The sequence below is a fragment of the Mesorhizobium album genome (assembly GCF_033977205.1).
Classification (GTDB): Bacteria; Pseudomonadota; Alphaproteobacteria; order Rhizobiales; family Rhizobiaceae; genus Mesorhizobium; species Mesorhizobium album.
The window spans coordinates 1-55147 of the sequence record NZ_JAVIIW010000008.1 but is presented as its reverse complement, the minus strand read 5'-3'; the positions used below and the strand labels follow the sequence as shown (position 1 = coordinate 55147).

The following is a 55147-nucleotide window of genomic DNA, read 5'->3' as shown; positions in this document are numbered from 1 at the left end:
AACGCCGGCGACGAAGCTGAAGGAGACCGCAAATGACCGTTCGCGGCAATATCCTCGTCGCCGACGACGATGCGGCCATCCGCACCGTGCTCAACCAGGCGCTGTCGCGCGTCGGCCATGACGTGCGCGTGACCTCGAATGCCTCGACGCTGTGGCGCTGGGTGGCGGCCGGCGAGGGCGACCTCGTCATCACCGATGTGGTGATGCCGGACGAGAACGCCTTCGACATGCTGCCGCGCATCAAGAAGGCGCGGCCGGAGCTGCCGGTCATCGTCATGAGCGCGCAGAACACCTTCATGACCGCCATCCGAGCTTCGGAGACCGGCGCCTACGAATACCTGCCGAAGCCCTTCGACCTCACCGAGCTGCTCAACATCGTCAACCGCGCGCTGGCCGAGCCGAAGCGGCCGAAGCTCGATTCGCGTGCCGACGAGCAACCGGAGACGATGCCGCTGGTCGGCCGCTCGGCCGCCATGCAGGACATCTACCGCATGCTGGCGCGCATGATGCAGACCGACCTGACGGTGATGATCAGCGGCGAATCCGGAACCGGCAAGGAGCTGGTGGCGCGCGCGCTGCACGAGTACGGCCGCCGCCGCGGCGGACCCTTCGTGGCCATCAACATGGCGGCGATCCCGCGCGACCTGATCGAATCGGAACTGTTCGGCCATGAGAAGGGCGCCTTCACCGGGGCGCAGAACCGCTCCACCGGCCGCTTCGAGCAGGCCGAGGGCGGCACGCTGTTCCTCGACGAGATCGGCGACATGCCGATGGAAGCGCAGACGCGCCTGTTGCGCGTGCTGCAGCAGGGCGAATACACGACCGTCGGCGGCCGCACGCCGATCAAGACCGATGTGCGCATCGTCGCTGCCACCAACAAGGATTTGCGGACGCTGATCAACCAGGGCCTGTTCCGCGAGGACCTGTTCTACCGCCTGAATGTCGTGCCGCTGAGACTCCCGGCGTTGCGCGAACGCTCGGAGGATGTTCCTGACCTTGTCCGGCATTTCTTCAAGCAGGGCGCCAGCGAAGGCCTGCAGACCAAGCGCATTTCGGCGGGCGGCATCGAGCTGATGAAGCGCTACCCCTGGCCCGGCAATGTGCGCGAGCTGGAGAACCTGGTGCGCAGGCTCGCCGCGCTCTATTCGCAGGACGAGATTTCCGCCGAGATCATCGAGGCCGAGCTCAAGACCGGCGAAAGGCCCGTGGTGCCGGGTGTCGGACCGCTCATCCCCGACGATTTGTCGATCGGCCAGGCGGTCGAACATTTCCTGCAGCGCTATTTCGCGTCTTTTGCCGGCGAACTGCCGCCGGCCGGGCTTTATCAGCGCATCCTCGCCGAGGTCGAATACCCGCTGGTGCTGGCCTCGATGACGGCGACGCGCGGCAACCAGATCAAGGCGGCCGAGCTTCTGGGCCTCAACCGCAACACGCTGCGCAAGAAGATCCGCGAGCTCGGCGTCAACGTCTACAAATCCTCAAGGCAGATCTAGGCGTTCGATGCCGGCCATATGCTTGCCGGCGTTTTCCCAGTTCCCGCCCGCCGGTCGACGGGCGGAACGCTGCGTTCCCGATCCACATGATTGGTTCAGAGATAATCCCTGACGGTGTCCGCGATCATCGCGTCAAGGCTGCTGGCCCTCACACCGAGGAGATGCTCGGTATCGGAAGAGTCGACCAGCAGCGGGCGATCGAAGAGATACTGCATTTCCACGAGCTCATGCATGCCCAGGGCTTCCATCTCAGCGGTGGAATAGTAGCGCATTTGCGAAATCTCCCTACCGAGCAACGCTGCGGTTCTGCGCATAAGATCGCGTGGCGAAGCATTTTGCGACGGGACATGAAAGGCGCGTCCCCATTCGCCCGTGTAGAAGGCTGACGCGACGAGCGTCCGGGCGGCGTCCTTGATGAAAGCCCAGGCATGATCGGCATCGAGGTTTCCCAAGAAGGCGACAGGCTTTCCTTCAACGATTGAAGGCAGCGCGAGAAGCGAGAAGTAGGTGACCGCGCCATACCCCAGATAGTCACTGGAACGCACCTCGATGGCCGGCACATTGGCGCGAGATACACGCTGCCACATTATCGTCCGGACAGTGCCCTTCCTCGATGTCGGGTCGAGAGGCAGGTCTGAACGCAAGGGACCGTCGGCATTCTCGCCATAGCCGTAGAGGTTTCCAAGCAGGATGATCTTCGCATCGACGGCTTCCGCCGCGCGCACCGTGCCGTCGATGATTGGAAAGAAGTCAGTCGGCCACCGGTGGTAAGGCGCCATGGCACACATGAAGATGGCATCCGCGCCCCGGCTGATGCGTGACAGTTCGGCGGCATCGGCGGCATCCGCCTTTATCGCACGGACACCGGGCAAATCGATATCGCTTACGCTCCTGCTTGTGAGGACGATGTCATGTCCTTGCTCTCCGAGCAGGCGGGCCGTCTCCCGGCCGACGGGGCCTGCTCCGACGACAACATAGTAACTCATATGAACCTCTTTGCGTTGGTAAACGAGGCGCAGGTCTAGAGGGCTTCGGCATTGAAAATCGCGCAGGAACCGCCAAATGTTGGGCAGGTTCTGCCATGATTTCGAGGCCTGTTTCACATGTATCCGCAGTACACTTCGGCCCAGGTGCCGGCTGGCCTGTCAATCGCCTGCCGGCATGTCGAAGCGGGCACCTATCGGCTGCCGCGGGCGGATGATCACCGCATAACGGTCCATGCCAGTGCGGCGACGCGCTCCTATTGCAGTGACGCCGGACGATATTTCTTACGGCGCGCCGGTGACATTGATTTCGTGCCTGCGGGACAGGAGGGCGGGTTCGAGGCCGAAACCTCATTCGACACAAAGGAGGTTCGCCTGTCGCCCGCCATGCTTGAGCGCGTGGCTTCGGAGATCGAAGGCGGCATAAAGGCACGCCGTTTCGACACGCGGCACCTGCTTCGGGACGAACGTATCGAATACCTCGTGCGGGCACTTGAGGCCGACCAAAAGACAGGCTCGCCGGGCGGAACGCTGTTCGCCGAAAGTGTCGGCGTCGCGCTTGCGGTGCGCCTGCTTGGTCTCGACGATTTGGAGACGGATCGAACGGTTCGGCTCTCGGATGCGCAGCTCAACCGCGTCCTGGAATATGTCGATGCACATCTTTCCGAACCGCTCACGATCGACACGCTGAGCCGCATCGCCAACGCCAGCAGCTCGCATCTCAGGACGTGGTTCAAGGCGGCGACCGGTACGACCCTTCACCGCTACGTGCTGCGACGCCGGGTTGAGCGCGCCCGCTCCCTGATTCTGGGAAGCGACCTCAGCGTCAGCGAGGTAGCCTACCAGGCAGGCTTCGCGCATCAGTCGCATCTGGCGCATTGGATGCGCCGCGAGATTGGGCAGACGCCGCATAGGTTGCGACGGACACGACCGGGGAAGTGACGCGCGAGCCATCGCGTTGCCGGGCTGCCTCGTTCGGCGCCATTGGGGTCCGGCTTTGTTCTTTTGCGTGAATGAGCCGGGGAAAGATTTCCGTCCCGGCCACACTTGTTGCATAATCGCCACAATGCGTTGCATACATCCGACGCAATGACCGACTCTAGACGGCGATATGGCTGCTGAGGCTCCGACACTGAACCAACCGCTATTCAACCGGGCCGGCGTCCCCGACGGCCGCCGGCTGCTGGCGCTGCCTGGCGTGGTCGCGATCGTAGGCGCCATGATCACGGCAGCGATCTCGTTTGCGATCCTGGTCGGCGCGACCCCGATCGCGCCGAATGCCAACGCCACTTGGGCGCTGATCGCGCTCAACGCCGTTTTCGTCCTGTTCCTGATCGCCCTGATCAGCCGCGAGATCCGCCGCATCGTCATGGCGCGCCGGCACGGTCGAGCGGCCTCGCGGCTGCATGTGCGCATCGTCGCCATGTTTGCGCTGGTCGCCGCCATCCCGGCAATCATGGTGGCCATCATCGCCTCGATCACGCTCGATATCGGCCTCGACCGCTGGTTCGAGATCCGCACCAAGACCATCGTCAATTCGTCGCTGTCGATCGCCGATGCCTATGTCCAGGAAAATGCTCGCAACCTGCAGGGCACGACCCTGTCGATGGCCTATGACCTCGACGCCTCGCGCACGCTCTACGGGCTTGACCGAACCGGCTTCCTCGACCTGATGAACAAGGAGGCCGTCGGCCGCGGGCTGGCGCATGCGGCGCTGATCAAGCCCGACGGCTCGTTTGTGATGAGCGCCAAAACCGACGCCGACTTCGCGATGCCGGAGCCGCCGCCGGGCGCTGTCGAGACGGCCGCCGACGGCAAGCCGGTGCTGATCGAACCGCGCACCCGCAACATCATGGGCGCCATCGTCAAGCTGCGCGAGATCGAGGGCCTTTACCTCTATACGATCCGCTTGGTCGACCCCGAGGTGATCAGGGCGCGCCAGATCGTCAAATCCAACACCGACGAATACCGCAACCTCGAGGACAATCGCCGGACCTCCCAGGTGGCCTTCGCGCTGCCCTATCTGTCGCTGACCCTCATTGTCATCCTGTCGGCGATCTGGACCGGCATTGCGGTCGCCGACCGGCTGGTGCGGCCGATCCGCCAGCTGATCGGCGCGGCCGACGAGGTGGCCACCGGCAATCTCGACGTCGCCGTTCCCGTGCGCCAGTCCGACGGCGACGTGGCCTCGCTGGGCGAAACCTTCAACAACATGATCCTGGAGCTCAAATCGCAGCGGAACGAGCTTCTGTCGGCGAAGGACCTGATCGACGAACGGCGCCGTTTCTCCGAAGCGGTGCTGGAGGGCGTCACCGCCGGCGTCATCGGCGTCGATTCCTTTGGCACCATCACCATCGTCAACCGTTCGGCCGAAACCATGCTCGCGATCTCGGCCAGTGCCGCGCTCGGACAGAACCTCTCGGCCATCCTGCCGCATGTCGGCCGCGTCTTCGAGATCGGGCGCCAGTCCGGCAAGCCGGTCTATCGCGAGCAGGTGACCTTCTTCCGCGCCGGCATGGAGCGGACCTTCAATGTCCAGATCACCGTCGAAGCGGGTGACGAAGGATCGGATGAAAAATCCTATGTCGTGACCGTCGACGACATCACCGATCTCGTCCAGGCGCAGCGCTCGTCGGCTTGGGCGGATGTGGCGCGGCGCATCGCCCACGAAATCAAGAACCCGCTGACGCCGATCCAGCTCTCGGCCGAGCGCATCAGGCGCCGTTACGGCAAGGTCATCACCGAGGACCGCGAGGTCTTCGATCAGTGCACCGACACCATCATCCGACAGGTCGAGGATATCGGCCGCATGGTCGACGAATTCTCGGCCTTCGCCCGTATGCCGAAGCCGGAAATGAAAGTCATCGATCTTCGCGAATCGCTGCGCGAGGCATCGTTCCTGGTGGAAGTGAGCCGCTCAGACATTGCCTTCGAACGCGATTTCGGCACCGAGCCGCTCAAGGGCACATTCGACAGCCGCCTGATGGCGCAGGCCTTCGGCAATGTCATCAAGAACGCTGCCGAGGCCATTGACGGACTTGATGCGGAAGACCGTTCCGACGGCACAATCCGGATTCAAGTCGGGCGCCAAGATGGCGCCATAAGAATCGACGTTATCGACAACGGCAAAGGGCTGCCGCGCGAGAATCGGCAGCGGCTGCTCGAGCCTTACATGACGACGCGCGAGAAAGGCACCGGCCTTGGCCTCGCTATCGTCAAGAAGATCGTGGAGGACCATGGCGGCCGGCTCGAATTGCACGACGCGCCGCCCGATTTCCACGGCGGCCGGGGCGCGATGATCACGATCATCCTGCCGCCGGCAGCGGTCGTCGCCGCGCCGCCACGCGGCGAGGGCCGCAACGAACACGAACGAGAAACTGAAAAGGTCGGTAATGGCGTCTGACATTCTCATCGTCGATGACGAGGAAGACATCCGCGAACTCGTCGCTGGCATCCTGAGCGACGAAGGTCACGAAACCCGTACGGCACATGATGCAGACAGTGCGCTTGCAGCGATTGCTGATCGCGCGCCGCGGCTGATTTTCCTGGATATCTGGCTGCAGGGCTCGCGCCTCGACGGTCTGGCGCTGCTGGACGAGATCAAGACCATGCATCCGAGTATGCCGGTGGTGATGATCTCCGGCCATGGCAACATCGAAACCGCGGTTTCGGCCATCCGGCGCGGCGCTTATGATTTCATCGAAAAGCCGTTCAAGGCCGACCGTCTCATCCTGATCGCCGAACGCGCGCTGGAGACATCCAAGTTGCGGCGCGAGGTTTCCGACCTCAAGCTGCGCAGCGGCGAGACTTTTGACCTGATCGGCATGTCGTCGGCGATGAGCCAGTTGCGCCAGACCATCGAGCGCGTCGCGCCGACCAACAGCCGCATCATGATCATCGGCCCGTCCGGCTCCGGCAAGGAACTGACGGCGCGCGCCATCCACGCGCTGTCGGCGCGCAAGAACGGCCCGTTCGTGACGCTGAGCGCCGCCACCATCACGCCTGAGCGCATGGAGATCGAGCTGTTCGGCACCGAATCGAACGGCACCGAGCGCAAGGTCGGGGCGCTGGAAGAGGCGCATCGCGGCATTCTCTACATCGATGAAGTGGCCGACATGCCGCGCGAGACGCAGAACAAGATCCTGCGCGTGCTGGTTGAGCAGCAGTTCGAGCGGGTAGGGGGCACCAAGCGCGTCAAAGTCGACGTCCGCATCATTTCCTCCACCTCCCAGAACCTGGAGGCGATGATCGCCGACGGCCGCTTCCGCGAGGATCTCTATCATCGTCTGGCGGTGGTTCCGGTCACGGTGCCGGGGCTGGCCGAGCGGCGCGAGGATATTCCTTACCTCGTCGACAATTTCATGAAGCAGATCGCGCGCCAGGCCGGCATCAAGCCGCGCCGTATCGGCGACGATGCGCTCGCCGTGCTGCAGGCGCATAACTGGCCGGGCAACGTTCGCCAGCTGCGCAATAATGTCGAGCGGCTGATGATCCTGGCGCGCGGCGGCGAGGCCGATGCGCCGATCACCGCCGACCTTTTGCCCTCCGAGATCGGCGATGTCATGCCGCGCACGCCCAACCAGTCGGACCAGCACATCATGGCGCTGCCGCTGCGCGAGGCTCGCGAGCAGTTCGAGAAGGACTATCTCATCGCCCAGATCAACCGCTTCGGCGGCAACATCTCGAAGACGGCCGAATTCATCGGCATGGAGCGGTCCGCTCTGCACCGCAAGCTGAAGTCGCTGGGCGTCTAAAGCAATCCCAGGAAAAGTGCGCGGCGGTTTTCGGTCCGGATCTGCGTAAAAAACAAATGTTTAGAGCGGGTCGGCGATTCTCTCAAACGCTGAACCGCTCCCGGACCGCTTGGTCCACCCGATTGTTCATTACGGCAGCGGCGGAATCGCCTAAGAAAGCCGAACAGCTCCGAGGGGTTTCCATGCCGCGCATTGCCTATGTCAACGGGCGCTACGTCGCCCATGCTCAAGCCCGCGTCCACATCGAGGATCGCGGCTACCAGTTCGCCGACGGCGTCTACGAGGTCTGCGAGGTGGCGCGCGGCTACATCGTCGACATGCCGCGCCATCTTGCCCGGCTCAAGCGCTCGCTGAAGGAACTGTCGATCGCCTGGCCCGTCTCCGAGGGCGTGCTGCCGCTGCTGCTGCGCGAGGTGGTGCGCCGCAACCATGTCGTCAACGGCCTCGTCTATCTCCAGGTGACGCGCGGCGTCGCCAGCCGCGAGTTCTTCTTTCCGGCGGCGGACACCAAGCCGGCTCTGGTCATAACCGCCCGCAAGGCCGATCCCGCTGCCGCCGCCAAGCGGGTCGAGACCGGCATCAAGGTCATCACGGTGCCGGAGAATCGCTGGGACCGCGTCGACATCAAGAGCACCGGCCTTTTGCCTAATGTGCTCGCCAAGCAGAAGGCCAAGGAAGCCGGCGCTCAAGAAGCCTGGTTCGTCGACACCGACGGCACGGTCAAGGAAGGCGGCTCGTCCAATGCCTGGATTGTCACCCGCGACGGCGTTCTGGTGACGCGGCCTGCCGAGCACGGCATCCTGCGCGGCATCACGCGCACGACGCTGTTCGATGTCGCCGCCAAGCTCGGTCTGAAGGTCGAAGAGCGTGGATTTTCGGTCGCCGAAGCCAAGGCCGCGCGCGAGGCTTTCATCAGTTCCGCGACGACGATCGCCATGCCAGTGGTCGAAATCGACGGCGCGCCGATCGCAAACGGCCATCCCGGCTCTATGACACTTTCGTTGCGGCAGGCATTTTTTGACATTGCGGAAAAAAGTCCAGCCTGATAACCGCAAAGGTGGAATGAACCTCAACTATCTCGTTCTGCTTGCCGCGCTGACGGCAAGAGGGGGTTTGCTGGCTTGACAGGCGCCGCGTAATTTGGCGCATTGGCCTGCAGACCGAAGGGGATCGGCGAAAGACAAAAACAATGGCGGAACGATCGCAAAACCTTCAGGACCTGTTCCTGAATTCAGTTCGCAAGAGCAAGAATCCACTTACCATCTTCCTCATCAACGGCGTGAAGCTGACCGGCGTCGTCACTTCGTTCGACAATTTTTGTGTGTTGTTGCGGCGCGACGGGCATTCCCAGCTCGTCTATAAGCACGCCATTTCCACGATCATGCCGAGCCAGCCGGTTCAGATGTTCGATGGCGAGGAAGGCCAGGGCGCCTGATTGGCACGTGAGAAGGACGCGGACCGCAGCGTTCGCGGAAAGCAAGGGCACCAACTCGGACCGGAAGCCAAGGATCCGACCCGGGCGGTCGTTATCGTGCCGGTGCTTGCGCGCCAGCCGCGTGGCGACGACGATTCGAGCCGCCCGCGCCTGAGCCGCTCGGCGGATGCCCGCCACGACGAGGCGGTCGGGCTCGCCAGCGCCATCGATCTCGATCCGGTCCACACTGCGGTGGTGACGGTCAACGACCCGCGCCCGGCGACGCTGCTCGGCAGCGGCAAGGTAGCGGAGTTCGCCGACATCGTGAAGGAGCGCAAGGCGGAACTGGTCATCGTCGACCACCCGCTGACGCCGGTGCAGCAGCGCAATCTCGAAAAGGAGCTGAACGCCAAGGTGCTCGACCGCACCGGGCTGATCCTGGAGATCTTCGGCGAGCGCGCCAGGACCAAGGAAGGTACCCTCCAGGTCGAGCTGGCGCATCTCAACTACCAGAAGGGCCGGCTGGTGCGGAGCTGGACCCACCTCGAACGGCAGCGCGGCGGCGCGGGTTTCCTTGGCGGTCCCGGCGAAACGCAGATCGAGTCGGACCGGCGCATCCTGCAGGACAAGATCACCAAGCTAAAGCATGAGCTGGAAACGGTTCGCCGCACGCGCGACCTGCACCGCGCCAAACGCAAGAAGGTGCCATTCCCGGTTGTAGCGATCGTCGGCTACACCAATGCCGGAAAGTCGACGCTGTTCAACCGGCTGACCGGGGCAGGGGTTCTGGCCGAGGACATGCTGTTCGCCACGCTCGATCCGACGCTGCGCCGCGTGCGCCTGCCGCACGGCACGCCGATCATCCTGTCGGACACGGTCGGCTTCATCTCGGACCTGCCCACGCATCTGGTAGCAGCCTTTCGGGCGACGCTGGAAGAGGTTGTCGAGGCCGATCTCGTGCTGCATCTGCGTGACATCTCGGACCCCGACACCGCGGCGCAGGCCGAGGATGTCGAGCGCATTCTTGGCGATCTCGGTGTCGACGCGGCCGACACAGATCGCGTCATCGAAGTGTGGAACAAGATCGACCTGCTCGACAAAGGCAATCGCGAGCGCCTGCTTGCCGAAAGCGCCGGCGGCAAGGCGCCGCCGATCGCGATATCGGCGGCGACCGGCGAGGGGATCGACGCGCTGAAGGCGCTCATCGAAACCAGAGTGTCAGGCGAGCTTGAGACAATGACGGTGACGCTGAACCCCGCCCAGCTCGGCCAGGTCGACTGGCTCTACCGCAACGGCGACGTCGTTTCGCGCACCGACAATGAGGACGGCAGCGTCACCATCTCACTGACGGCGACACACAGCGCCCGGCAGGAGATCGAGAGCCGGCTGCACCGCAAGAACAGCGCCTAACGACGGAGCAATTCCGGGAAAAGTGTGTAGCGGTTTTCCGTCCGGAATTGCGTAGAACAAACACTTATTTTTCGCTTTTGGCCAGCTGCCAAAGCGCTTCCATCTCATCAAGCGTCGCCTTCTCCAGCGAACTGCCGGAAGCCCCCAATGCCTGCTCCACATAATGGAAGCGCGAGCGGAACTTCTCATTTGTGCCGCCGAGCGAGGCTTCGGAATCAAGCTTGAGATGACGGCCGAGATTGACGATGGCAAACAGCATATCGCCGAACTCGTCCTTGATTGGGGCAGCGTCGCCCTTGGCCAGCGCCTCGCGCAATTCGCCGATCTCTTCCTCTATCTTGTCGAGGATGGGCGCTGCCTCGCTCCAGTCGAAGCCGACGCGGGCGGCCTTCTCCTGCAGCTTCAGCGCGCGGGTCAGCGCTGGGAGCGCAACCGGCACGCTGTCGAGAAAACCCTTGCCGTGATCTTCAGGATCGAGCCCCCGAGCAATGCGGGCGTTGCGCTTGTCGGCCTTCTCCGCCGCCTTGATCTTCTCCCACATGCCCTTGGCCATGCCGGCGCTGCGCGCCTTCTCGTCTCCGAAGACATGCGGGTGGCGGCGGATCATCTTGGTGGTGATGGCCTCGACGACGTCGCCGAAGGCAAATTCGCCAATCTCTTCCGCCATCTGCGCGTGGTAGACGACCTGCAGCAAAAGGTCGCCCAGTTCCTCGCGCAGATCGTCGAAATCGCCGCGCGCGATCGCGTCGGCCACCTCATAGGCTTCCTCGATCGTGTAGGGCGCGATGGTGGAGAAATTCTGCTCGATGTCCCACGGACAGCCGGTCTTCGGCGCTCTCAGCGCCGCCATGATCTCGATCAGCCGGGAGATGTCCTTCGAGGGCTTCATGCCGTAAACCCTAGCGCGCGCAGCGGCAGGCGACCAATCCCGCCGGCGGTCAAAAGCCTGTTGTCCACAGCTGCGCCGGCACTCAGTCGAGCACCGAGACGATCGCCTTGGCGAGATCGTCCATGCCGTCCTCCGGCAGGCCGGCCACATTGATGCGGCTGTCGCCCACCATGTAGACGGCATGCTCGGTACGCAGCCGCTCGACCTGCGCTTCTGTCAGCCCAAGGCGGGAGAACATGCCGCGATGGCTGGCGACGAAATCAAAGCGGTCGGAGTTGGACTGCCGCCTGAGCGCCTCGGCGAAGGCGACGCGCAGCCGAAGCATGCGCAGCCGCATCTCCTCAAGTTCCGTCTCCCAATCCTTCTTGAGGTCGGCGTCTTCGAGCACCATGCGCACGGCGGCAGCGCCATGATCCGGCGGCATCGAATAGAGCGCGCGCGCCGCCGCCAGCATCTGGCTCATCGCCACATCCGCCTGGGCGCCGTCCTTCGCCATGATCATCGCGGCGCCGACGCGGTCGCGATAGACCGCGAAATTCTTCGAGCAGCTCGAGGCGACGACCATTTCCGGCACCTTGTCGGCAAGCAGGCGCAGGCCGGCAGCGTCGGCGTCGAGGCCTTCGCCAAAGCCCTGATAGGCGATGTCGACGAAGGGCAGCAGGCCGCGCTCCAGCAGGACGTCCGCAACCTTCGCCCATTGCGCAATATCGAGATTGGCGCCGGTCGGGTTGTGGCAGCAGCCATGCAGCAGCACCACGTCGCCGCTGTTGGCCGTCTTCAGCGCCGCCAGCATGTCGTCGAAGCGGACGGCACCGGAAGCAGCATCGAAGTAGGGATAGTTGCGCACCTGCAGGCCGGCGGCGCGCATCACCGGCAGATGGTTCGGCCAGGTCGGATCGGACAGCCAGACCGTCGTGCCGGGCCGGGTGCGCTGCAGAAGCTCGGCCACGAGCCTCAGCGCGCCGGAGCCACCGGGCGCCTGTGCGGCTCGAATGCGCGACATGTCGGCCTTCTCGCCGAAGGCAAGCTTAATCATCGCGGCGTTGAAGCCGGTATCGCCGGCAAGGCCGAGATAGGTTTTGGTGTCTTGGCTGGCGAGCAGCCGCTTCTCGGCCTCGCGCACGGCGCGCATCACCGGCGTCCTGCCGTCGCGGTCCTTGTAGACGCCGACACCGAGGTCGACCTTGCCGGGGCGCGTGTCGGCGCGATAGAGGCCGATGAGGGCAAGGATCTTGTCGGCGGGCGCGGGCTGCAGGCTTTCGAACATCGATGGAGCTCCAATGGCGGCGGAGTGATACGCAAATCGGCCGCGCTTCGCCAGCGGTTTCCTACACACCGGATGCCGGCGAAGGCTGAAGTCGCCATCGGTCAAAACAGAAATCACGCGTCACCGGGATTAAAACCTTGCCCTGTTCCGTAATCAGGGCATGAAACGGTCGATGGCACGCTTCGATATTGTCGGGCAGTTGGGTTCGCTGCGGCGCTATGCGCGCTCGCTGACGCGCGACAGCGCCGATGCCGAGGATTTGGTCCATGATGCGCTCGTGCGCGCCTATGAACGCCGCGCGACCTTTCGCGTCGGCGGTAACCCGCGCGCCTGGCTGCTCGCGATCGTGCACAACATCTTCGTCGATCGCATACGTTCACGCCGGTCCGAGGCGGCACGCATCGAGCAGGCCAGCCATCTTGCCGATCAAAGCGTGCCGGCGTCCCAAGACCATTCGGTTCGCCTCTCGCAAGTGCGCGGGGCCTTCCTGGCGTTGCCGGAAGAGCAGCGAAGCGCCCTGCATCTCGTTGCCATCGAAGGGCTGAGCTACGCCGACGCCGCCGAGGTCAGCGGCGTGCCGCTTGGAACCTTGATGTCGCGCATCGGCCGCGCGCGTGCCGCGCTGCGCGAGATGGAGGAGGGCGCTCCGGTCCGCGGCAAAAACCACTTGAGGATCGTGGGAGGTGAATCATGACCGCTATCGTCGATCCTGTTACCGATAACGACCTCGACGCCTATGTCGACGATCAGCTCGATGCTGCGCGCCGCATCGAGGTCGAGGCGTTCCTGTCCGCGCGTCCGGAAGTGGCAGCGCGCGTGATGTCCGATCTGAGAACCCGCGACGAGCTGCGCGTGGCGCTTGCCGGACCAAACGGCATGGCGCGCCCGGCAACGACCGAAGCGGCGCGGCGGCTGGAGAGGGCGCTTGCCCGGGATCGTGTCCTGTCCGTGCTGCAGCGGGCCGCGGCGGCCGCCGTGCTGGTGGCGGCGGGCTGGCTTGCGAACGGTTTCTTCGGGCCGATCGCCGTCACCAAAGTGGTCGCCTCGACGCAGCCGCCCGCCTATGTCGAGGAAGCGGTGAGCGCGCACCGGACGACGCTGGTACGCGAGACGATGCCATCCCAGGCCGAAGCGCCAAATTACAATGCCGACGAGATCCGCGCCGCGACCGCGATCGTCATGCCTTCATTGCCCGACGACTGGAAGATCCGCGACGTCCAGATCTATCCGTCGCGCTTCGGGCCGAGCGTCGAGATGGCGATTGAGACGAAGGACCTCGGGCTGGTGTCGCTGTTCGCGATCAGGCCGGGCACGTTCGACGTGGTGAAGCCGACCGTCGCGCCCTCGGACGACATCTCGTCCGCCTATTTCCAGATCGGCGAGGTCGCCTACGCCGTCGTCGGACGCGGTGATGCGGGTGATCTCGACCGCGCCGCCGAGAAGCTGGCCCAAACACTCTACTGAAAAACCCGGTCGAACCGACACAAGCAAGGAGAACCCGAATGAACAGCCCCAATCTCGGATACCGAACGGGCAGCGGCGTCCAGACCGGCGCGGTCTATGACGAGGGCCTGCGCAAGCACATGCTGCGCGTCTACAACTATATGGGCCTCGGCCTCGTCGTCACCGGCCTTGTCGCTTTGGCCGTAGCCTCGACGCCGGCGCTTTATGTGCCGATCTTCTCCAGCCCGCTGAAATGGGTGGTGATGCTGGCGCCGCTTGCCTTCGTCATGATCTTCTCGTTCAAGATGCAGACGATGTCGGCCGCAGGCGCAAAGACAATGTTCTGGGCCTTCTGCGCCGTCATGGGCCTGTCGCTCGCCTCTGTGTTCCTGGTCTTTACCGGCACCAGCATCGCGCGCACCTTCTTGTGTCGCTGAGGCCGCCGGGCGTACGCGCCGCCACGCCCGGCAAGATGGAGGGATCGAGGCCGTCGCAGTCGAGGGTGACGACGACCCGCGCGCCTTCCGGAATATGGCGGAGGGCAGCTTCGACGCCTTGGGCGTGGACCTCGCGGGCGGTCACGAAGCGGCTGCCATAGCGCCGCGCCGATTCGATTTCGCCGAGGCGTGCGCTGCCGACGCCGCGGATGCCGACCTGCACGATCCCTGCGACATGCGGCATCTCGCTCGCTCGGCGCATCGGGCTCGAATAGCCGTAGCGCTCGCCATGCACCTCGTCGCGCCAGTCGATATGGGCGTCGATCTGCAGGATCCAGACCGGTCCGTGATCCGCAAAGCCGGCGAGGAAGGGAATGGGCACCGAATCGTCACCGCCGATCAGGATCGGCACGGCCGGCATTGCCAGAACCTCCCGCGTCTTAGCCTCGATCCTGGCACGGTTGCCGGCATCGTCGTGCATGACGGTCAAGATGTCGCCGGCATCAATGCAGCAGACCGGCCCGCCGTCGAACAGCGGACCGCCGAGATCGAAATCCCAGTGCTCGACCAGCGAGGCATCGTCCTGGCTCGCAGCGCGGATGGCGTTGGCGGCCAAGGCATAGCCACCGCTGTCCTTGCCTGGGTAAGTGCTGCCGTGACCGGCTCCGAAGATCACCGCACGGGGCACGCGGCCTTCGGCGAGCCGATCGGGAAAGCCGAGAAAGGAAGGCGACGCGATCATTTTCTGGATGCCTTCATTGTTGCTCCCCCGGTGCGACGGCGGCTTGGGGCAGGGTAGTTACTTCAGCCCGGAGTTTTGCGACAATTCGCGCCTGGCGCAACAAAATGGGGCTATGGCGATGAAGAGTGTTCTCATGCTGGCGGGTTGTTGTTTGCTGCTTGTCACCTTGGCGCCTGCGGCGGCCGAGGAGAAACTACATACCTCGGACAAGGCGGCGCTTGCCGAATGCCTGAAATATGTCGGCGCCTTTCCAGGCGTCGTTCCCGGGGTGAACGATACGCCGACGCCGGCCATCCAAATCGACAACGCAATCAAGCTCGCCGGACACGAGCCTGCCTCGTGCATCAATTACGTGACCGAGTTGTGCTCTTTCGAGAGCGACGACGGCCAGTCAGAACTTGGATTGATCGATTGCGCCAACCGCGAGGTCCAGGTGTGGGAGGATCGCCTCAATACGACCTATGCGGTGCTGATGACCAAGGCCGCGCCAAAGGCGCGGGAGGGTTATCGCAAGATGCAGCGCGCCTGGATCGCCTACCGCGACGCGCGCTGCGCGGCGGAAGGGTCCGCCGAAACCGTCAATACCGATCGTCAAAGCAACATCATCGTCAGCTGCGTGCTCGATGCGACGGCCCGGCAAGCGCTGATCCTCGATGATGAGCTGTCGGACCTGCAGTGATCCGGCGGCGAGAGGTGGCATAGGCACTCCGCATCGGCCATGTCGCCTTGGGGCAGTGCGCTTGCTACAGTGAGTGATCATCAGAAATCCGAGGACCGCAATGAAGCAGAGGATCATCGTCTGTCCGCTTATCGAGAACGATTGCGCCTATCTGCTTTGCAAGATGCCAAGCGACCGTGGGGTGTTTTCTGGTCAATGGGCTTTGTCCGGCGGCGGCATGGAACCCGGGGAAAAGATCGAGGAGGCCTGATCCAAGCCTGATTTTGGTCACGGTGACGGATTGCCCACCATAGCTAATTCGACTGAACCGTAAGTCGCATAAGATAGATTATGGAACTGTGGCGCTAAGCGCGCATCTGGAAATCCGCTGCGTTTTTCGGTCCACCCCCAGCACGCTGCCGCCGGAAATGCTGCGGACGAGGCGCAATTCAAACGCCGTGCAGCCCATCGGTCGGATTGGCTTCGGGCTAATCGGAGCGCAGCTAACGTGCTGCGCCGATCCAAGCAAACCGAACAGCCAAATGAACAAGCGTCTCTACAACGCTGACTCGTAAGGAATTTCGATCGCCATGCCGTCATAGGCCGGCACCACGTGGTCCGGCGTCTCGGCCATCACGGCGGCGTAGTCCAGCGGCACATGCATATGCGTTAGCACGGCGCGTTTTGGCGCGAGCTTGTCGATCCAGCCCAATGCTTGGCCGAGCGACAAATGGCTGGGATGCGTGTTGTATTGCAGGGCGTCGATCACCAGCACGTCGAGGCCGCGCAGCCGTTCGGCGGTGGCGGCCGGAAAATCGCTGATGTCGGGGCAATAGGCGATGCCGCCGGCGCGGAAGCCCAGCGAGATGATGTCGCCATGGATTTGCGGCAGCGGCTCAAGGGTGAGGGGACCCCCCTCGCCTTCGACCACCACTGGCCTGGCATGGTCGATCAGATGCGGCTTGACGATCGGCGGATAGGAACTCCCGGGCGGCGTCTCGAAGCAATAGCTGAACGCCTGCCGCAGCCGTCCCATCGTCGGCTCGTCGGCGTGGATGTCGATGCGGTGCCGCTGCTCGTGCACATAGCCGCGCAGGTCGTCGATGCCGTGGATGTGGTCGGCATGCGGATGGGTATAGACGACGGCGTCGATCCGCCTGACCGCTGCGAGCAGCATCTGTTCGCGGAAATCCGGCCCGGTGTCGATGACCACCGTCGTGCGGCCGCCATTCCCGGCAATCCGCTCGACAAGAGCCGCCGTGCGCATGCGCCTGTTCTTCGGATTCTTGGGATCGCAATTGCCCCAGTCGCCGGTGATGCGCGGCGTGCCGGGCGACGAGCCGCAACCGAGAATGGTGAAGCGCAGCCGGTCGCTCATCTCTCAGGCGCCCCGCATGTCCGGGCGCGGCATCTTGGTGAATAGCCGGAAGACATTTTCCGTGGTGATGTCTGCGATCTCGGCCTCGCTGACACCGATGGTTTCAGCGAGCACCTTTGCCGTGTTTGTGACAAAGGCGGGCTCGTTGCGTTTCCCCCGATGCGGGATCGGCGCCAGGTAAGGCGCGTCGGTCTCGACCAGCAGCCGCTCGCGCGGCACATCGGCGGCGATGGCGCGCAGTTCGGTCGAGTTCTTGAAGGTCAGGATGCCCGAGAAAGAGACATAACCGCCCAGCGCCACGCCAACCTCGGCCAGCCTGCGCCCGGATGAAAAACAATGCAGAATGAAGGGGAAGGCGCCCTTCCCCGTCTCGTCTTCCAGGATCGCCGCCATGTCGTCATCGGCATCGCGCGAATGGATCACGAGCGGCAGCCCGGTCCGGCGCGCGGCCGCAATGTGGGTGCGCAACCCTTGCGCCTGCGCATCACGCGGCGCGTGATCATAGAAGTAGTCGAGGCCGGCTTCGCCGATCGCCACCACCTTGGGGTGGCTGGAAAGCCGCACCAGCTCGTCGGCGGTCAAGTCGAGCTCTTCCGCCGCTTGGTGTGGATGAGTGCCGACCGAGCAATAGACTTCGTTAAAAGTTTCAGCGATTTCAAGTACTTGCTGAAAACGCCTCACGCGCGTCGAGATCGTCACCATGCGACCGACCCCGGCGGCCAGGGCGCGGGCGACGATGGCCGCCCGCTCCTCGGCGAAGTCTGGAAAATCGAGATGGCAATGGCTGTCGACGAGCATCAGGCTTTGGTGTCCTGCTCGACATAACGCGGAAACACGCCTTGGGGTGCCGGCAAAGCGGCGCCGGGCACGAGCGCATACTCGGCGTGGACGTGCTCGAATTTGCGCTTGTCCGCCGGCACGGCCAAAACGTCGAGCAGCTTTGCGGCCGATCCGGGAATGAAGGGCTGGCAAAGCACCGCCACCCGCCGGACGACTTCGGCCGTCGTCCACAGCACCGTTTCCATGCGCTCGGGGTCGGTCTTCCTGAGCGCCCAGGGCTCTTGCGACGCGAAGTAGCGATCGGCTTCGGCCACCACGCTGAAGATCGCGGCCAGCGCCAGATGGATGCCCTGCTCCGCCATTGCCCTGCGCGCCACGGCAAGCGCCTCAACGGCCTGGTCGAGGATCGCTGTATCGGCCTCGGTAAGGTCGCCGCGCTTCGGCACCGCGCCGCCGCAGTTCTTGGCAATCATCGACAGCGAGCGCTGCGCCAGATTCCCAAGGCCGTTGGCGAGATCGGCATTGGTGCGGTTGACGATCGCTTCGTGGCTGTAGTTGCCGTCCTGGCCGAACGGCACCTCGCGCAGGAAGAAATAGCGCACCTGGTCGACGCCGTAGTGCTCCGCCATAGTGAACGGGTCGATGACGTTGCCGACCGACTTCGACATCTTCTCGCCGCGGTTGAACAGGAAGCCGTGGCCGAAGACGCGCTTGGGCAGCGGAATTCCCGCCGACATCAGGAAGGCCGGCCAGTAGATGGCGTGGAAGCGCACGATGTCCTTGCCGATGATGTGCGCGTCCGCCGGCCAGAAACGCCATTTTTCAGCGTTTTCATCGGGATAGCCGACAGCGGTGATGTAGTTGGTCAAGGCGTCGACCCACACATACATCACATGCTTCTCGTCGCCCGGCACCGGGACGCCCCAGTCGAAGGTGGTGCGCGAGATCGACAGGTCCTTCAGCCCCGACTTGACGAACCGCATCACCTCGTTGCGGCGCTCGGCCGGGCCGATGAAGTCGGGCTGGCTTTCGTAAAGCGCGATCAGTCTGTCCTGATAGGCCGAAAGCCGGAAGAAATAGCTCTCCTCCTCGACCCATTCGACAGGCGTTCCCTGCGGTCCGTAGCGCACATTGTCGTCGCGGACCTCGGTCTCTTCCTCGCCGTAATAGGCTTCGTCGCGCACCGAATACCAGCCGGCGTAGCCGCCCTTGTAGATGTCGCCATTGGCGGCCATCGCCTTCCAGATCGCCTGCGAGGAGGCGTAGTGCCGCTCTTCCGTGGTGCGGATGAAATCGTCGTTGGAGGCATTGAGCGCGCTCGCCATGCGCTTGAACTCGGCCGCGTTGCGGTCGGCGAGCTCGCGCGGCGAAATGCCTTCCTTTCGGGCCGTTTGAAGCATCTTGATGCCGTGCTCATCGGTGCCGGTCAGGAAGTAGACTTGCCTGCCGTCGAGCCGCTGGAAGCGGGCAAGTGCGTCGGTGGCGATCAGCTCGTAGGCATGGCCGATATGCGGCTTGCCGTTCGGGTAGGAGATCGCGGTCGTGATGTAGAATGTGTCGCGTGACATGAATGAACCGTCATGAATGTCTGAATGGAAGCCGTGGCGGTGGATATCCTATCGGCATGGCGATTGCCATCCCGAGGCCGATGCATGCCGCCCAAAAGCGGCGCCCGGTTTTGGGGCAACGGCATGCATCAAGAAAACCGTCACATTCGCAGTGCAGACTTCAGGCGGTCGATCATGGTCAGGGCGTGCTGCTTCTTGTCGAGATTGTAGGTCTCGGCTTCAGATATCGTGTTCAGAGCCTCGTGCCAAGCCTCGGACAGCGTTTTGGCCTTGGCAAGATCGCCGGCTAAAGCCGCTTCGCTAGCGGCCTCCGATAGAAGATCGAGCGCGCGACGATTGAAGATATCGAACTGGATCGCCTGGTCGCGGCCGGCGACGGCCTCGGCGAGGCGGTGCGCGCCGGCAATGTCGGGCTTCTGCGCCGCCACTAGGGCGTCCAGGGCACCGGCGATTTCCAGCCCGCCATATTGGGTAAGCAGGATCGCGTTGCGGGCGCTGCCCCCTGCCCGCTCAGCCAGTGCCGTGCGCGCCGCCGGATCGTCTGGCGGCGGCGGTTCGATACCTTCGAGCACCGCCATCAGTTCGTCGGCGGCGAGCGGCGTCAGCCGCACCATTTGGCAGCGCGACCGTATCGTCGGCAGAAGGCTGCCCGGCGCATGCACGATGAGGATGAACAGGGTGCGCGCCGGCGGCTCCTCGAGATTCTTGAGCAAGGCGTTGGCGGCATTGGTGTTCATGTCGTCCGCCGGATCGACGATAACGACACGGTAGCTGCCGTCATGCGAGGTCATCGCCAGGAAGCGATTGACCTTGCGGATCTCGTCGACGGTGAGCACCGTCTTGAAGCTCTTGGTCTTGTCGTTGGCCGGACGCGTGAGATGCAGCATCGAAGGATGCGCGCCGGTGGCGATCTGGCGAAACAGCGACGATGACGGATCGGGTACGGCGAGCGTGTCGGGCGCAGCCTTGAAGTCCGGATATTTCAGAAGATGGTGCGCCAGATGGAAGGCGAGCGTCGCCTTGCCGATGCCGAGCGGCCCGGCCAGGATCAGCGCATGCGGCAGCTTGCCGGCGCGGTAGGCGGCGGCAAGCATGTTCGCTGCCTGAGAGTGGCCGATAAGCCGCGGCGTTTCCGACGGCTCGGGTACGCCGTCCAGCGTATCGTGCTGTTCCGGGGCGATGCGTTCGAAGATCATGCGGGCGCCGTCTGCTTCCTTTGCACCGGCATCCGCCTTTCCAGCACCGCGAACACCGCCGCGGTAACGACATTCTCCACCGTTTCCGGATCGGCCGACGCATCGATGACGATGCAGCGATCCGGCTCCGCCTCGGCGATCGCCAGGAAGGCCTCGCGCCGGCGCTGGTGGACGGCGAGCGTTTCCTTCTCGAAACGGTCGGCGCTGTCGCCCGCGCCGCGGCGCGCCGCCGCGCGCTTCAGGCCTTCGGCCGGATCGATGTCGAAGATCAGCGTCATGTCGGGGACCATGCCGTTGATGGCGACCGCCTCCAGCGCTTCCATGAAATCCGGGTCGAGCCCGCCGGTGATGCCCTGATAGACGCGCGAGGAATCCATGAAACGGTCGCACAGCACGATCGAGCCGCTCTCGACCGCCGGCCGGATCACCTGCTCGACGTGGTCGGATCGCGCGGCGGCGAAGAGGATCGCCTCCATCTTCGGGCCGAAGGGCTCGGCAGCGCCGGACAGAAGCACGTGTCTCACCGCTTCGGCGCCCGGCGAGCCGCCCGGCTCGCGCGTAACGAGCACTTCATACTTCTTGGCGCGCATGCGCCGGGCCAGCCGCTCGATCTGCGTCGACTTGCCGGCTCCTTCGCCGCCTTCGAAGGTGATGAAAAATCCGCTCGTCAACCGAGAATGCCTTTGCTCACGCTGGCCGCTGTCATAGCTCCCGTCCGAGAAAAGGTCCACGAGCCTGCCCGATCACAAATGTTTCTGACGCAGCCAGCCGACAGCCAGTTCCTTGGCCGCGTCGAGCGCGCGCTGCGGCAGCGTGCCGACTTTCACCGACTCGGCGGCGAAAAGCGGCGTCCGCTGGCTGAGCGTGTCGCCTATCCAAACGCGCAATTCCCCGACCGGTTGCCCCTCCTCCACCGGCGCCGCCACCGGACCGTCATAGACGATCTTGGCGGTCAGCTTGTCGCGGTTGGCTATCGGCAGAAAGATGTCCACCGGGCCCTTGGCTTTCAAGGCCACGCCGGATTGGGCGCCACCGAAGACCTGCGCTTCGCCGACAACCTCGTCCTTGGCGAAGATCTCCGTCTTCTGGAAGGATCGCGAACCCCAGTCGAGCAGCTTGCGCGCCTCTTCGGAGCGCTCTCGATCGTTCGCCAGCCCGCTCAGCGCCGCAATCACGCGGATGCCGTTGTGGCTGACCGTGCCGACAATGCCGAAACCGGCGGACTCGCTCGCCCCGGCCACGAAACCGTCGGCGTCGATGCCCATGGCCAAAAGCGGATTGCGGTTACGCTGGGAGATCTTGTTCCAGGTGAAGTCCGGCTGGCCATAATAATGGAAGAACTCCGGATAGTCGCGCCAGATATGCAGCGCCAGCATCGTCAGTTCCCGCACCGTCGTCTGCTGGCCGTCGGCCGGCAGCCCGGTCGAATTGACGAAGGTCGATTTCGAGAGGCCGAGTTCGCGGGCGCGCTCGGTCATCTGCGCGGCGAAATTCGCCTCCGAGCCCGCCATGCCTTCGGCAAGCACGATGCAGCCGTCATTGGCGGCCTGCACTGTGACGCCCTGGATCAGATCCTCGACGCGGACCGCCGATTTGAGCTTGGCGAACATGGTCGAGGTTCCCGACGGCGCGCCGCCCGTGCGCCAGGCGTTTTCGCTGACGACGAAGGTGTCGTCGAGCGTCATCCGCTTCGCCTTGAGAGCGTTGAAGACCATCTCCATCGTCATCAGCTTGGCCATGGAGGCCGGCGGGATCGGCTTGTCGGCATCTTTTGCGAAAAGCACCGTGCCGGTGTCGGCATCGATCATGAAGGCCTGGGCCGCCTTGGTCTCGAAAAGCTGCGCGCTTGCCGGAGAGAGTGTGAGCAACAGGCAGAGCGCCGTAACGAGCGGGAAAAGGCGAAATTGCATAAAGCTCAACCTGCTAGTGCGCGTTCTTCGACATATGTTTGACAGGTTTGAGGCCTGCCGGCTGCCAATATCTTAGCCTTCTCTTTGAGTGAGCTATCGGAAACGTTCGGGATTGGCCGAGGTCTCCCGAACCTCGTCATCCCAGGGCGAAGCAGGAGCGAAGCTCCGTCGCGAAGACCCTGGGATCCAGGCCGTAACCGCGGCTGAGGAATGCAACGAAGCAGAATTCTGCACCGTAGTGGTGCCTTGAGGTCACGGCATGGATCCTGGGGTCTGCGCCGCGTCGCTGCGCTCCTTGCTTCGCCCCAGGATGACGACGCGACGAGCGTTTCGGCCAATCTGCAAGGCATGCGATCTGTCAACGCAAGCACATCCGACCCGTCAAATTTTCCGCGCCAAGAGAGCTGTTGGTAAGCCCGGCCAAGCTATCAGGGTTTTTTCCGCTCGATCAACTGCGCGCGAAATTGATCAGTTTCGCACAACCAATGCGTCCGGCGCCCCATGCGACCAGGCTGCCCGCAGCAGGTCGTCGATGCTGCCGTGGCCATCCGGATAGACGTTGACCGCATACCAGTCGTTGCCGTCGAGTTCGGTGCGCTGGATCTCGGTCCGGCCGAAGGGCTCGAGGGCCGTCGCCACGCGCTTGGCCTCGGCGGCATCGTCGAAGGAGCCAGCCGCGATATAGTCCGAGGCCGGCGCTTGTTCCTGGCGGTTCGATTTCTTCCACGACCGCAGGATGTCGGCCGGCGACATGCCGCTGGTGTCGAGGGCGGCAAAGACATCGGCGCGATTGACGCGCTCATCCGCATAGGACAGCGAGGCCATGGCAAAGGGCGAGTTCGGCGGCAGCCTGAATTCCGGCCGCTCCGGCACGATCGGCCCGAAATCAGGCAAGGTGACATCGCCGTCGCCCGGCGCCTGCGCCGACATCGCTGGCTGCTCGGCCAGAGCCGGCTGCTCTGAGAGGCCCGGCTGCGCGGCGAAGGCCTGCCCCGAATTGGTGAGCTTGCCGGGGAACGGCACGGCGGCCTGAGGCGCATCCGTCTGGATGCTGGGCGACGGGCCGTTCATGGCGATCATCACGCCGGTCGGCAGACCATCGGACGGATCCGGCCGCCTGTTGCCGGGATGATAGGACGCCATCAGATACTGGTCGTCATTGCCGTCCAGCGGCGCCCGGCCGACATACTCGACCTTCACCCTTGCGGTGCCGACATTGGCATAATCGAGCATCTGGGCGGCGCGCTGCGACACATCGATGATGCGGCCTTCATGATAGGGGCCGCGATCGTTGACGCGCACGATCACCGAACTGCCCGTGTCGAGATTGGTGACGCGGGCGTAGCTCGGCAGCGGCATTGTCGGGTGCGCCGCCGTTAGCTGCGCCGTGTCATAGACCTCGCCATTGGCGGTCAGGCGGCCGTGGAAGGCGTCACCATACCAGGAGGCCAGGCCAGTCTTGGCGTAGTGCTTCTCTTCCTTCGGGTAGTACCACTTGCCGCGCACCTGATAGGGCTTGCCGAGCTGGTCGCGCCCGCCGCCGCGCCGCATGAAGGCGACGCGCGGGCTCGCCTTCACGCCATATTCGGATTCGGCGAAATATTCCTTGGAGTGCGGCCGCTTGTCGAGCATCGCCCTAGGCTGCGGCGTCGACCCGCAGCCGGCGAGCAGAGCCGCCGATACAGCGCACAGCGCGAAAGCAGGAGCGCGACGAAGACGCGGGCGCGCCGAGGTCTGCATTTTTCTATTGTCCCCTCTCGCTGCCAGTTCGCGGAGCCAAGCCGACGAACGTTAGCGACACCTTGATCCCCAATCCCTTTTGCACAGGAATTGTTTATCACGATGTTAATCGATTATGGCCGGAACCGGGCGAGATTATGGCGGGAACTGCCGCAAAGACGCACGGATGAGCGCCGGATGGAGGGGCAGCTTTTTTGGAGGGGGACTTCCTTTTCCAACCGGCGCTCATGGCGCCGAAATCTTGCGCCGAGCAGGACCCTAGCACGAGCCTCGGCAGAGGCTTCCTAGATCGAACGGATGGCCTGGCTCATCTATATTAGCTAAAGCTTGAAGAAACCATCTGTTTTGCTTAACTGGCGTACAAAATGATTCACATACAGTAGTCAGGCCGGCGCCGGGCCAAGGGCTCACCTTCAGAGGGTAAGAAAACGCCCACTACGTTCTCCGCAGTGGGCGCCAGTTCGGGAGGTAATGAAACGCGTGTGCGGTCAGGTGCGTCGCCCCTTGCCCATCAATAACGATACGCCTCGCTTAGCTGGATAATAAGCGCGCAGCAGTTGAAGCACCGCATATTCGAGTTGCGTGACATTTCTGCCACAGAGCAAACCAGCAAACTTTGCCGATGTTGAGCGAAGCGCCAGCACAATGCAGGGCCGCGCGCGGGCTTGTTGAACTCGACCAGGCGGCACTTGCTGAGGCCGCGAAGATCTCCCGGAACACCGTCGTTTCCTTCGAAAAGGGGCAACGCATTCCGGGGGCCAGCAACCTACACGCAATCCAGCGCGCCCTGGAAGCCGCCGGCGTCGAGTTCATCGCTGAGAACGGCGGCGCCGGCGTGAGGTTGAGGAAGAGCGGCTAAAAGCTTGCGCGGCTACCGCGCGGCCTTTGCAGGCGACTTTGCTGGCGGCGCGTTCGGGTTTGAGCAAGCGGGGTTTGACAATTCACACCGAGAGGGTGGCTTACCGCCCAAGCCGCCATAACGTTCCGCGAGTTTTGCGAATCCGTAGGCGAAGGCGAAGAGAAGCGCCAGGACAATCGCTATTCGGACTGCCATAACCGAATTGTAGCAGGACCTCGCTCCAGATTTGACCAGCCACAGGTAGAAGGATGAGCCGAACGAAGCCGGGCGCGCTCTGGCGCTTCTCTGTGGCCTGCTGCGCATATGCCGCCTGCCGGTGCTCCTGATACTCCCGCGCCAGCACCATGCATTTGAGCGCCATGGAACGAGACAGGCCAGGCTGTTTCTCAACCCACGGCCCAAGATGCCCGTGAGGCAGCGTCGCTTGACCCCAGGTCACCGCATCCGGATCCGCACCGGAGGGCGCGACATTCAGTCAGCGGAACCAAAGGGATAGGCCACAGTTCTCCATTAGAAGGGATCGCTAACCGTGAGGATGCGGCAGTATGGTTGAATTGGTAGTGTTGGAGCAAGCAGTCGCCAGGCAACGCGCGAAGCGCGCAGAGATCTCTCTCAATCAGGCAAGACGATGCTCGACGAGAGCTGCGGGCTCGCGGTCGGCCTCGCCCTTTGCAGCCGTATCCGGGCCGAACATCGGCGCGCGAAGGCTGCCAGAAGGCGACTGCTGAAGATCGTGCCGCCGACAAGCGTGCCGTAAGGAGACATCCCTATGGTGATGTTCGAACCGCTCAACTCGGACGGCCGAAAGCGGAGCGCCGTGTACCATGCGGCACGGCTTTCCATGCTGCACGACCGTCTGGCGAAAAAGCTCGAACAGGTCGACCATGCGGCCGACGAGGTTGAGCAGGCCGCGGCGGTTTTGGTCGAGGTGACGCGTCAGCCGGAAAGCTGGCAGACTCTTGGCATGTGATCTCTCAGGCTCGTCGGCCGAGTTCACTCGTCGCGACCCATCGGCGCCACCACTCCCGCTCCAGCACGGCAGGCACCATATTGACCGACAGCGACCGCGGTGCGTCGTGCGCGGCGGCATGCTCGGCGAGGAAGCGATCGTCGGGCATGCGCTCGACGGCTTCAGCGAGACAGCCCAAGGCTTGGTCGATCCAAGCAGCGGCGGATCGGTAAGCAGTCATGCGGCGTTGCCTCCGACATGCCGAGACTTTGCCAGCCGCGGGATCTGAAGGCCGACGGCCAGCCATTGCAGCCGCGTTCACTGACGCATGAGTGGGGCAGGGTCCTTGGTAAGACAGCCCTGCCCCGTATCCGGTTTCACGACCTCCCGCACACCCATGCTACGCAGATGTTGTCAGCCGGGGTTCACCCGAAGGTTGCCAGCGAGCGCCTTGGGCAGTCGACGATCGGCATCACGCTCGACCTTTATCGCAGCCGAGCAAGTTGACGCGGCGTTGCAGGCGGCTATAAGCAGCGAACGGAAAGCCAAATAGTTGCAATCTGCGTAGCAACCGGCCATTTCAGCCAGTTAGCAAAAACCGAAAAGCGCAATAAAAGCAATTAGTTGGAGGGATGGCCGAGCGGTTTAAGGCACCGGTCTTGAAAACCGGCGTGGGCGCAAGTTCACCGTGGGTTCGAATCCCACTCCCTCCGCCAAGTTAGCGCAGCCTTTGCCGTCCGCTTACTAGAATATACCGCTTTCGGACTCGCGATCGGCGTAGAGATCACGCTGAGGCCACCTACTATATAGGCAATATCTTGCATTCCGAGAGGAACGTACCCTTGCGCGTCTTCGGGCGCTTGTGGGGAGTTCCAATGCGCACAATTCTCGCTCTGGCCGCACTCACGGCCTGCTTCTCCATGTGGGACCATTTCGCAAACGACGGAACGTATAGCGCCGCCCTGCAGCGGAGCATTTTAGGTGCAGCACAGAGGCTTCCTGGGTGATTACTTCCGGCGGACCATGACTGCCAGAACTGAGGACGATCGCAGCTAGACGAATGCGCTTGCTTGGCGCCTGGGTCGTCGAGCCACCGTCGCGGCATCGTGGGTGCTGTATACGCGCGGCTATCCTCTCCGTAGCGGTCGCCATACCCGATTGCGCAAGCCGACGGCCTCTCCGGTCGCAAGGCTGGCACCAGTCCGCTGTGCTAAACAGGTCCCGTCATTCACCGGAGCCACAGCCATGACCTCCCCTGTTGGAAACCAGCACAGCGCTGGCGTGGTGCAGCGTAACCTCAGACCTCAGACGCCGTCCGAGGAAACCTTCCCCGGCAAGAGCGCCGAAAGTGTTGGCCATCTCGCCAAAGTCTCGGTTGCTGACACAGGCAACAGCGAGCCGGGCGCGCAAGGTCGGGCAGCGTCCCGCATTGCCCGAATGGACATCACCGTGCTTCCCCCGACCGGCTCGGGCGACATCCAGGTGCCAGACGCAGGAAGCGGAGACGACAGCGCAGCGGAAGAGGCTGCAACAGAGAACGCTATCGCCTGACGCGGCCGTAAAAAGCGGCCGGGCCGAATTTGCTCGCGGCGGGCATTTTGGGGCCGTACGGCCGCCGGCGGGGTTCGAATCACGAGCCGGTGAATCCCGGCCGGCACCAATCTCACAAGCGCGTGCGTTTGGTTGATTTCTCAGACAAAATATGCTGCTTGTCGCGCCCATGAAAAAGCTCTGCCTGATGGTCTTGGCGTCCCTGACGCTGGCCTGGCCGGCCAAGGCGATGGACAACGCGTTGCGCGCCGGCCTGCTGAAACTCGATCCGCAGACTCGTCTCGAGCAGCGTTGCGACGCCGAAGTGCTCGACCGGATCAGCCACGACGATCACAACTACAAAGCCGATCGAGTCGTGGCCTATGCCTTCGCCACACCGCAGATGAGCGCCGATGCGATAAGGAGCCCAGGCGCCGCCTTTCGCAGCAAGGGTCAATGGTTCCGGCTGAAATTCAAGTGCCAGACCGCACCCGACCACATGCAAGTGCTGCAGTTCCGTTACAAGATCGGCGACGAGATCCCGGAAACCGACTGGGCAAAATACAATCTTTACGACTAGCCATCGGCCGTCCCCTGCTGCCGGCGTTCGGCTAAAATTCTTTGCACCGGGCGCGAGGAAAGTTGTTTTCCGGCCGATCCTGAATCACTGTCTTGACGCTGATACAGCGTGCCTTTAGGCCCCCTCTGGACAATTCGCGACGCCCGCCCAGGCAAGGATTTCTAGTTTATGGAAATATTTACTGCCGCAGGCCTTTCGGCCCTTTTCCAGGTTGTCGCGATCGACCTCGCGCTTGCAGGTGACAATGCAATCGTGATCGGCCTGGCGGCAGCCGGCCTGCCGGCCGATCAGCGCAAGCGAGCCATTCTCGTCGGCATTGCCGCGGCCACCGTCCTTCGCATCTTGTTCGCCCTGATCACGCAATGGCTGCTGAGCATCGGGCCGATGCTGCTCATTGCAGGCGGCCTGCTGCTCTTGTGGGTTTGCTGGAAGATGTGGCGCGAGTTGCGCGTCAGCCCCGAAGACGAACTTGACGCGACCGAAGCGCTGGCGAATGACGACTACAACAAGGATCGGATGATCGCCGGCAAGACGCCGCGCAAGACCTTCTCGCAGGCCGCCTGGCAAATCGTCATCGCCGACGTCTCCATGTCGCTCGACAATGTGCTGGCCGTTGCCGGCGCCGCCATGAAGCACCCGACGGTGCTCGTCATCGGCCTGGCCCTATCGATCGCGCTGATGGGCTTTGCCGCTTCCTTTGTAGCGCGCCTGCTGCAAAAATATCGCTGGATTGCCTATATCGGCCTGCTGATCATTCTATACGTCGCGATCAACATGCTGCTCGAAGGCGCCGTGCAGCAGTTTCCCGACCATTTCGCTTTCCTGGCGCCCTGGTTCGGGCCGGATGGTCATTGAAAAGCTTCCTGGCAAAGGGTGGTAAGGGGCCGCTCGGGCCGGCAACGCCCGCCGCGCGGCCAATTGGCCGGTTTGCTTGATTGCGGAAGCGTGCTATTGCGCCGCGCGAATTGGCTAAGCCGCACAGCGCAGATCGATATTAAGGCCTTGGCCGGATTGCGATCTCGCTCCCTTGTCTCTTGGAAAAATCGCTAATGTCCGCGCCCCGCGTCAGTTTCGTCAGTCTTGGTTGCCCGAAGGCGCTCGTCGATTCCGAGCGCATCATCACGCGGCTGCGCGCCGAGGGTTACGAGATCGCCCGCAAGCATGACGGCGCCGACCTCGTCGTCGTCAACACTTGCGGCTTCCTCGATTCCGCGCGCGACGAGTCACTCAACGCCATCGGCTCCGCCCTTTCGGAAAACGGCCGCGTCATCGTCACCGGCTGCCTCGGTGCCGAGCCGGAGGTCATCCGCGAGAAGCACCCCAATGTGCTGGCGATCACCGGACCGCAGGCCTATGAGAGCGTGATGGCGGCGGTGCATGAGGCAGCACCTCCCAGTCACGACCCTTACGTCGATCTGCTGCCGCCCCAGGGCGTCAAGCTCACGCCGCGCCACTACGCCTATCTGAAGATCTCGGAAGGCTGCAACAACCGCTGCACCTTCTGCATCATCCCGGCGCTGCGCGGCGACCTCGTTTCGCGGCCGGCGGCGGATGTGCTGCGCGAGGCCGAAAAGCTCGCCAAGGCCGGCGTCAAGGAAATCCTGGTCATCTCGCAGGACACCAGCGCCTACGGCATCGACATCAAGTACCAGACGAGCCTGTTCGGCGATCGCGAGGTGCGGGCAAGATTCCTCGACCTCGCCGAGGAGCTCGGCAAGCTCGGCATCTGGATACGCATGCACTATGTGTATCCCTACCCCCATGTCGCCGACGTCATTCCGCTGATGGCGGAGGGAAAAATCCTTCCCTATCTCGACATCCCCTTCCAGCATGCCTCGCCGCAGGTGCTGAAGAACATGCGCCGTCCCGCCCATGGCGAAAAGACGCTGGAGCGTATCCGCGGCTGGCGCGAAACCTGCCCGGATCTTGCCATCCGCTCGACCTTCATCGTCGGTTTCCCCGGCGAGACGGAAGACGATTTCCAGATGCTGCTGGACTGGCTGGACGAAGCAAAAATCGACCGCGCCGGCTGCTTCAAATACGAACCGGTCAAAGGCGCGCGCTCCAACGACCTCGGCCTCGAGCAGGTGCCGCAGGAGGTCAAGGAGGCGCGCTGGCACCGCTTCATGCAGCGCCAGCAGAAGATCTCGGCAGCGCAGCTCGCCAGAAAGGTCGGCAAGCGGCTGCCGGTGCTGATCGACGAGGCGCACGGCACCTCGGCCAAGGGCCGCACCAAATATGACGCGCCCGAGATCGACGGATCGGTGCATATCCAGTCGCGCCGGCCGCTGCGCGCCGGTGAGATCGTCACGGTCAAGGTCGACCGCGCCGACGCATATGATCTTTACGGCTCGGCGGTCTGATACCCGCGCGAAAGTGGACGTCTCCAATGAAGTAAGGCGCCCTGCGGGCGCCCTTAGGCTCTTCACAGCCCCTCGGCTTCAGCGGCGTCTCGTCAGAGCTTCACCGCCTCGATTGCGGCCAGGGAACGGTCGATCACCTGATCGAAGGTCTCATCGAGACGTGTGCGCGTTGTGACCGCCGACAGCCTTGCGGCAAATCCCAAATGGTAGTCTACGAACCACTCAGGGCGCGGCTCCGGCTCCGGAAACGGTCCCCACCATGGGGGAAGCTTCGGTATCTTCGGCCGCGTGGGGCACCAGTCATCGAGGTCGCTCAAAAGCGCCTTCATGTCGAGGCCGCCTCGCTCAGCCACCCAAGCATGGCGGACAAATTCGTCGGCAACCGCTGCGCCCAGTTCATGCGGCGGGAGCGGCTGTGGATTGAGTGCGACCCGCGCAAGCCCACCCTGCGGTCCGCGCGGGATGACATCGAAGATGGCGGGAAAGCGCTTCCCGATGATCGCCAGAAGTTTTTTATTCAATTGCATAAGACCCCCTTCTGCGGGCGCTTGTCACGCCAGCTGATTTCGTCTGATTTGCATGGTCAGTATGGAAGTGGAAGTCACTGACGTATGTGAAAGCGGTCACGGAACCGGTCACAGATATTGCGCAGATCCCATGAGAATCTGGAATTCGGAAAAAGATAGAGCGAGATTTATCTTAAATACTTGGCACGCAAGATCGAACAACGATCTTTAGCCGACTAGCAAAAAGTCAGTTCAGCTTCCGCCCTGGGCGGGGAAATCTTGCCAATCGATCCTAAAACGAATGAGGGCGCCCCGAGGCGCCCTCTCCGGTTCGAAATTTCGTTGCTGCTTACTGCGGCAGCTTGTCGTCGATGCCTTTGACATAAAAATTCATGCCGAGCAGCGTGGCGTCGTCGGCGGCTTCGCCGTCCTTCAGCCAGGGCGAGCCGTCCTGCTTGGACACCGGACCGGTAAAGGGATTCCAGCCGCCGGCGATCTTCTTCTCGGTCGCTTCGGCCATCGCCTTCACGTCGTCAGGCATGTTGGTGAAGGGCGCGAGCTTGACAGCGCCGTCCTTGATGCCCAGCCACACATTGTCCGGCTTCCACGTGCCGTCGAGGGCCGCCTGCACGCGGCTGATGTAGTACGGGCCCCACTCGTCGGTGAGTGCGGTCAGCTGCGCGTTCGGCGCGAACTTGATCATGTCTGACGACTGGCCGAAGCCGTGCAGCTTGCGCTCCTCGGCGACCTGCAGGGCAGCGGTGGAGTCCGTGTGCTGGACGATAATGTCGGCGCCCTGGTCGAACAGGGCCTTGGCGGCGTCGGCTTCCTTGCCCGGATCGAACCAGGAGTTCACCCACACGATCTTGACCTTGAAGTCGGGATTGATCGACTGCGCGCCGAGCATGAAGGAGTTGATGCCCATCACCACTTCCGGGATCGGGAAGGAGACGATGTAGCCGGCAAGGCCTTTCTTCGATTCCTTGGCCGCTATCTGGCCGAGAACGTATCGGCCTTCAAAGAAGCGCGCATTGTAGATGCCGAGGTTCTTGCCGGTCTTGTAACCGGTGGCGTGCTCGAACATCACCTTGGGGAATTTCTTGGCGACCTTGACCTCTGCATCCATGAACCCGAAGGACGTGCCGAAGATGATCTTGCATTTCTCGCGCGCCAGGCGCTCGAAGGCGCGGTCGGCGTCGGGGCCTTCCGAGACGTTCTCGAGATAGGCGGTCTCGACCTTGTCGCCGAGCGCCTTCTCCACTTCGAGGCGGCCCTGGTCGTGCTGGTAGGAGTAGCCGAAGTCGCCGATCGGACCCGTATAGACCCAGCAGGCCTTCAGCTTTTCGGCCGCCTCGGCGGTCGCCGCCAGCGACAGAGCCGCAGTCGTGGTCATAAGCGCAATAAGCAGTTTTTTCATCGTGTTACCTCTCTGAGTTAAGCCTTGGAGCTTCCCGTCTTTTTGTTGTTGTCAACGATCCGGAACGAATGGCTGCCCCAACGAAGCCGGCGTGTTCATCATCGTCAACCGCTTGTTGCGCGAGATTAGAACGAGAACCGCGATGGTTGCCAGATAGGGCAGCGAAGAAAGAAACTGTGAAGGCACCGGAATGCCAAAAGCCTGTGCATGAAGCTGGCCGATCCACACCGCGCCGAAGATGTAGGCGCCCGCCAACACCCGCCACGGACGCCAGGAAGCGAACACCACCAGCGCCAGCGCGATCCAGCCGCGGCCGGCACTCATGTTCTCGACCCATTGCGGCGTATAGACCAGCGACAGATGCCCGCCGGCAAGACCGGCGCAAGCGCCGCCGAAGATCACGGCCAGATAGCGGTAGCGGATCACCTTGATGCCGAGCGCATGCGCCGAAGAGTGGCTGTCGCCGATCGAGCGTAATGTGAGACCGGTGCGCGTCTTGAACAGGAACCACATCACGGCGGCAGTGAGCGCGATCGAGAGGTAGAAGAGAGGATCCTGGCCGAAGATCAGCCTGCCGACGACCGGAATCGAGCTCAGGCCGGGGATATCGAGGTTGGGTAGCCTGACGCCCGGCTGGCCGACGAAGCTGGTGCCGATCATGCCGGAGAGGCCGAGGCCGAGCAGCGTGAGCGACAGGCCGGTCGCGACCTGGTTGGTGGCCAAGGATAGCGTCATGACAGCGAAGAGCAGCGAAAACAGCGCGCCGACAATGATCGCGGCAAGCAGGCCGATCCAGGGCGATCCGGTGAGATAGCCGGCGCCGAAACCGCCGACGGCGCCCATGATCATCATGCCCTCGACGCCGAGGTTGAGCACGCCGGAACGTTCCACCACCAGTTCGCCGATCGCCGCGATCAAGAGCGGCGTCGCCGCGGTCGCGATGGTCAAAAGGATGTTGACGGTGATGTCCATCAGCGTGCCCCCTCCAGCTTGGGCGCGGCCTCGAGTTTCGGCGCGGCAAAGCCGATCAGACGAATGCGGTAATGAATGAGCGTGTCGCAGCCGAGCACGAAGAACAAAAGCATGCCCTGGAATACCCGCGCCACCTTGTCGGAGATGCCCAGTGCGGTCTGCACCGCCTCGCCGCCGAGATAGGTCAGCGCCAACACCAGGCCCGCCGCGACGATGCCCAGCGGATTGAGCCGGCCGAGGAAGGCGACGATGATGGCGGTGAAGCCATAGCCGGGCGAGATGACAGGCTGCAGCTGACCGATGGCGCCGGAGACTTCCGAGATGCCGGCAAGCCCAGCCAATGCACCGGACAGCAGGAAAGTAAAAAAGACCATCTTGTTGAAGCCGAAGCCGGCGAAGCGCCCTGCCCTCGGGCTCGAGCCCAGAACGCGGACCTCGAAACCTTTCAACATGCGGCTCATCATCAGCCAGATGGCCACTGCGGCGACCAGCGCGAAGACGAAGCCCCAGTTGGCGCGTCCGGCATCCGGCATCAGCTCCGGCAGGACGGCCGAGTCGCCGAACTGGATGGTCTGCGGGAAGCCGTGGCCTTGCGGATCGCGCCACGGGCCACGCACCAGCCAGTCGAGGAAGAGCTGCGCCACATAGACCAGCATCAGGCTGGTCAGGATCTCGTTGGTGCTGAAGCGGGTCTTGAGCAGCGCCGGGATGGAGGCATACAGCGCGCCTCCAACCATCCCGAGCAAGAGCATCAACGGCAGCACCAGCGGGCCTTCGAAGTCGGGGAACAGCACCGGGATGATCGAGCCGAAGATGCCGCCCAGGATGAACTGGCCTTCGGCGCCGATGTTCCAGATGTTGGCCTTGTAGCAGACCGACAGCCCGACCGCGATCAGGATGAGCGGCGCCGCCTTGATCGCCAGTTCATGCAACTGCCAGACCTCGCTGACCGGCTGAACAAAGTAGACAGTGAAGGCGGTGAACGGATTGACGCCGAGCAAAGCGAACATGATGGCGCCGGCAATCATCGTCAGCGCGAAGGCGATGAAGGGCGAGAGCACCTGAAACAGCGCCGAGCGCTGCGGGCGTTTGACCAGTTCGAGTCGCATCATGCCGTCTCCATGGTATGTTCGGCGTGGCCGGGCTCGGCGCCACCCATCAACAGGCCGATCTTTTCGAAGGTGGCCTCGGCGATCCGCAGCGGCGCGGACAATTCGCCGTTGTGCATGACCGCGATGGCGTCGGACAGCTCGAACAATTCGTCGAGGTCCTGGCTGATGACGAGAACCGCCGAGCCGCTGCGGGCAAGCTCGATCAGCGCCTGGCGGATATGGGCGGCGGCACCCGCGTCGACGCCCCAGGTCGGCTGGTTGACGACGAGCACGCTCGGCTTGCGGTCGAGCTCGCGGCCGACGATGAATTTCTGCAGATTTCCGCCCGACAGCGCCGCCGCTTCCGGATCGGGCGCGCTCTTGCGCACATCCATCGCCGCGATGATGCGCTGGGAGGCGCTGTAGACGGAACCGTTCTTGACCATGCCGCCGGAGCCGACGAACGATTTGCCGTCAGTGGCATGGCGCGAGAGCAGCAGATTCTCCGAAAGCTTCATCCGGGGTGCCGCACCATGGCCGAGGCGCTCTTCCGGCACGAAGGCGGCACCCATAAGCCGCCGGCCGGTGATCGAGAGCGCGCCGGCATCCTTGCCGCGGATGCGCACCGAACCGGTATCCTGCTGCAGCACTTCACCCGAGACGGATTCGAAGAATTCGCCCTGGCCGTTGCCGGCCACCCCGGCAATGCCGATCACTTCGCCGGCGCGCACGGTGAGATTGATGTTTTTCAGCGGGATGGCGAACGGCGTCGCCGGCTTGCGGGTGAGCCCGCGGATCTCCAGCAACGCCGGTGCCGTGTCGATGCCCTCGGCCGGCGCGCGCACCACCGCCTTGACCTCGTTGCCGACCATCATGCGGGCGAGCGAGGCTGCCGTCTCCTGGCGCGGGTTGCAGTGGCCGACCACCTTGCCGTGACGCAGCACGGTGGCGCGATCGCAGATGCGTTTGACCTCTTCCAGCCGGTGCGAGATGTAGAGGATCGACTTGCCCTCGGAGCGCAGCCTTTCCAGCGTCTCGAACAGCTTGTCGGCTTCCTGCGGCGTCAGCACCGAGGTCGGCTCGTCGAGTATGATGAGCTGCGGCGTCTGCAGCAGGCAGCGGATGATCTCGATGCGCTGGCGCTCGCCAACGGAGAGATCGCCGACCAGCGATTCAGGATCGAGCGGCAGGCCGTAGCTGTAGGAGAGCGCCCTGGCCTTCGCGGCGATGGTGCTGATAGGCGAGCCGTCATTGAGCGAGAGCGCGATGTTCTCGGCTGCCGTCAGCGCTTCGAACAGCGAGAAATGCTGGAAGACCATGCCGATGCCGAGCTTCTTGGCAATCCCGGGGCTGGTGATCCTCACCGCCTGGCCGTCCCAGAAAATCTCGCCGGAATTCGGCTCCAGCGAACCGAACAGCATCTTGACCAGCGTCGACTTGCCGGCGCCGTTCTCGCCGAGCAGCGCGTGGATCTCGCCCTTCGCGATGTTGAGGTCGATGTGATTGCACGCTGTCAGCGTGCCGAAAATCTTCGTAAGGCCGCGAACCTCGAGCAGGTTCGCCCTGTCATGATTTGCACTCACAGTGCCTCCCATCCAGTTACCCGGATATGTTCTGTGTTCCCGCTAGTATCGTATGCGCGGCCGGCTTCGGTCGGAAAGCGGCACCCAACTTGAAAGAGCTTCAAGAATTCCAGCGGAAACTCAAGGGGTAAGATACACCTATTGGGAGCTTGCGAAAAACCGGCGGGCCTTTCGGGCAAACTGTGCCCTCATCCACGGCATGGCGCTGAAGAACGAGGCAGCCGGCTCAGGGAATGAGGACGGTCGTGCCGGTCGTCTTGCGGCCTTCAAGATCGGATTGCGCTTGCGCGGCGTCCTTCAGCGCATAGCGCTGGTTGATCTTGATCTCGACGGCGCCGCTCAGCACCACGTCGAAGAGCGCGTGCGCCGAGGCCACCAGATCCTCGCGCTTGGCGTTGTAGACGAAGATCGTCGGCCGGGTTGCGTAGAGCGAGCCTTTTTGCGCCAGCAGCGACATCGAGAAAGGCGGGATCGGCCCCGACGACTGGCCGAAGCTGACGAACATGCCGAGCGGCCTCAGGCAATCGAGCGAGGCGGGAAAGGTGTCGTTGCCCACCGAATCATAGACGACGTCGCATTTCCGGCCGCCTGTGATGGCGGCGACGCCGGCGACGAAGTCCTGCTCCTTGTAGTTGATGACATGGTCGAAACCATTCGCTTTTGCGAGCTCGATCTTGTCGGCGGAACTCGCAGTACCGATCACGGTTGCGCCGAGATGCTTTGCCCATTGGCCGAGGATCAGGCCGACACCGCCGGCGGCGGCATGGTAGAGGATCGTGTCGCCCGCCTTCACAGGATAAGTGCGGCGCAGCAGATATTCCGCCGTCATGCCCTTCAGCATCATGGACGCGGCCTGCTCGTCGCTGATGCCGTCCGGTACCTTGACCACGCGGTCGGCGGCGATCACCCGTTCCTCGCAATAAGCGCCGACATTGACGGCATAGGCGATGCGCTCGCCCGGCGTCAGCCAGTCGACGCCGGCGCCGACGGCCAGCACCACGCCGGCCGCCTCGCTGCCCGGGATCAGCGGGAGCCCGCCGGGCGGCGGGTAGAGGCCTGAACGATGATAGACGTCGATGAAATTTAGGCCGATAGCGGTGTGCCTGACCAGGATCTGCCCGGCGCCCGGCTGGCCGGGATCGGCATCCTCATAGGTCAGGACTTCGGGGCCGCCATGGGCATGAATGCGGATCGCCTTGGACATCGCTCGACTCTCTCGGGACGGGGATAGGATTTAGAGCATGATCCCGAAAAGTGGGAACCGGTTTTCGGAAAAGATCATGCTCCAACAAAAAGTTAGGTCAGGATTTCTTGGCGCCAAGGTTCGGGAACATCTGCATGATGCCCCCGATGCAGGCGAGATAGAGGCCGGTGATGGTGATGCCGATCTTGGTGAAGTCGCTGACCTGCTCACCCAGCACGCCGATCTTGTTGTAGAAGCTGGCAAGAGCGGCCTGCGCCAGCGCAAGCGCACCGAAGGCGCACCACAAAAGGATCATGCCGAGATTGAGCGACCTGAGCCGCACCACCCGCACCGGATGGATGAAGTTGATCGGCAGGAAGGTGAGGATGCCGGCGACCACCACCACGGCGAAGGAAACCCATGGTCCCGGCTCGATGACGAAAAGCGTGAACACCACCATGTTCCAGACGACCGGGAACCCCTTGAAGAAGTTCTCCTTCGTCTTCATGCCGGTATCGGCATAGTAGATCGCGCTCGACACCACGATGATCGCCGCCGACAGAAACGACAGGTTCTCGCCCATGAAGCCGCGCTGGTAGAGCGCGAAGGCCGGGATGAGCACGTAGGTCACGTAGTCGATGATGTTGTCGAGCACTTCCCCCGACCATGTCGGCAGGATCTCCTTGACTTCGAGCTTCCTGGCGATCGGACCGTCGATGCCATCGACGAACAGCGCCAGCCCCAGCCACCAGAACATCGCGGTCCAGCGCTGCTCGCTGGCCGCGACCAGCGACAGGAAGGCCAGGAACGAACCGGACGCGGTGAGCAGGTGCACGGAAAAGGCGCGCGCCTGCGGCCACGTGACTTTCTTCTTTGGCCGTGGAATCCGCTCCGCGATCTTCTTGGCCGCTTTCCTGGCTGTTGTGTTCTTGCTCACGGTCCTCGCCAGTCCAGCTTGCAGATCTCGGCCGATCGGCCGGCGAAATTCCAGTTGCGGCCGAAGGCGCGCATCTTGCTCTTGTCGGACCTCGCGACGGTGATTTCCGGCGCGATCCAGTATTCGGAATTGGTGATCACCGTATCCTTCTCGCGGTCCTTGCCGGGCACAGGCGTCACCGCGCCGTCGATAATCTTTGGTATCTGGAAGACACGCGTCTTGTCACGCGTCTCATAGGTAATCGGCACCTGCTCGACGCCGAGGAATTTGCCGACCAGGATCGAAAGCAGCGACGTGGTGCCGCCCGCCTTGCCGGTGAAGATTTTTGTCAGGGCCTTCGCCGCATAGATGGAAGCGCGCTTGTCGATGAACAGGCCGGCAGTCCAGTTGCCGCGGCTCATATAGCCCGGGATTTCCATGACCAACCCAAGATTGAGGCCGGACAACTCGACCTCGCCGAAATGGCCGGCATCGATGCGGAATCCAGCCCAGGTCTGGCAATAGCCCTCGGTCGGCGGGTGGCTGCCGAGCGACAGAACGCAAGGGCAGAAAACCGTGCAATTGCAGGAGAGGACCAGCTCTCCCTTCATTGCCCAGCTTTGGTCCGTCATCGAATTCTCCCTCACGCCGAAACTAATAGCAGGGCTGCGGCCCACACAAGCAGTATCGCACCGGCTGCCCGGCTTGCCATCCTGCCGGCGGTCTGTTTTTCGATCAGGGTGAACAGGCCGATCAACGCCATCCAGAAGATGTTCATCGCGCCGACGGCGAACATCACCAGCATCAGCGCCCAGCAGCAGCCGAGGCACCAAACGCCCTGCCCTACACCGAGTCGGAAGATGCGTCCCGGTTTGGCGCTCCAGTTGGCGAACAGGATCGAGAACGGGTTCCGGCACTTCTTCAGGCAGGCCTGCTTCAGGCCGCTGAATTGATAGAGGCCGGCAATCGCCAGGGCGGCGGTTCCGGCAAGCCCGGCCACAGGATCGAGCACCTGCCCGGAGGCGGCGAAAGCATAGACCGCAAGCGTCAGCGCGGCGAACACCACCGAGGCCGCAAGCCAGGTCGTGAGATATCCAGCAACCAGGACCAGCGGATGGACGGCGGGCTCGTCCTTGATCCGGGCGGTATCCGCGATCTCGCAATAGATGCGGATCATCGGCGCCGCCGAAGGCAGCATCGCCGCGACGGCCATCAGGAACCACATCAGGATAAGCGCCGGCGCCAGCACGGCAGCGGAGCCAGCAAGCGGCGCGGGCGCAAGACACAGGGCGAAAAAGCGGTCGAGGAATTCCGGCAGAGGCAAGCGCGGCAGGTCCTTGAGCAGCGCGTCGCCAGGAACTCCGCCGGCAAGCCGACTCTCGGCGCCGCGAATCGCCATGGCAACGAGGATGAACCACGCAAGGGCGATGCCCGCGCCAATCGTAACCGTCACGACGAGGCGCGGGCTGCGCGCGAATCCCGCCGTGGCGCGGCCGGCGCGGTCGAGATTGCTGAAATCATGCTCCTGGCCGGTCATGGCACTCGAATGGGCCGAATCGCCGCGTTGATCAAGCCTGAGTATCTGCCCTATATCCACACACAGGCCCGAAGGGTCGCCATCACTCATGGAAGCCTAGCGTGGAGCAGAACAACAAAGCCCGCATATTGGTTGCCGGCAGCGGTCCGGCCGGCCTGATCGCGGCGCTCGGCTTCGCCGAAGCGGGCTTTGCCGTGACGCTCGTTGGCCCGGAGGCCACCACCAGCGACGGCCGCACCACCGCCCTCATGAACCCGTCGCTGAAAGTCCTCGAGCGGTTGGGCGTGCTGGACGAGATCAGGCCGCAGGCGGCGCCGCTGAAGGTGATGCGCATCGTCGACGCGACCCGCCGGCTGATCCGCAGCCCGACCGTGACCTTTCGCGCCAGCGAGATCGGCGAGGAGCAGTTCGGGCTCAATATACCGAACAATATCCTGATCCCGGTGCTCGCCAAGGCGGTTGCCGCTCACCCCGGCATCGAATGGCGAAAGTCGATGGTCGAGACATGGCGGCTTGACGCCGCGCAGGCCCATGCGAACCTGGCCGATGGCAGCGAGGTCTCCGCATCGCTTGCGGTCGCCGCCGACGGGCGCCTGTCGCCGGCACGCGAAGCCGCCGGCATAAGGGCGTCCGCGCGGCCCTATCCCCAGTCTGCACTCGTTCTCAATTTCAGCCATCGCAGCGAGCACGGCTTCATCTCGACCGAATTCCACACCGAGACCGGACCGTTCACGCAGGTGCCGTTGCCGGGCAAACGCTCCAGCCTCGTCTGGGTGGTGAAGCCGGAAACGGCGCGGGAACTCGCAGCGCTCGACGATGCCGCGCTGTCGGCCCGGGTCGAAGAGCAGATGCAGTCGATGCTCGGCCGTGTTTCGGTCGAGCCCGGCCGCCAGGTCTACCCGCTGTCGGCGGCCTCGCCCGGGCGTTTCGCGCAAAACCGCGTGGCGCTCGTCGGCGAAGCCGCCCATGTCTTCCCGCCGATCGGCGCCCAAGGCCTCAACCTCGGCATCAGGGATATCGACGATCTGATTGGAATCGCCAGCGAAAACCGCGACGATCCAGGCTCAAGGCTTAGCCTCGCCGCCTATGACACCAGGCGGCGTCCCGATATTTTGGCGCGCAGCAGCGCGGTGAACCTGCTCAACATGTCGCTGCTGTCCAACATGCTGCCGGCCCAGCTGGCGCGCAGCGCCGGTCTCAACGCGCTGGGCAGCTTCGCGCCGCTGCGCGCCTTCTTCATGCGCGAAGGGCTGCGACCGGGCAGCGGCTTCCGTGCGCTGACCGGCGACTTCAGGAAACAGGCCTCGCGCTAAGGTGACACATCGGGACCTTCCGCTTTCGGCCCGAAACCATAGCCCGCGCCGATCCGTAGCTTGGCAGCAAGGTGGCGCTGCGGCATTGAATCGCGACCGCATCTACGCCAAAAGAACCAAGCCGAAAGTCGGGCTCGATTTTTGGGCCCGTGATGCGTAGATTCAAGACCTTAGGCGCCTTGCGCGCAAGCCACTGACGGCGCCTCGGGTCCTAAGTGGTGAGTGCGATGAAAACAGCCAAATTCGCGATCGGACAAGTGGTTCGCCACCGGCTGTTTCCGTTCCGTGGCGTGATCTTCGACGTCGATCCGCAATTCGCCAACAGCGAGGAATGGTACGAAGCCATTCCCGCGGACATGCGTCCGCACAAGGACCAGCCCTTCTATCACCTTCTCGCCGAGAATTCCGAGACCGAGTACATCGCCTACGTGTCCGAGCAGAATCTGCTCGAGGACCGGTCGGGCGAGCCGATCCGGCATCCTCAGATCGGCGAGATGTTCGACAAGCTGCCCGACGGGCGCTACGAGCCGAAACGCCATTCGAAGCACTGAAGGCGTAACCGCCGACAACAAAAAAGCGGGGAAAGGGCCCCGCTTTTTTCGTCTCCGGAGAAACGCTCATAATCAGTTGGCGGTTTTCGCCTTGTCCTGCTCTTCCTTGAGCTTCTTGGCGAAGTCCTGATTGTTCTTCGCGACGAAGTCCTGCAGCTTCTTCTGGCGGTCCTCGATGTCCGACTGCTGCAGCGGCGGGCCATCATAGGCGTCGCCGAAGCCCTGCAGCGCGACCTTGATCGGGTTCGGCTGGTTCTGGAAGTTGACCGAGGTGAGCGTGATCTGCTTGCCTTTCTTGAACGAACCCACGAGCTGGTCGGTGAGCGGCACTTCGGCGACGCAGCGATCCGGGAAGCAGATCACATAGTCGAGCTTCTGCGCCTTGCCGGCATCGATCTGCAGGCCGATGCCGGGAGGAACGAGGCGGCCGGTCGGCACCGTCACCTGGAACACCTTGCGGTTCACCTTGCCCTTGAGCTCGATCAGGCTGATGCCGGTGACGAGTTGGCCATTGCCGGCGGTGACGATGTTCTGCACGTTGCAGATGTCGACGTCTTCCTGCTTGGTGCAGGCCTTGAACCAGCCCTGCGGAATCTGCGGCGGCTGCTGTGCCGAGGCGGTGAAAAGCCCGGCGCCCAGAACGCCGACCACGCCTGCGGCCAGTACCGAAAGGCGGTACGCGTTGCTCGTCATATGGTGCACTTTCCTCTCAAATGATCCCGGGGACCGGCTTCTTGGTGCCGTGTGGTCCAGCTACCTGTTGCCCAAATGAGGCAACAGCATGACTTCGGAGCGCGTGTTACACCGCCAGCGGCGCTGAATCCAGCCCGGTTTCCGCGATTTCTTCGTGGTTTCGCGTCGCTGGCGAACCCCGATTTGGCGACGGACCTCGCGAACCCAATTGCCATAGCGCACGATTCAATCGGTGGGCGAAATGCTCTAGGGTGCGTGACGAATCACAAGCCGCCCGGCAAGGAGACGGTCATGGACCGCGTTCTCGTTCGGCTGATCGCCGCGACCTCGTTTTTGGCCCTTTCGCTGCTTCCGGCTTTGTCGGAACCGAAGCACGGCATCGCCATGCAGGGCGAGCCGGCGCTGCCTCCCGACTATACGCATTTCGATTACGTCGATCCCGATGCGCCGAAGGGCGGCAGCGTCACCTATTGCGTCGTCGGCAGTTTCGACAATCTCAATCCGTTCATCCTGAAAAGCCTGCGCACCACCGCGCGCGGCATGATGGACACGGTCTACGGCAACCTCGTCTTCGAGCCGCTGATGCAGCGCAACTACAACGAGCCTTTCAGCCTCTATGGGCTGCTCGCCGACAGCGCCGACATGGACCCGGATCGCAAGAGCATCGAGTTCCACCTCAATCCCAATGCCAAATGGTCGGACGGCCAGCCGGTGACACCGGAGGACGTGCTGTTCACCTACGATGTCTTCACCGCGAAGGGCCGTCCGCCCTACAGCGATCGCATGAGCATGATCGCGAAGCTGGAGAAAACCGGCGACCACAGCGTGAAATTCACCTTCAACGACAAGGCCAACCGCGAATTTCCGCTGATCGTCGCGCTGACGCCGATCATCCCCAAGCACGCCTTCGACAAGGACAGCTTCGACAAGACGACGCTGAAGCCATTGATCGGCAGCGGCCCCTATACCGTGGACAAGGTGCAGCCCGGCCAGCGCATCGTCTTCAAGCGCAATCCCAACTACTGGGGCAAGGACATCCCCGCCAAGCGCGGCTTCGACAATTTCGACCAGATCACCATCGAGTATTTCCTCAATGCCAACGCCAAGACGGAAGCGTTCAAGAAGGGCATCTGCGCGCTTGACGACGAGACCGATCCGGTCAAGCGCGACCGCGATATCGACATTCCTGCGTTCCGCAGGGGTGAGGTGAAGCAGGAATATTTCGACACCGGCATTCCGCCCGTGGTGACGGGCTTCCTGTTCAACACCAGGCTGCCGAAGTTTTCCAATCCGGTCGTGCGGCGCGCGCTCGGCATGCTCTATGACTTCGAATGGGCGAACAAGAACCTGTTCGCCGGCAAGTTCAACCGCACCATGAGTTTCTGGCAGAACTCCGAGCTGTCCGCGCTCGGCCATCCGGCCGGCGACCGCGAGAAGGCGCTGCTTGCCCCCTACCCCGACCGGGTGCCTGCCGAGGTCATGGACGGCACCTGGCGGCCGCCGGTCACCGACGGCTCAGGCCAGGACCGCAAGGTGCTGAGGGAGGCCTTCGATCTCTTGAAAGGCGCCGGCTATTACATCCAGGACGGCCGGATGGTCGATCCGCAGGGAAATCTGTTCGGTTTCGAAATCCTGACCTCATCGCAGGATGAGGAGCGGCTTGCAGCCCTCTACCAACGCACGCTGGAGAAGATCGGCATCGGCGTGACTATCCGAAGCCTCGACGGCGACCAGATCCAGTCGCGCAAGCAGCGGTTCGACTTCGAGGTTCTGATCGGCACGAGCGGCTTCAACAATTCGCTGTCGCCCGGCAGCGAGCAGGTCGGACGCTGGGGCTCTGTCGCGGCCAGGCAGGAAGGGTCGTTCAACCTGGCGGGCGTCGCCGACCCGGCGGTCGACGCGGCGATCAAGGCAATGCTGAACGCACGCGCCAAGGAAGACTATGTCGCCGCGGTGCGCGTTCTCGACCGGCTGCTGATCTCCGGCAACTACATCGTGCCGATGCAATACAACACGCAGCAGTGGCTGGCTTACTGGAGCTACCTGGAACATCCGCAGAAGACCCCCATATTCGGCTACCAGCTGCCGGCATGGTGGCGAAAGCCCAATTGACCGCCTGAAGCAAACCGAGCAGGGAGACGAGCATGAGCGCCGGGAACTCGATCACCGTCGATGTGGTGTCGGATGTCGTCTGCCCCTGGTGCTTCATCGGCCAGAAGCGGCTGGACAGGGCTATTGCCGCTGTCGGCGATGTCGAGGTGCATGTGCGCTGGCGACCGTTCCAGCTCGATCCGACCATTCCGCAAGCAGGCATGGATCGCCGCCAATACATGCTGGGCAAATTCGGCAGCGAGGAGCGCATCCGCCAGATTCATGCGCGGATCGAACCTCTCGGCGATGCGGAAGGCATCCATTTCGCCTTCGCCGCCATCAAGGTCGCGCCCAACACGCTGGACGCCCATCGCGTCATCCGCTGGGCGGGAGCCGCCAGCGAGGACATCCAGAACCGGCTGGTGCGCCGCCTCTTCCAGCTGAATTTCGAGGAAGGCGTCAATCTCGGCGACCATTCCGTGCTGGTCGAGGCCGCCCGCGAGGCCGGCATGGACGCTTCTGTGGTCGAGACGCTGCTGCCGACCGATGCCGATGTCGACGCCGTGCGCAACGAGATCGCCACCGCCTCGCGCATGGGCATCACCGGTGTGCCCTGCTTCCTGCTCGAAGGCAAATATGCCGTGATGGGCGCGCAGGACGCCGACACGCTCGCCGATGCCATCCGCCAAGTCGCCCAGGCCAAGGCGCGCGGCGAGCTGGAAACGGCAGGCTGAGCCAGCCAGGGGCGATCGACAAACACGCCCCCTGCCGCCAAGAACCGTTTTCGGACATTCGCGGGCTCCGGGAAGCACGATTTGAGGCAAGCCGGAAGATCCAAGCCGGAAGATCAAGGACGGCGCTTTTTTGCCGTATTCCGTTATTGCCGGTTAGCAAAATTGGCCGGCCGGCATGTCATTTTCGTTCACAAAACCGTGTTTTTAGTTTCCCTTGGGGAAAGGCCAAACGGTCTCCCAACTTTAGGCCCAACGGACTGAAATAAAAAGAGAAAATTGGGCAGAAAGCGGCTTGCTGGCCGCTTCGTTCTGTTGCCCTCATGCCACTACAGGTGGCCAGGTTCACATTCGGGGAAGAAAAATTAATAGAAAATGATCAATTGGTGTTACTCTGTGTAACAAAACTAAGAAAGGTTTGGGCGGGATCGTGATTCGGGTCGGTAGACCGCGACGTACAGTACCGGCAAAACTAGCTAGCGAGGCGGCAAGGCCCTCGCCCCTTACGCCGGTATCGTCGATGCGCACCTTCTGGGGGCTGATGCGAGCCTACTGGTTCTCCGACCGCTGGAAGGAAGCCTGGACCCTCACCCTCGTTATCGCGTTGCTTACAGCGCTCTCCAGCAAGGCCGGCGTGTGGTTTGCCGTGGCATCAGGCGAACTGGTGAACTCGATCGCCTTCTTCCACGACGCCGCCAATACCAGCCCGCTGCAGTCGCTTTTGACCAATGCGGGCATATTGATGCTGCTGGTGCTGCTCAAGGACGCCGTCTTCACCGGGGTGCGCAATCTCGTCTCGGCGACCTTGCACCGCAAATGGCGCGGCTGGCTGAACAGCCAGTTCAACCAGGCGCTGCTCGACGGCAACCATACTCATTTCCATGCCCAGCACGGATCGGTGGCCGGCGGCATCGTTGCTCCCGACAACATCGACCAGCGCATCCAGGAATCGATCAAGGACATGACCGGCGGCGCGATCGGTCTCGCCATGGGCGTTCTGGGTGTCGCGACCTCGCTTTATTTCGTCGGCGAGAATTTGATCGGGTCCTCGGTAGAGGTCAAAGGGCTGGAATTTCTTGGCAGCTATGGCAGTGCCGTGCTCGCCTTCCTGGCTGTCGCCACCTACGTGCCGCTCAACACCTGGATTGCGGTCAAGCTCGGCGGCCTGCTCGAACGTCTCAACATCCGCATGCAGCAGGCCGAAGGCAGCTATCGCGGTGAGCTGACGACGTTCCTGCGCCGCAGCTTCCACGTCGCAGCCTCGCATGGCGAGGATGTGCAGAAGACCATGCACGACAGGCTCTACGTCGACATCGACAAGACCTGGGGACGCCTGAACGTGGTCAACACCAGCTACATGTCGTTCGAGCTGATCTACAATTTCATCGGCGCCCGCATCGTTTCCTACGGTCCCGGTCTCGTGCCGTTCATCCACAATGGCTTCGACCTCAGAGGCTACATAACCGGCTCCGAAATGGTCGCCCAGTTGATCAGCCAGTGCTCGTGGTTCATCCACGTCATGCCGGCGATCGCGACGCTGAGGGCCAACGGCCAGCGCGTAACCGAGCTCGCCAACGCCATAGAGAACGTCCAGCATCCGCAGGAGTTCTATCGTCAGACCGGACGCTCCGATTTCGCTTATGCCACGCAGAATCCTGTTTTCGGCCTGACCATCCAGAAGCTGGAGCTGGCGCATCAGGGCGAGGATGCAACGCCGTTCCTCAGCGCCGCCAATCTGCGCTTCCGGCGCGGCGAATGGACATTCCTCAAGGGCGAGTCCGGTTGCGGCAAGACCTCGCTGATCAAGGCGATCAACGGCCTCTGGCCCTACGGCCGCGGCACCATCGTGTTCCCGGAAGGAGTGACGAGATTCTATGCCGCCCAGGAGGTCAAGCTGCAGCAGGTCTCGCTGAAGCAGCTCGTCTGCCTGCCAGGCTCGGAAAACGACCACGGCGACATGCAGGTGGCGGCGGCCCTGCACAAGGCCGGCCTCGGCGAATTCATCGAGCATCTGGCCGATGAGAGCCGCGAGGGCAAGATCTGGGATCAGGTCCTGTCCGGCGGGCAGAAGCAGAAGCTGGTCGTTGCCCGCATCATCCTGCAGCAGCCGGGGCTGCTGTTCCTCGACGAAGCGACCGGCGCGCTCGACCCCGAAGGCAAAATCGCCTTCCACGAGGCGATCAAGACCAACTGCCCCGATGTCACCGTCATCAGCGTGATGCACGAAGCCATGCCGCCGCGGTCGCTCTCCGGAGCAGAATTCTACCACAGCGTCGTCGCAATCACTGATGGCGTCGCGACCAAGAAGCCGCTGGTCCCCACTTTGCCGCTCGAACTCACGACGATCCTGGCTCAGCCCCGGCCGGCCGAGGACAAATGGCTGCGCTTCTCGCGACGGCTCAAGCAGAAATAGCAATTTTTCCAGACCTTTGAACGGCCGCCGGGCCGGTGCGATCGATCACAGTCTCGCGATCCGGCGGTTCCTCGGCCGTTTCCGTGCTCTTCGCGATTGACTCGGCAAAACGCGCTCCTATGTTGCGCCCGCTCGTACAATTCCAACCTACAGCGCCGCGCGTCCCTTCGGACGAGCAAAGGATGCTGTAGAAACTTAGAATTTTGCGCATGATCCTTTCCGAAAATCGAAACCGATTTTCGGGGTCATGCGCTAACCCGCGAGCAGAAAGGTCAACCCGCCATGCCTGGCGACAGTCACAGTCGAACGCAACTGCCGTCCGCCTTGACGTGACCTGACGGCTCACGTCCTGCCGGACGGCAAGGAGTGAGCCATGAACGAATTCGCACCCGTATTGGACGACGAAGCGGTCGCCGTCGCCCGTGTTCTTGCCAACGATCACGTCGCCGACGTCGTCGAAGCCCTCAACCGCGAATCCCGTGAGACGGCCATCGAGCTGCTCTGCGCGGTGCCGTTCGTGCGGCTGGTCGAGATCTTCGACCAACCGGAGCTCGAAAGCGCCCCCGAGCTCGCCGAAGCCCTGCCGCGCGACAAGGCGGGCAAGCTTTTGACCGCCATGTCGGTCGACCGTGCGGCCGATATCCTGCGCGAGCTCGATGGGCCTGCCCGCTCTGAGCTCCTCGGCGCGCTTGCACCGCCGCTGCGCATGACGCTGCTTTCCATCCTCGGCTATCCGGAAGGCAGCGCTGCCTCGATCATGACGACGGAGTTCGTCAGCGTGCCCTCGAACTGGACCGTCGGCCGCACGCTCGATTACATCCGCAAGGTCGAGCGGACGCGCGAGACCGTCTACGCGATCTACATCACCGACCCGGAAACGCAGCTGTTGCTGCGGGCGACGGGCTTGCGCCGGCTGATCACCGGCGAGCCGGAGGACTCGATCCTGTCGGTGGCGCCGGATCGCGCGCCGGTCACGGTCACGCCGCTGACGGATCGCGAGACGCTCGCGCAGACCATCTCCAAATACGACCTTCTTGCCTTGCCGGTCGTGGATCACGGCAGGATCCTCGGCATCGTCACCGTCGACGACATCATCGACACGATGGTCGAGGAAACGACTGAGGACGTGCACCGCTTCGGCGGCATGGAGGCGCTGGACGAGCCCTATATGAGGATGGGCTTCCTTGCCATGATCCAGAAGCGGGCCGGCTGGCTCTGCGCGCTGTTCCTCAGTGAGATGCTGACGGCCAACGCCATGCAGAGCTACGAAGGCGAGCTGGGGAAGGCGATCGTGCTCACCCTCTTCATCCCGCTGATCATGAGCTCCGGCGGCAATTCCGGCTCGCAGGCGACCTCGCTGGTCATCCGCGCGCTGGCGCTCCGCGAGATCGGCCTTCACGACTGGTGGCGGGTCGCGCTGCGCGAGCTGCCGACCGGTCTGGTGCTCGGCTCGATCCTCGGCGTTGTCGGTATCTTTCGCATCGCGCTCTGGCAGTATCTCGGCCTCTACGACTACGGCCAGCACTGGATGCTGATCGCAGCAACCGTGGGTGCCGCGCTGATCGGCATCGTCACCTTCGGCTCGCTGTCGGGATCGATGCTGCCTTTCGCGCTGAAACGCATCGGCTTCGACCCGGCAAGCGCCTCGGCGCCGTTCGTCGCCACGCTGGTCGACGTCACCGGGCTTGTGATCTACTTCTCGGTGGCGCTGGTCATCCTGCGCGGCACGCTGCTTTGAGCTCGATCTCACCGTCGCCGGCTTTGCCGGCGGCGGTCTTCTCAGACCCCGTAGATCGCGTCGCGCACTGCGTCCGGGAATGCTCCAGTCATGCCGGCAATCGCCGTGTTGGTCAACGCCACCACCGTAAGGTCTGCCGACGGATCCACGAACCAGGAATGGCCATAGACGCCGCCCCAGCGCCACGAGCCGACGGCCTGCGGCGTCAGCGCGGCGGCCGCGTCGCGCAGAACCGCAAACCCCAGTCCCCAGCCCCAGCCGGGCCTTGTCGTCTCGATGCCCGCGATGGCATCGGCCGTCATCGTGCAAGCGGTTTCGGGGGTAACGACAGGCCCACCTCCCTGGCGCAGCGCTTCGAGGATTTTCAGCACATCGCCCGCGGTGCCGTTCATGCCGGTGCCACCGGAGGGGAAGGACGCCGGATCGAACGTCCGTCCCGGCGCAAAGGAAATCACGCCGTCGCCAAACGGCACAAGATGATGCTCGCCCATTCTGACCGGTCCGGCCGGCCCATCCGCATAAGGGATTGCCAGACGCCTTTCGTTGCGCACGCCAAAGGCGCTGTCGCGCATGCCAAGCGGTTGCGCGATCAGCCGGTCGATCAGATCGGGCAGCGAAGCGCCGGCCGCCCTTGCCATGACCTCGCCCAGCACATCCATCGCCACCGAATAGCCCCAGCGCGTCCCCGGCCTATAGGAGAGCGGCACCGACGCGATGCGCGCGAGATTGTCAGCCATCGACAGCCCCGGCTGGTCGAGGCCGTCCGACACGCAGGCGCGCTCGTAGGCGTTCCCAGCGGGTTGGGCGAAGCCATAGGCGAGGCCGGCGGTGTGCGTCAGCAACTGCCGTGCGGTGATGACCGGCGCTTCTCCATCCGGCAGTTTCGGGCGGAATTCGGGGATGAACTTCGTCACCGGATCGTCAAGCGCGATCCGGCCGGCCTCGACCAAAGCCAGCGCCGCTGCGGCGACGATCTGTTTGGTGACCGAGGACAGCCGGAAGATGGCGTCCTCGGCCATAGGCTTGCCCTGTTCGCGGTCGGCAAGGCCGAAGGCGCGCCTATAAAGCATGTCGCCGCGTTGGGCGATCAGGATCACGCCACCGACGACGCGCTGCTCTTCGACGGCCGCATCGATGACCTGGTCGATTCGCTGGCCGAAACCACGGTCGAGCAAGGCGGCACACATGGCCAACTCCGAGAGCGAAGGTCCTACACGCGCTCGCCGTTCTTCACGCGATAGGTCGGCTTGTACATGGTGACCAGTTCCTCCGCCGCGGTCGGATGCACCGCCATCGTGCGATCGAAATCGTGCTTGGTGAGCCCGGCCTTGAGCGGGATGCCGAGAAGCTGCGCCATCTCGCCGGCGTCAGGTCCGAGGATATGGGCGCCGACCACTTTCCGCGACGCCCCTTCGACCACCAGCTTCATCAGCATCTTCTCGTCGCGGCCCGACAGCGTGTGCCGCATCGGACGGAAGGAAGCGCGGTAGACCTCTATGTCCGGGAAGCGCTTGACCGCCTCATCTTCGGAGAGGCCGACGGTGCCGATCTCGGGCTGCGAGAACACCGCCGTCGGGATCGTGTCATGGTCCACCGCCGTCGGATTGCCCTTGAAGGCGGTCTCGATGAAACACATCGCTTCGTGGATGGCCACCGGCGTCAGCTGCACGCGGTGGGTGACGTCGCCGATCGCCCAGATATTGTCGATGCTGGTGCGGGAAAATTCGTCGACGACGATTGCGCCCGTCTTGGCGAGTTCCACGCCTACGCCTTCGAGTCCCATGTTTTCCGTGTTCGGGATGCGGCCGATCGCCAGCATGACCTGGTCGACGGTCAACGCCTGGCCGCTGGAGAGCAGCACGTCCAGCCTGCCCTGCGGGTTCTTGCGCACCCATTCGGAGATCGAATGGGTGAGGATCCTGATCCCCTTCTTCTCCATCGTTTCGTGCAGCGAGCGGCGCAGGTCCATGTCGAAGCGCGACAATATCTCCCGACCGCGGTACACAAGCGTGGTCTCGACACCCAGGCCGTGGAAAATGTTGGCGAATTCGACGGCGATGTAGCCGCCGCCTTCGATCATGATGGCCTTCGGCAGTTGCTTGAGATCGAAGGCCTCGTTGGAGAAGATGCAGTATTCGTGGCCGGAAAGCGCCGGATGCGGGGCCGGACGTCCGCCGGTGGCGATCAGGATCTGGTCGGCGCTGACGGTGCGGTCCTCGGCAGCCAGATAAACGGAATGCCGGTCGACCAGAACTGCTCGCGAGTGAAAGGCCTCGCCGCCGACGCCCTCGACGTTCTTCTTGTAGATCGCCTCCAGCCTGGCGATCTCCTTGTCCTTGTTGGCGACCAGCGTTGGCCAGTCGAAGCTTGCCTCGGGCACCGTCCAGCCATAGCCGGCCGCGTCGGCAAAATGCTCGGGAAATTGCGAGGCGTAGACATAGAGCTTTTTCGGCACGCAGCCGCGAATGACACAGGTGCCGCCGAAGCGATACTCTTCGGCGATGGCGACGCGCTTGCCGAGGGATGCCGCCACACGGGCCGCCCTCACCCCGCCGGAGCCGCCGCCGATGACAAAGAGATCATAGTCGTAGCCGGCCATCGGGATGGGCTCCTGTGAAATGAAAAGGGTCGCGTCAGAGGTAGGCTGCCAGCAGGCAAAAGAAAAGCCCGGGAAACCCGGGCTCCTCTGGTCCAGTAGGCCGCTTGAAACGGATCAGTTCTGCGAATTATCGGCCGGAGCCGAGTTGTCGGCAGGTGCCTGGTCGTCGGCCGGAGCCGAATTATCGGCGGGAGCGGTCGCACCCTGGGCAGGCTTGGCGGGAGCCGCGGCCTTGGCGGCGGCAGCGAGCGTTTCGCCGACCTGCTGGGCGAGATCGCGGGCAACGCCGTTCTGCCAGATGTCTGCCGCCTTCACGAGGTCGCGCGTGACAGCCGGTCCGCTGTCCAGCAGCTTCTTGCCGGAATCGGAGCTGTAGAACGCGGCGATGTCGTTGAGTTCCTTCTCCGAGAACACCTTGGCGTAGGCAAGGGCGGCCTCCTTCTCGAGATCGGCCCGGCGCGATGCCAAGCCCATGGCTTTCTCGGTGACCGTCTTGCCGATCAGCTCCTGCATGTCGGGATTCTTCTGGATCAGCTGATTCTCAAGCGCCGCCGCCGCCTGCGGCAAAATGTTGTCGAACGGGTCGGTGGCGTGGATCGCGGCCACCGCCGCGCGTGCAGCCTTGAGATGCGATTCGCTCACATCCTGCGAAAACGCCGGCGAAGACAGCGCAAGGACGACTGAGGCCGCCAGAAGTGTCGAAAGGCGGCGAACCCGTTTATGCAACATCATGGTCGATAGAACTCCCTGGTTTTCGGGCGGCATGGACGGTTTGGATGCCGTCGCCGCCGGCGATGATGGCCGTTGACGCCAGCCCGATGAATAGACCGTGCTCGACAACGCCTGGAATGGCGAAGAGAGCATTCGAAAGCGCTCTTGTATCCGGAATGCGGCCAAAAGATGCATCGAGGATAAAGTGGCCGCCGTCTGTAACAAAAGGCTGGCTCCCCGTCATCCTCAATGTCACCGGGCCGGACAGGCCGAGGCCAGCCGCGGCCGCGGCAACCGCGATCTCGGTAGCGCGCAGGCCGAACTTGTTGACCTCGATCGGCAGCGGAAACCGGCCGAGCGTCTCGACCATCTTCGACTGGTCGGCAATCACGATCATGCGCGCGGACGCCGCAGCGACGATCTTTTCGCGCAAAAGCGCGCCGCCGCCGCCCTTGATTAGCGCGAGCGAAGGGTCGATCTCGTCGGCGCCGTCGATGGTGAGGTCGAGTTCGGGGGTTTCCTCCAGCGTCGACAGCGGCACGCTGAGCTCGCGGCAGAGTGCCGCGGTGCGCTCTGATGTGGGCACGCCGATGACGTTGAGGCCGGTCGCGACCTTTTCGGCGAGCAGCCGGACGAACTCTTCGGCGGTCGAGCCGGTACCGATGCCGAGCCGCATGCCGTCGCCGACATGGGCAAGGACCGCGCGTGCGGCCTCGACCTTCAACTGCCTTGCGTCCATGCCGCGCTCTGTCCCGATTTCACTGGTTTCGCGCGCCTCCTAGCATTTTTGCCTGTCCCGTCAAAGGCTCTGCCTGTGGACCGATAGAGGCTGCTTGCTTGGCCGCCGCGCAGCTTGTATCGGCTGCGGCACTTCAACCGCTGCAGGACTGGCCATGACCCGACCGATCATCGTGTTCGACCTCGACGGGACGATCATCGACACCGCGCCGGACCTGCTCGACAGCCTCAACCACAGCCTTGCGGCCGGCGAGCTGGCAGCGGTCGACGAAGCGGGCTTCAGGCGTTTCGTCGGCCATGGCGGCCGCGTCATGATCGAGCGGGCGCATGCGGCGCAGAACAAATCGCTGGTGGCGGAAGAGCACGACCGGCTGCTGAAACTCTTCCTCGACCATTACACGCTGAACATTCCAGGCAAGTCGCGCCCCTACCCCGGTGTCATTGCTGCTCTCGACCGCTTCCAGGCCGCCGGCTACCTGATGGCGGTCTGCACCAACAAGTACGAAGCGAATTCGGTGACGCTGATCGGCGCCCTCGGCCTGGCCGACTATTTCGCGGCGATCTGCGGCCAGGACACCTTTGCCTTCCGCAAGCCCGACCCGCGCCATCTCACCGAGACCATCAAGCTGGCCGGCGGCGATCCTGATCACGCCGTGATGGTCGGCGATTCGCAGACCGACATCGATACCGCCAAGGCGGCCGGCATTCCGGTGGTGGCGGTCGATTTCGGCTATACCGATCGCCATGTGCGCGAATTCGAACCGACGCTGGTGATCTCGCATTTCGACACGCTGACGCCCGATCTGGCTGAGCGGCTGATTGTGGCGGCGCGCTGAGCGGCAGGCCTGATCGGGCCGGCGGGAATCCGGAAATCAATCCGCAAGATAACGTCGGCGCATTGCTTGACTTCGCGCACCTGCCTCCCTTATATCGCGGCTCGCTTCGGCCTTCGGGCAACGAGCGGGCGATTAGCTCAGCGGGAGAGCACACCCTTCACACGGGTGGGGTCGCAGGTTCAATCCCTGCATCGCCCACCAAATTCTCAAAGAAAATCATGTAGTTGAGGGATGAGCCCCTCAAGCCGGGCAATGAACGTGTTTTTCGTGTCGCCACCATGTCGCCACCATGCCGCGAAGATTTTCACGTATAAGCAAGGCGCGCCGCGGCGTCCTGAACATCCTCTTCCGCCCTTTCACGGCGGTAACAGGGGTTCGATTCCCCTTGGGCGTACCAGAAATTTCAAGCACTTAGCGGAATTTGTGGGCGATGCGTCGAATATGCATTGAATATACGCCTGCGAACGCCAGCGAACAAAGCGCGTTGACTAGTTTGCTGAGAATCGGCGAATTGGTGCGGGGGAGCATGGCGGCAGTTTTCCGTGCAGCCGTCTCCAGCGCCAATCGGCTCGAAAAGATCGTCGACCAGCTTGGCCTCCACTGGGACGGGGCCGCGCTGGTAGCGCTTTGCACGCAAGTCAACGAATTCGCGCGGTCCCAGCGCCCAGCGCCGTTCGCCGCCGCGGCGATCGCCGCGGACGTCGTCGCCATGCGGCCCGACTCCGAGCTTTTTGCCTGGTGGCTGGCCGACCTGGTGCTGGCGCAAAGCCGCTACTCGTTTACGGCAGAATCGGTCGGGCTTTCCGTTTGGGTTCGGGGCCGGTGCTTCCCTGACATCACGAGGAGGGGGTTCGAGGTGGTTTGGCGTCGGGTCGGCGTCGTTGCTGCCTGAATGGTGGGGCCTCTTGCCGGGTCTGCGCGGATTCAGTTTCCTCGCGCCGATTTCTCGGTTGTTAGTGTTGGTCATTGTCGATCCCTCCGATGGGTATCAACCAACCGCCCGAAAAACCGGCCCGGTACAGTCCCGTGGCGATGGCCGGCACGCGGCGCATCAGTCGCCACAGGAAGTCCGATCGGTAATTCTCGATCATCAGGGCGATCGGCCCCTGATTGATGCCGATATGGTCCGGCGATACCCAACCGCAAGCCCGGCCACCGGCGGTGGCGATTGTCGGATTGAAACTT

Annotated in this window: 55 protein-coding genes, 2 tRNA genes and 2 pseudogenes (1 of these 59 cut by a window edge); 31 read left to right on the top strand and 28 right to left on the bottom strand. The window is 63.3% G+C overall.

Going from position 1 to position 55147, the window contains the following annotated elements; all coding sequences use genetic code 11:
* Together RFN28_RS09055 and ntrC are read left to right on the top strand one after the other, a co-directional pair.
* A protein-coding gene (locus RFN28_RS09055) for a two-component system sensor histidine kinase NtrB (protein ID WP_040970620.1) crosses the window boundary here: on the top strand, positions 1 to 36 show its 3' end. The gene continues 1107 nt to the left of window position 1, outside the view; the window shows 36 of its 1143 coding nt (coding positions 1108-1143); the start codon falls outside the window, past its left edge; it ends in the stop codon at positions 34 to 36.
* A complete protein-coding gene (ntrC, locus tag RFN28_RS09050; protein WP_320287034.1) occupies positions 33 to 1493 on the top strand; it encodes a nitrogen regulation protein NR(I) in 1461 nt (486 codons plus the stop codon). Before RFN28_RS09055 ends, ntrC begins: the two co-directional genes overlap by 4 nt.
* A 95-nt stretch (positions 1494 to 1588) precedes the next feature.
* Here ntrC and RFN28_RS09045 read toward each other — a convergent pair whose 3' ends face one another.
* Positions 1589 to 2479, bottom strand: a complete 891-nt coding sequence (locus RFN28_RS09045; protein WP_320287133.1) for an NAD-dependent epimerase/dehydratase family protein — start codon at positions 2477 to 2479, stop codon at positions 1589 to 1591.
* Positions 2480 to 2596: 117 nt separating this feature from the next.
* On the opposite strand from RFN28_RS09045, the gene RFN28_RS09040 reads away from it, so the two are divergent.
* The 6 genes from RFN28_RS09040 (at position 2597) to hflX (ending at position 10054) form a co-directional block, all read left to right on the top strand.
* Positions 2597 to 3418, top strand: coding sequence for an AraC family transcriptional regulator (locus tag RFN28_RS09040; protein ID WP_320287033.1), 822 nt, complete (start codon positions 2597 to 2599; stop codon positions 3416 to 3418).
* A 169-nt stretch (positions 3419 to 3587) separates the two neighbouring features.
* A complete protein-coding gene (locus RFN28_RS09035) occupies positions 3588 to 5879 on the top strand; it encodes a sensor histidine kinase NtrY-like (protein WP_320287032.1) in 2292 nt (763 codons plus the stop codon).
* Complete coding sequence (gene ntrX / locus RFN28_RS09030; protein WP_320287031.1) at positions 5869 to 7230, top strand: nitrogen assimilation response regulator NtrX; 1362 nt, start codon at positions 5869 to 5871, stop codon at positions 7228 to 7230. Before RFN28_RS09035 ends, ntrX begins: the two co-directional genes overlap by 11 nt.
* A gap of 182 nt (positions 7231 to 7412) precedes the next feature.
* The gene (locus tag RFN28_RS09025) at positions 7413 to 8276 is read left to right on the top strand and encodes a D-amino-acid transaminase (RefSeq protein WP_320287030.1); all 864 of its coding nucleotides are present in this window, start codon (positions 7413 to 7415) and stop codon (positions 8274 to 8276) included.
* A 143-nt stretch (positions 8277 to 8419) separates the two neighbouring features.
* Entirely contained in the window at positions 8420 to 8665 is a 246-nt protein-coding gene (gene hfq, locus RFN28_RS09020) for an RNA chaperone Hfq (RefSeq protein WP_066989720.1), read from the top strand.
* Positions 8666 to 10054: a GTPase HflX gene (gene hflX, locus RFN28_RS09015; RefSeq protein ID WP_320287029.1), complete on the top strand. Its 1389-nt coding sequence runs from the start codon at positions 8666 to 8668 to the stop codon at positions 10052 to 10054.
* A 64-nt stretch (positions 10055 to 10118) separates the two neighbouring features.
* Here the strand turns inward: hflX and mazG are convergent, their stop codons facing one another.
* Both mazG and RFN28_RS09005 read right to left on the bottom strand, forming a co-directional pair.
* Positions 10119 to 10943 carry a nucleoside triphosphate pyrophosphohydrolase gene (gene mazG, locus RFN28_RS09010; protein ID WP_320287028.1) on the bottom strand — a complete coding sequence of 275 codons (825 nt, stop codon included), beginning with the start codon at positions 10941 to 10943 and terminating at the stop codon, positions 10119 to 10121.
* 82 nt (positions 10944 to 11025) lie between these two features.
* Positions 11026 to 12210: an amino acid aminotransferase gene (locus RFN28_RS09005; protein ID WP_320287027.1), complete on the bottom strand. Its 1185-nt coding sequence runs from the start codon at positions 12208 to 12210 to the stop codon at positions 11026 to 11028.
* A gap of 160 nt (positions 12211 to 12370) precedes the next feature.
* Here RFN28_RS09005 and RFN28_RS09000 point away from each other — a divergent pair, with 160 nt between their 5' ends.
* The 3 genes and pseudogenes from RFN28_RS09000 to RFN28_RS08990 form a co-directional block, all read left to right on the top strand.
* Positions 12371 to 12904 (top strand): sigma-70 family RNA polymerase sigma factor, encoded by a 534-nt coding sequence (locus RFN28_RS09000; RefSeq protein ID WP_430677571.1) that lies wholly within the window; start codon positions 12371 to 12373, stop codon positions 12902 to 12904.
* On the top strand, positions 12901 to 13674 hold the full coding sequence (locus tag RFN28_RS08995) for an anti-sigma factor family protein (protein WP_320287025.1): 774 nt from the start codon (positions 12901 to 12903) through the stop codon (positions 13672 to 13674). Before RFN28_RS09000 ends, RFN28_RS08995 begins: the two co-directional genes overlap by 4 nt.
* A 38-nt stretch (positions 13675 to 13712) precedes the next feature.
* Positions 13713 to 14078 (top strand): annotated as a pseudogene (locus RFN28_RS08990) (Bax inhibitor-1 family protein); the annotation flags it as partial.
* A 1-nt stretch (position 14079) separates the two neighbouring features.
* On the opposite strand, the pseudogene RFN28_RS08985 reads toward RFN28_RS08990, so the two are convergent.
* Positions 14080 to 14832: pseudogene (locus RFN28_RS08985) on the bottom strand (arginase family protein); the annotation flags it as partial.
* A gap of 7 nt (positions 14833 to 14839) precedes the next feature.
* On the opposite strand from RFN28_RS08985, the gene RFN28_RS08980 reads away from it, so the two are divergent.
* A complete protein-coding gene (locus RFN28_RS08980; protein WP_320287024.1) occupies positions 14840 to 15511 on the top strand; it encodes a lysozyme inhibitor LprI family protein in 672 nt (223 codons plus the stop codon).
* Positions 15512 to 15611: 100 nt separating this feature from the next.
* On the top strand, positions 15612 to 15761 hold the full coding sequence (locus RFN28_RS08975) for an NUDIX hydrolase (RefSeq protein ID WP_320287023.1): 150 nt from the start codon (positions 15612 to 15614) through the stop codon (positions 15759 to 15761).
* Positions 15762 to 16046: 285 nt separating this feature from the next.
* Here the strand turns inward: RFN28_RS08975 and RFN28_RS08970 are convergent, their stop codons facing one another.
* The 7 genes from RFN28_RS08970 to RFN28_RS08940 all read right to left on the bottom strand — a co-directional run bounded on the left by RFN28_RS08970 (position 16047) and on the right by RFN28_RS08940 (position 24062).
* Positions 16047 to 16868 (bottom strand): MBL fold metallo-hydrolase, encoded by an 822-nt coding sequence (locus RFN28_RS08970; RefSeq protein WP_320287022.1) that lies wholly within the window; start codon positions 16866 to 16868, stop codon positions 16047 to 16049.
* A 3-nt stretch (positions 16869 to 16871) separates the two neighbouring features.
* A complete protein-coding gene (locus tag RFN28_RS08965; protein WP_320287021.1) occupies positions 16872 to 17666 on the bottom strand; it encodes a TatD family hydrolase in 795 nt (264 codons plus the stop codon).
* Positions 17666 to 19216, bottom strand: a complete 1551-nt coding sequence (metG, locus tag RFN28_RS08960) for a methionine--tRNA ligase (protein WP_320287020.1) — start codon at positions 19214 to 19216, stop codon at positions 17666 to 17668. The genes RFN28_RS08965 and metG overlap by 1 nt, the downstream gene beginning before the upstream one ends.
* Before the next feature lie 140 nt (positions 19217 to 19356).
* Positions 19357 to 20412 carry a DNA polymerase III subunit delta' gene (locus tag RFN28_RS08955; RefSeq protein WP_320287019.1) on the bottom strand — a complete coding sequence of 352 codons (1056 nt, stop codon included), beginning with the start codon at positions 20410 to 20412 and terminating at the stop codon, positions 19357 to 19359.
* On the bottom strand, positions 20409 to 21083 hold the full coding sequence (tmk, locus tag RFN28_RS08950; protein ID WP_320287018.1) for a dTMP kinase: 675 nt from the start codon (positions 21081 to 21083) through the stop codon (positions 20409 to 20411). The genes RFN28_RS08955 and tmk overlap by 4 nt, the downstream gene beginning before the upstream one ends.
* Before the next feature lie 72 nt (positions 21084 to 21155).
* Positions 21156 to 22322, bottom strand: a complete 1167-nt coding sequence (locus tag RFN28_RS08945; RefSeq protein WP_320287017.1) for a D-alanyl-D-alanine carboxypeptidase family protein — start codon at positions 22320 to 22322, stop codon at positions 21156 to 21158.
* A gap of 468 nt (positions 22323 to 22790) precedes the next feature.
* Positions 22791 to 24062, bottom strand: coding sequence for a septal ring lytic transglycosylase RlpA family protein (locus tag RFN28_RS08940; protein ID WP_320287016.1), 1272 nt, complete (start codon positions 24060 to 24062; stop codon positions 22791 to 22793).
* A 622-nt stretch (positions 24063 to 24684) separates the two neighbouring features.
* Between RFN28_RS08940 and RFN28_RS08935 the strand changes: the two genes are divergently transcribed.
* The 3 genes from RFN28_RS08935 to RFN28_RS08925 all read left to right on the top strand — a co-directional run bounded on the left by RFN28_RS08935 (position 24685) and on the right by RFN28_RS08925 (position 25891).
* Positions 24685 to 24921, top strand: a complete 237-nt coding sequence (locus RFN28_RS08935; RefSeq protein ID WP_320287015.1) for a helix-turn-helix transcriptional regulator — start codon at positions 24685 to 24687, stop codon at positions 24919 to 24921.
* A 628-nt stretch (positions 24922 to 25549) separates the two neighbouring features.
* Positions 25550 to 25678, top strand: a complete 129-nt coding sequence (locus RFN28_RS08930) for a hypothetical protein (RefSeq protein ID WP_320287014.1) — start codon at positions 25550 to 25552, stop codon at positions 25676 to 25678.
* Positions 25679 to 25690: 12 nt separating this feature from the next.
* Positions 25691 to 25891 carry a hypothetical protein gene (locus RFN28_RS08925; protein ID WP_320287013.1) on the top strand — a complete coding sequence of 67 codons (201 nt, stop codon included), beginning with the start codon at positions 25691 to 25693 and terminating at the stop codon, positions 25889 to 25891.
* A gap of 4 nt (positions 25892 to 25895) precedes the next feature.
* Here RFN28_RS08925 and RFN28_RS08920 read toward each other — a convergent pair whose 3' ends face one another.
* On the bottom strand, positions 25896 to 26111 hold the full coding sequence (locus tag RFN28_RS08920) for a hypothetical protein (protein ID WP_320287012.1): 216 nt from the start codon (positions 26109 to 26111) through the stop codon (positions 25896 to 25898).
* A 17-nt stretch (positions 26112 to 26128) separates the two neighbouring features.
* Here RFN28_RS08920 and RFN28_RS08915 point away from each other — a divergent pair, with 17 nt between their 5' ends.
* The 6 genes from RFN28_RS08915 (at position 26129) to rimO (ending at position 30343) form a co-directional block, all read left to right on the top strand.
* Complete coding sequence (locus tag RFN28_RS08915) at positions 26129 to 26377, top strand: tyrosine-type recombinase/integrase (RefSeq protein WP_320287011.1); 249 nt, start codon at positions 26129 to 26131, stop codon at positions 26375 to 26377.
* Between the two features lie 119 nt (positions 26378 to 26496).
* Positions 26497 to 26586: transfer RNA gene (locus RFN28_RS08910), tRNA-Ser, on the top strand.
* A 529-nt stretch (positions 26587 to 27115) separates the two neighbouring features.
* On the top strand, positions 27116 to 27421 hold the full coding sequence (locus tag RFN28_RS08905; protein WP_320287010.1) for a hypothetical protein: 306 nt from the start codon (positions 27116 to 27118) through the stop codon (positions 27419 to 27421).
* 151 nt (positions 27422 to 27572) lie between these two features.
* Complete coding sequence (locus RFN28_RS08900; RefSeq protein WP_320287009.1) at positions 27573 to 27980, top strand: DUF930 domain-containing protein; 408 nt, start codon at positions 27573 to 27575, stop codon at positions 27978 to 27980.
* Between the two features lie 168 nt (positions 27981 to 28148).
* Complete coding sequence (locus RFN28_RS08895) at positions 28149 to 28835, top strand: TerC family protein (protein WP_320287008.1); 687 nt, start codon at positions 28149 to 28151, stop codon at positions 28833 to 28835.
* Between the two features lie 194 nt (positions 28836 to 29029).
* The gene (gene rimO / locus RFN28_RS08890) at positions 29030 to 30343 is read left to right on the top strand and encodes a 30S ribosomal protein S12 methylthiotransferase RimO (protein ID WP_320287007.1); all 1314 of its coding nucleotides are present in this window, start codon (positions 29030 to 29032) and stop codon (positions 30341 to 30343) included.
* A gap of 92 nt (positions 30344 to 30435) precedes the next feature.
* Here the strand turns inward: rimO and RFN28_RS08885 are convergent, their stop codons facing one another.
* The 9 genes from RFN28_RS08885 to RFN28_RS08845 form a co-directional block, all read right to left on the bottom strand.
* Positions 30436 to 30870 carry a hypothetical protein gene (locus RFN28_RS08885; RefSeq protein WP_320287006.1) on the bottom strand — a complete coding sequence of 145 codons (435 nt, stop codon included), beginning with the start codon at positions 30868 to 30870 and terminating at the stop codon, positions 30436 to 30438.
* 328 nt (positions 30871 to 31198) lie between these two features.
* Positions 31199 to 32266 (bottom strand): BMP family ABC transporter substrate-binding protein, encoded by a 1068-nt coding sequence (locus RFN28_RS08880; RefSeq protein ID WP_320287005.1) that lies wholly within the window; start codon positions 32264 to 32266, stop codon positions 31199 to 31201.
* 51 nt (positions 32267 to 32317) lie between these two features.
* On the bottom strand, positions 32318 to 33238 hold the full coding sequence (locus tag RFN28_RS08875; protein ID WP_320287004.1) for an ABC transporter permease: 921 nt from the start codon (positions 33236 to 33238) through the stop codon (positions 32318 to 32320).
* Positions 33238 to 34350 (bottom strand): ABC transporter permease, encoded by a 1113-nt coding sequence (locus RFN28_RS08870; RefSeq protein WP_320287003.1) that lies wholly within the window; start codon positions 34348 to 34350, stop codon positions 33238 to 33240. The genes RFN28_RS08875 and RFN28_RS08870 overlap by 1 nt, the downstream gene beginning before the upstream one ends.
* The gene (locus RFN28_RS08865; RefSeq protein WP_320287002.1) at positions 34347 to 35924 is read right to left on the bottom strand and encodes an ABC transporter ATP-binding protein; all 1578 of its coding nucleotides are present in this window, start codon (positions 35922 to 35924) and stop codon (positions 34347 to 34349) included. The genes RFN28_RS08870 and RFN28_RS08865 overlap by 4 nt, the downstream gene beginning before the upstream one ends.
* A 214-nt stretch (positions 35925 to 36138) precedes the next feature.
* The gene (locus RFN28_RS08860; RefSeq protein WP_320287001.1) at positions 36139 to 37116 is read right to left on the bottom strand and encodes a quinone oxidoreductase family protein; all 978 of its coding nucleotides are present in this window, start codon (positions 37114 to 37116) and stop codon (positions 36139 to 36141) included.
* A gap of 97 nt (positions 37117 to 37213) precedes the next feature.
* A complete protein-coding gene (pcsA, locus tag RFN28_RS08855) occupies positions 37214 to 37981 on the bottom strand; it encodes a phosphatidylcholine synthase (protein ID WP_430677662.1) in 768 nt (255 codons plus the stop codon).
* A gap of 47 nt (positions 37982 to 38028) precedes the next feature.
* Positions 38029 to 38643, bottom strand: coding sequence for a DUF1326 domain-containing protein (locus tag RFN28_RS08850; RefSeq protein ID WP_320286999.1), 615 nt, complete (start codon positions 38641 to 38643; stop codon positions 38029 to 38031).
* An 11-nt stretch (positions 38644 to 38654) separates the two neighbouring features.
* Complete coding sequence (locus RFN28_RS08845; protein WP_320286998.1) at positions 38655 to 39548, bottom strand: DUF2182 domain-containing protein; 894 nt, start codon at positions 39546 to 39548, stop codon at positions 38655 to 38657.
* Positions 39549 to 39649: 101 nt separating this feature from the next.
* Here RFN28_RS08845 and RFN28_RS08840 point away from each other — a divergent pair, with 101 nt between their 5' ends.
* On the top strand, positions 39650 to 40861 hold the full coding sequence (locus tag RFN28_RS08840; RefSeq protein ID WP_320286997.1) for a UbiH/UbiF family hydroxylase: 1212 nt from the start codon (positions 39650 to 39652) through the stop codon (positions 40859 to 40861).
* A gap of 227 nt (positions 40862 to 41088) precedes the next feature.
* Positions 41089 to 41412: a heat shock protein HspQ gene (gene hspQ / locus RFN28_RS08835; protein ID WP_320286996.1), complete on the top strand. Its 324-nt coding sequence runs from the start codon at positions 41089 to 41091 to the stop codon at positions 41410 to 41412.
* 72 nt (positions 41413 to 41484) lie between these two features.
* Here hspQ and RFN28_RS08830 read toward each other — a convergent pair whose 3' ends face one another.
* The gene (locus tag RFN28_RS08830; protein ID WP_430677560.1) at positions 41485 to 42105 is read right to left on the bottom strand and encodes an invasion associated locus B family protein; all 621 of its coding nucleotides are present in this window, start codon (positions 42103 to 42105) and stop codon (positions 41485 to 41487) included.
* Positions 42106 to 42396: 291 nt separating this feature from the next.
* Between RFN28_RS08830 and RFN28_RS08825 the strand changes: the two genes are divergently transcribed.
* The 3 genes from RFN28_RS08825 to RFN28_RS08815 all read left to right on the top strand — a co-directional run bounded on the left by RFN28_RS08825 (position 42397) and on the right by RFN28_RS08815 (position 47340).
* Positions 42397 to 44217: an extracellular solute-binding protein gene (locus tag RFN28_RS08825; RefSeq protein WP_320286994.1), complete on the top strand. Its 1821-nt coding sequence runs from the start codon at positions 42397 to 42399 to the stop codon at positions 44215 to 44217.
* A 32-nt stretch (positions 44218 to 44249) separates the two neighbouring features.
* Positions 44250 to 44930: a DsbA family oxidoreductase gene (locus tag RFN28_RS08820; protein WP_320286993.1), complete on the top strand. Its 681-nt coding sequence runs from the start codon at positions 44250 to 44252 to the stop codon at positions 44928 to 44930.
* 517 nt (positions 44931 to 45447) lie between these two features.
* Positions 45448 to 47340, top strand: coding sequence for an ABC transporter ATP-binding protein/permease (locus tag RFN28_RS08815; RefSeq protein ID WP_320286992.1), 1893 nt, complete (start codon positions 45448 to 45450; stop codon positions 47338 to 47340).
* Here the strand turns inward: RFN28_RS08815 and RFN28_RS08810 are convergent.
* Complete coding sequence (locus RFN28_RS08810) at positions 47327 to 47551, bottom strand: hypothetical protein (protein ID WP_320286991.1); 225 nt, start codon at positions 47549 to 47551, stop codon at positions 47327 to 47329. The two genes, RFN28_RS08815 and RFN28_RS08810, sit on opposite strands and share 14 nt — an antisense overlap.
* A gap of 162 nt (positions 47552 to 47713) precedes the next feature.
* Here RFN28_RS08810 and mgtE point away from each other — a divergent pair, with 162 nt between their 5' ends.
* The gene (gene mgtE, locus RFN28_RS08805; RefSeq protein WP_320286990.1) at positions 47714 to 49078 is read left to right on the top strand and encodes a magnesium transporter; all 1365 of its coding nucleotides are present in this window, start codon (positions 47714 to 47716) and stop codon (positions 49076 to 49078) included.
* Positions 49079 to 49119: 41 nt separating this feature from the next.
* On the opposite strand, the gene RFN28_RS08800 is transcribed toward mgtE, so the two are convergent.
* The 4 genes from RFN28_RS08800 to rpiA form a co-directional block, all read right to left on the bottom strand.
* Complete coding sequence (locus tag RFN28_RS08800; protein WP_320286989.1) at positions 49120 to 50265, bottom strand: serine hydrolase domain-containing protein; 1146 nt, start codon at positions 50263 to 50265, stop codon at positions 49120 to 49122.
* A 23-nt stretch (positions 50266 to 50288) separates the two neighbouring features.
* A complete protein-coding gene (gene gor / locus RFN28_RS08795) occupies positions 50289 to 51677 on the bottom strand; it encodes a glutathione-disulfide reductase (RefSeq protein WP_320286988.1) in 1389 nt (462 codons plus the stop codon).
* Between the two features lie 114 nt (positions 51678 to 51791).
* A complete protein-coding gene (locus RFN28_RS08790; protein WP_320286987.1) occupies positions 51792 to 52409 on the bottom strand; it encodes a DUF2059 domain-containing protein in 618 nt (205 codons plus the stop codon).
* Entirely contained in the window at positions 52396 to 53127 is a 732-nt protein-coding gene (gene rpiA, locus RFN28_RS08785) for a ribose-5-phosphate isomerase RpiA (protein ID WP_320286986.1), read from the bottom strand. Before rpiA ends, RFN28_RS08790 begins: the two co-directional genes overlap by 14 nt.
* A 154-nt stretch (positions 53128 to 53281) precedes the next feature.
* On the opposite strand from rpiA, the gene RFN28_RS08780 reads away from it, so the two are divergent.
* The 3 genes from RFN28_RS08780 to RFN28_RS08770 all read left to right on the top strand — a co-directional run bounded on the left by RFN28_RS08780 (position 53282) and on the right by RFN28_RS08770 (position 54854).
* The gene (locus RFN28_RS08780; RefSeq protein ID WP_320286985.1) at positions 53282 to 53962 is read left to right on the top strand and encodes a phosphoglycolate phosphatase; all 681 of its coding nucleotides are present in this window, start codon (positions 53282 to 53284) and stop codon (positions 53960 to 53962) included.
* Between the two features lie 126 nt (positions 53963 to 54088).
* Positions 54089 to 54163, top strand: a tRNA-Val gene (locus RFN28_RS08775).
* A 325-nt stretch (positions 54164 to 54488) separates the two neighbouring features.
* Entirely contained in the window at positions 54489 to 54854 is a 366-nt protein-coding gene (locus tag RFN28_RS08770; protein ID WP_320286984.1) for a DUF1403 family protein, read from the top strand.
* 61 nt (positions 54855 to 54915) lie between these two features.
* Here RFN28_RS08770 and RFN28_RS08765 read toward each other — a convergent pair.
* A partial coding sequence (locus RFN28_RS08765) for a glucoamylase family protein (protein WP_320286983.1) occupies positions 54916 to 55147 on the bottom strand: 232 nt, incomplete at its 5' end.

Coding starts and splice junctions, on each gene's coding strand:
- ntrC (WP_320287034.1), top strand. CDS start 33: ATGACCGTTCGCGGCAATATCCTCGTCGCCGACGACGATGCGGCCATC.
- RFN28_RS09045 (WP_320287133.1), bottom strand. CDS start 2,479: ATGAGTTACTATGTTGTCGTCGGAGCAGGCCCCGTCGGCCGGGAGACG.
- RFN28_RS09040 (WP_320287033.1), top strand. CDS start 2,597: ATGTATCCGCAGTACACTTCGGCCCAGGTGCCGGCTGGCCTGTCAATC.
- RFN28_RS09035 (WP_320287032.1), top strand. CDS start 3,588: ATGGCTGCTGAGGCTCCGACACTGAACCAACCGCTATTCAACCGGGCC.
- ntrX (WP_320287031.1), top strand. CDS start 5,869: ATGGCGTCTGACATTCTCATCGTCGATGACGAGGAAGACATCCGCGAA.
- RFN28_RS09025 (WP_320287030.1), top strand. CDS start 7,413: ATGCCGCGCATTGCCTATGTCAACGGGCGCTACGTCGCCCATGCTCAA.
- hfq (WP_066989720.1), top strand. CDS start 8,420: ATGGCGGAACGATCGCAAAACCTTCAGGACCTGTTCCTGAATTCAGTT.
- mazG (WP_320287028.1), bottom strand. CDS start 10,943: ATGAAGCCCTCGAAGGACATCTCCCGGCTGATCGAGATCATGGCGGCG.
- RFN28_RS09005 (WP_320287027.1), bottom strand. CDS start 12,210: ATGTTCGAAAGCCTGCAGCCCGCGCCCGCCGACAAGATCCTTGCCCTC.
- RFN28_RS09000 (WP_430677571.1), top strand. CDS start 12,371: ATGAAACGGTCGATGGCACGCTTCGATATTGTCGGGCAGTTGGGTTCG.
- RFN28_RS08995 (WP_320287025.1), top strand. CDS start 12,901: ATGACCGCTATCGTCGATCCTGTTACCGATAACGACCTCGACGCCTAT.
- RFN28_RS08980 (WP_320287024.1), top strand. CDS start 14,840: ATGCCTTCATTGTTGCTCCCCCGGTGCGACGGCGGCTTGGGGCAGGGT.
- RFN28_RS08975 (WP_320287023.1), top strand. CDS start 15,612: ATGAAGCAGAGGATCATCGTCTGTCCGCTTATCGAGAACGATTGCGCC.
- RFN28_RS08970 (WP_320287022.1), bottom strand. CDS start 16,868: ATGAGCGACCGGCTGCGCTTCACCATTCTCGGTTGCGGCTCGTCGCCC.
- RFN28_RS08965 (WP_320287021.1), bottom strand. CDS start 17,666: ATGCTCGTCGACAGCCATTGCCATCTCGATTTTCCAGACTTCGCCGAG.
- metG (WP_320287020.1), bottom strand. CDS start 19,216: ATGTCACGCGACACATTCTACATCACGACCGCGATCTCCTACCCGAAC.
- RFN28_RS08955 (WP_320287019.1), bottom strand. CDS start 20,412: ATGATCTTCGAACGCATCGCCCCGGAACAGCACGATACGCTGGACGGC.
- RFN28_RS08945 (WP_320287017.1), bottom strand. CDS start 22,322: ATGCAATTTCGCCTTTTCCCGCTCGTTACGGCGCTCTGCCTGTTGCTC.
- RFN28_RS08940 (WP_320287016.1), bottom strand. CDS start 24,062: ATGCAGACCTCGGCGCGCCCGCGTCTTCGTCGCGCTCCTGCTTTCGCG.
- RFN28_RS08935 (WP_320287015.1), top strand. CDS start 24,685: ATGTTGAGCGAAGCGCCAGCACAATGCAGGGCCGCGCGCGGGCTTGTT.
- RFN28_RS08930 (WP_320287014.1), top strand. CDS start 25,550: ATGCTCGACGAGAGCTGCGGGCTCGCGGTCGGCCTCGCCCTTTGCAGC.
- RFN28_RS08925 (WP_320287013.1), top strand. CDS start 25,691: ATGGTGATGTTCGAACCGCTCAACTCGGACGGCCGAAAGCGGAGCGCC.
- RFN28_RS08920 (WP_320287012.1), bottom strand. CDS start 26,111: ATGACTGCTTACCGATCCGCCGCTGCTTGGATCGACCAAGCCTTGGGC.
- RFN28_RS08915 (WP_320287011.1), top strand. CDS start 26,129: ATGCCGAGACTTTGCCAGCCGCGGGATCTGAAGGCCGACGGCCAGCCA.
- RFN28_RS08905 (WP_320287010.1), top strand. CDS start 27,116: ATGACCTCCCCTGTTGGAAACCAGCACAGCGCTGGCGTGGTGCAGCGT.
- RFN28_RS08900 (WP_320287009.1), top strand. CDS start 27,573: ATGCTGCTTGTCGCGCCCATGAAAAAGCTCTGCCTGATGGTCTTGGCG.
- RFN28_RS08895 (WP_320287008.1), top strand. CDS start 28,149: ATGGAAATATTTACTGCCGCAGGCCTTTCGGCCCTTTTCCAGGTTGTC.
- rimO (WP_320287007.1), top strand. CDS start 29,030: ATGTCCGCGCCCCGCGTCAGTTTCGTCAGTCTTGGTTGCCCGAAGGCG.
- RFN28_RS08885 (WP_320287006.1), bottom strand. CDS start 30,870: ATGCAATTGAATAAAAAACTTCTGGCGATCATCGGGAAGCGCTTTCCC.
- RFN28_RS08880 (WP_320287005.1), bottom strand. CDS start 32,266: ATGAAAAAACTGCTTATTGCGCTTATGACCACGACTGCGGCTCTGTCG.
- RFN28_RS08875 (WP_320287004.1), bottom strand. CDS start 33,238: ATGGACATCACCGTCAACATCCTTTTGACCATCGCGACCGCGGCGACG.
- RFN28_RS08870 (WP_320287003.1), bottom strand. CDS start 34,350: ATGATGCGACTCGAACTGGTCAAACGCCCGCAGCGCTCGGCGCTGTTT.
- RFN28_RS08865 (WP_320287002.1), bottom strand. CDS start 35,924: ATGGGAGGCACTGTGAGTGCAAATCATGACAGGGCGAACCTGCTCGAG.
- RFN28_RS08860 (WP_320287001.1), bottom strand. CDS start 37,116: ATGTCCAAGGCGATCCGCATTCATGCCCATGGCGGCCCCGAAGTCCTG.
- RFN28_RS08850 (WP_320286999.1), bottom strand. CDS start 38,643: ATGACGGACCAAAGCTGGGCAATGAAGGGAGAGCTGGTCCTCTCCTGC.
- RFN28_RS08845 (WP_320286998.1), bottom strand. CDS start 39,548: ATGACCGGCCAGGAGCATGATTTCAGCAATCTCGACCGCGCCGGCCGC.
- hspQ (WP_320286996.1), top strand. CDS start 41,089: ATGAAAACAGCCAAATTCGCGATCGGACAAGTGGTTCGCCACCGGCTG.
- RFN28_RS08830 (WP_430677560.1), bottom strand. CDS start 42,105: ATGACGAGCAACGCGTACCGCCTTTCGGTACTGGCCGCAGGCGTGGTC.
- RFN28_RS08825 (WP_320286994.1), top strand. CDS start 42,397: ATGGACCGCGTTCTCGTTCGGCTGATCGCCGCGACCTCGTTTTTGGCC.
- RFN28_RS08820 (WP_320286993.1), top strand. CDS start 44,250: ATGAGCGCCGGGAACTCGATCACCGTCGATGTGGTGTCGGATGTCGTC.
- RFN28_RS08815 (WP_320286992.1), top strand. CDS start 45,448: ATGCGCACCTTCTGGGGGCTGATGCGAGCCTACTGGTTCTCCGACCGC.
- RFN28_RS08810 (WP_320286991.1), bottom strand. CDS start 47,551: ATGCGCAAAATTCTAAGTTTCTACAGCATCCTTTGCTCGTCCGAAGGG.
- mgtE (WP_320286990.1), top strand. CDS start 47,714: ATGAACGAATTCGCACCCGTATTGGACGACGAAGCGGTCGCCGTCGCC.
- RFN28_RS08800 (WP_320286989.1), bottom strand. CDS start 50,265: ATGTGTGCCGCCTTGCTCGACCGTGGTTTCGGCCAGCGAATCGACCAG.
- gor (WP_320286988.1), bottom strand. CDS start 51,677: ATGGCCGGCTACGACTATGATCTCTTTGTCATCGGCGGCGGCTCCGGC.
- RFN28_RS08790 (WP_320286987.1), bottom strand. CDS start 52,409: ATGATGTTGCATAAACGGGTTCGCCGCCTTTCGACACTTCTGGCGGCC.
- rpiA (WP_320286986.1), bottom strand. CDS start 53,127: ATGGACGCAAGGCAGTTGAAGGTCGAGGCCGCACGCGCGGTCCTTGCC.
- RFN28_RS08780 (WP_320286985.1), top strand. CDS start 53,282: ATGACCCGACCGATCATCGTGTTCGACCTCGACGGGACGATCATCGAC.
- RFN28_RS08770 (WP_320286984.1), top strand. CDS start 54,489: ATGGCGGCAGTTTTCCGTGCAGCCGTCTCCAGCGCCAATCGGCTCGAA.